Here is a 45,366-nt window from a genome sequence, read left to right on the forward strand (position 1 = left end):
GGCGAGCGTGATGCTGGCGGCTGTGGTTTCCTCCACCATCGAGGCGTTCTGCTGGGTCACCTGGTCGAGCTGGCCCATTGCCGAATTGACCTCCGACAGGTTCGTCGCCTGTTCGCGCGCCGAGGCCGCCAGCGCTTCCATGCGCTGATTGATATCGGCAATGAAGCGGCCGATATCGCCAAGCGCTGCGCCGGTGTGGCTGACCAGTTCAACGCCGCTGGCGACGTTGGCGGATGCCCGCCCGATCAGGTCCTTGATCTCTTTGGCGGCTTGGGCCGAGCGTTGCGCAAGTTCGCGTACTTCCTGGGCGACAACGGCGAAACCTTTGCCGGCTTCGCCGGCGCGGGCGGCCTCCACACCGGCGTTGAGCGCCAGCAAATTGGTCTGGAAGGCAATCTGATCGATGACGCCGATGATGTTGTTGATCTGCTTGGAGGATTCCTGGATCTGATCCATGGCCTCGACCGTCTGGGCCACCACCTTGCCCGAAGCCATGGCGCTGCGGTTGGCGTCGTCGGCGACGCTGCGAGYCTCTTTGGCGATCTCGAAAGCTTCCGTGACCTTGGCGGTAACGGCGTTCAGCGCCGCGGCGGTCTGTTCGAGCGTCGCCGCCTGCCGTTCGGTGCGGCCGGAGAGTTCGTTTGAGCCGTTGCTGATTTCGCGAGTGCCTGAATTGATGATCGAAACGCTTTCGGAAACGGAAAGAAGCGTATCGCCGAGTTGCTTGACGGAGGCGTTGAAATCATGCCTCAGCGGCTCGAATTCCGGCGCGAACGCATCCGCCAGCTTGAAGGCGAGATCGCCCTGGGCGAGCCGCTTCAGGCCGGCGGCAAGGCCTGAGGTGGCGACCGTCAGCCGTTCCGCCGCGCTCAGCTCCGCCTGCTCCTGGTCCGCCAGCCGGTTTGCTTCCGCCAGGCGACGGTTCTCCTCGGCCTCGCTTTCGAGTTGTCCGCGGGCGATGGCATTCTGACGGAAGACTTCCACCGAACCGGCCATCAGGCCGATTTCGTCGCGACGCCCCGCATAGGGGATCACCTTATCCGTCTCACCGGCTGCGAGTTCCTGCATGGATTGGGTGATGCGCTGGATCGGGCGCGACACATGCCGGGCGATGGCGATGAGAATGCCGAGGCCAACGATCGCGGCAATGGCCCCCAATGCCAGTTCGATTTCGATCTTCGATTCCAGCGCGCTGCCGGCGGCAGCGACGCTCTCGGTTGCTATTTTGTCGACGATCGTATTGACGGCGGCAATGCCGGTAAGGATCGCCTGCTGCGAGCGCGCCAGCTTCTCGGCCGTCGGGACTTCGTCCGCCTGCTGCAGCCCGAGACTGATCCTGACGTCCTTTTCCCAGGCATCATGGGCCTGGCGGAGCGACCGGACGCCCTCGGTCAGTGAACCGGCGAGATCGACGCTGCCAAGCTTATCGAGCGACTGCACCAGCGCGCCGTTGCTCTCTTCGAACCCGGCCTTGATCTCGGCCGCCGGGACGAAGTTCGTCATCGACAGCACCCGGTCCACCACGGAAGTGGCTTCCTTGAACTGCTGTTCGATATGGGCCGAGGCTATCTTGGCGTTCACCGCCTCCTGCACCACCGCAGCGACCTGGGTCTGGCCGAGGATCGCCTGGTAGCCGATCAGGAATGCGCTGCCGAAGCCGACGACGATCGTGACCACCATCGGAGCGAGAATCTGCATGCGTATGGAGAGTTTCATTGCCTGCACCTCAGTTCGGCAGCGTCGGCAGGGGGATGTCTTGCTTTTCGGCTGTCAGAGTTCCCAAGAACGCGATCAGATCTTTGTTCTCCTGGTCCGTCAGCAGGAAGGGAGACATCGCCCGATCAAGGGACGGACGGCTGACGCCGCCGCTTTCATAATGGACGATCACCTCGTCCATGCTCTTCAGGCTGCCGTCATGCATATAGGGGCCACGGTAGAGCGTGTTGCGCAGGCCGGGCGTCTTGAAGGCATATTTGTTGTCAGGGCTGCTCGCATCGATCTTGTAGCGGCCGATATCGTCGCTCGGCAAGCCGATGTCATGGAACTTGTTGTCGGTGAAGTTCCAGCCTGTGTGGCAGGAGGAACAGCCGGCGGCGCCGGTGAACAGCTCGAAGCCCCGTTTGGCGCTGTCGGAGACCGCCTTCTCGTCGCCGTCCACCCAGCGGTCGAAGGGCGACCAGTTGGAAACCACTGTCCGCTCATAGGTGGCGATCGCCGTCAGCATCGTCTCCTTGGTGACGCCCTTGTCAGGGAATACCTCGTCGAACCACTTCTTGTAATCAGGTATGCCCTGCATTTCGGTCACGGCGGTGTCGAGCTTGCCGTTCATTTCTGCGGCAGCCGTAATCGGACCTGCCGCTTGCTCCTCCAGGTTCGGCGCGCGGCCATCCCAGAAGAAGGGCGAGACCCAGGCAACATTCAGGACCGTCGGCGCCTGGCGCGCGAGCGCGGTATTGGCCGCGCCGATCGGCGTCGTCACCGGTGTCTCGAAGCCGAAGGAAGGGTTATGACAGCTGGCGCAGGTCATGTTCTTGTTGCCGGAAAGCCGCGGGTCGAAGAACAGCATCTTGCCGAGCGTCGCCAGTTGAGGGGAGTAGGCCGTCACGCCCTCGAAAGGGACTGTCAGCGGCCGCTTATACGCGGAAAGATCGGCGGCCGCGCCAGGCTGGACGACGGCCAATGCGAGTAAGGAGGCTGCAATCAGGAAACGCATCGTTCTAGCAAGTCCGAACTTGGTTCTGGATTATGCTAAAATTAGCGTCATTACGTTAAATCTATGTAAAGCAATCAATACCTGAGTTACACACGAAAGTTTGGGGCCAACGTGACGCTCGCGGATATTGATCGCCCCGAAAGACAATATCATGCTCCAACTATTGCCCTTCAGAATGACGACCACGGTTCCGGCCTTGCTTGGCGCACTCAGGAACGAGCCGAGCAAATGTCGAGATATGAGGCTTTGAGGAGATCGACCAGCTGGAGCCAGCGAAACGATCTATGCAAACTGGAAAAGTTCTCCGCACCATCACGCGGCAAACTGCAAACGACTTCAAGGTAGCTTGTTTGAGCAAACCTCATCCCCGCTCTAGCTGACGGCGCTTCTCTTGCCGAGGAGGGCTGCGCGGATCTGTTCGCTTTTGCTCAACGAGGGAGGAGGAACCGGTGGTGTCGGCTCTGGCGCGTCTGTCTTACCGGTGGTCTGCTTGACGCTCAGGAAGCGTTTTTGCGCGACCATCCGGTCTTCGGACGACAGTGGTTCGACGGGTTCGCCGTCAAGGCCGTGGCGCATGGAATCGGGCTGGGCGCTGGCAAAATAGTAGCGCCGGCAGTGGACATAGGCAGCGGTCGCCCGCCGCAGCGTCGTGACGCCGGCATCGGGCTTCAGGAGCGGTCGGAGTTCATTGAAAAGGCCGACGGCAAAAGGGAGGACCGGATCTCCCGCCTTGGCCGGAAGGACGCCGACTGGCCGGATCAGCAACGTGCTGATCGCGTTTGCCTTCTCCACGTCGAGCTCGGTTGCCGCAATCGGTCCGCGGCTGATCTTCCAGGGCTTGTCCATGCGTCCTCCATGTAACGTCCATAGCGACCGACTGTGATAGTATCTTGACGGACAGGGTGAGCAACGGAAGTCGCACATCGTCGGTTCCACTGCAAGCCTGCGAACGCAGCGCGGGAGCCCTGTGGCGAAATGCCGTTTCCCAGAGCTAATGGAGCCTGGTGTCGTCGGCTGCCATTTGCATCTAATCGTTTTTATCGAGAAATATGCATTGRCCTGCCACATCGATTACACTTCATATCCGCGCCCAAGATGGAGTGACCGACCGGGGGAGGATATATGCGGGTTTTCTCGAGCATTGACGAGCTGCGCCATACGCTCGATGCGCTGAGGCGGCAGGGTCGGACCGTCGGCCTCGTCCCGACGATGGGCTATCTCCACGCCGGTCATATGGAGCTCGTCTCGCGCGCTCGCGCCGAAAACGACATCGTCGTCGTCTCGATTTTCGTCAATCCGCTGCAGTTCGGCCCGGCGGAAGACCTCAGCAAATATCCGCGCGATCTGGAGCGCGATGCCACCATGCTGAGGCAAGCCGGCGTCAATTTCCTCTTTTCGCCCGGCGTTGAGGATATGTATCCTCGCCCGATGCTTGCTGTCGTCGACGTTCCCGATCTCGGCCGCGAACTCGAAGGGGCGGTCCGGCCCGGACATTTTGCCGGCGTCGCCACTGTCGTCTGCAAGCTTTTCAACATCGTCCAGCCGCAGACCGCCTATTTCGGAGAAAAGGATTACCAACAGGTCGTCATCATCAAGCGCATGGTGGACGATCTGGCCGTGCCGGTGCGCGTGATATCCGTGCCGACGGTCAGGGATAGCGACGGCCTCGCATTGTCGTCGCGCAACGTCTATCTCAGCGAGGCGGAGCGGCGTGCCGCGGTGATTGTCCCCCAGACGCTTGACGAGGCGGAGCGCCTGGTCGCCGGCGGCCTTGCCGATCCGGCGGAACTCGAGGCAAAGCTCACGGCATTTCTTAGTCGCGAACCTCTGGCAAAGCCCGAGGTCGTCGCCGTCAGGGATGCCTCAACGCTGCAGCCGGTCACGTCGATCGCAGAGCCTGTCGTCGTGGCGCTTTTCGTTCGGGTCGGCTCGACACGGCTTCTCGACAACAGGGTTGTTGTCGACAACCGAGTTGCCGGGGGCAACCGGGTTATCGGCGGGCGGGGCTTGCCGGGAAAGGGAGTGACCAGATGAGCGCGGCCGGAATTCAGAAGCGCCTGACACCAGCGCGCATTTCAGCCATGAAGGGCGGCAAGCCGATCGTCTGCCTGACCGCCTATACGACGCCCATGGCGCGGCTGCTTGACGAACATTGCGACCTCTTGCTGGTCGGGGATTCGCTCGGCATGGTGCTCTATGGCATGGAGTCCACCATCGGCGTCACGCTCGACATGATGATCGCCCACGGCAAGGCGGTGATGCGCGGCGTCGACAAGGCCTGCGTCGTTGTCGACATGCCGTTCGGCACCTACCAGGAATCGAAGGAGATCGCCTTCCGCAACGCTGTCCGCATCCTGCAGGAAACCGGCTGCGATGCCATCAAGCTCGAGGGCGGCGAGGAGATGGCCGAGACCATCGCCTTTCTGACCAAGCGCGGGGTCCCGGTCATGGGGCATATCGGTCTGATGCCGCAGCAGGTCCAAACCGCTGGCGGCTATCGTTCGGTCGGTCATTCCGAACACGAGACGTCGAAGATCCGGCGCGACGCTCATGCCATCGGCGGCTCTGGCGCCTTTGCCGTCGTCATCGAGGGCACGGTGGAGCCGCTCGCCCGCGAGGTGACCGGCGCCATGCACATCCCGACCATCGGTATCGGCGCCTCCTCCGCCTGCGACGGTCAGGTTCTGGTCTCCGACGACATTCTGGGGCTCTTCAACGATTTCATCCCGCGTTTCGTCAAGCGCTACGACGAACTCGGCAAGAGGATTTCGGCCGCCGCCGCCGCTTATGCCGGCGAGGTCCGGTCGCGACAGTTTCCGGCAGCGGAGCACACCTTCAAACGGCGGTCCTGAGACGAGGCGATACCAGGTCCATCACCGCGCGACATACTGTTCGCGCATGCTGTCGGCTGATCGGCGAACCGCCTCTGAAACCTGCACGAGCTGTTTGGCCATGGGCGTCGAATGGCGCCAAATCATTCCGATCGTTCGCGACGGCTGCGGAGACTGGAAGCGCGAAATCGAAACATGCGCCGAGCGCGTTTCGAGAGGAACAGCCATCTCCGGAATCAGGGTGATGCCAATACCGGCGCTGACCATCTGAACCAGAGTGGATAAAGAGCTGCCTTCCATGACTTCCCGGGGGCGGGCCGGCCCTATCTTGCAGAACGACAAGGCCTGATCGCGAAAGCAATGGCCTTCCTCAAGCAGCAGCAACCGCATTTCGCGCAGCGCCTCGCGTTCGGGCACCGGCTTGCCCTCGTCTTCGGGCCGCCGGACCAGCACGAACTCTTCCTTGAAGAGCTCGTGCTCGGTCAGGGAGGGTTCGGACACGGGCAAAGCAACGATTGCAGTGTCCAGCTGGCCTTGCGCCAACTCCTGAACCAGCTTCGACGTCTGCGTCTCACGCACCTCGATCTGGATACCGGCAAAGCTCCTGTTCAGATCGTTGATGATCGCTGGCAACAGATAGGGTGCAATCGTTGGGATGATGCCGATGCGCAGCCGCGTCAGGAAGGGATCGCGCGAGGTCCGCGCCAGCTCCGCCAACTCATCCACGCCACGCAGTATATCGCGGATCCTGAGAGCCACGGTCTGACCGAAGGCGGTCAGCTTCAYCTCACGCGCATTACGCTCGAAAAGCTCACCGCCCAACTCTTGCTCAAGTTCTTTGATTTGCATTGACAATGCCGGCTGGGAGATCGCACAGGCGTCGGCAGCGCGTCGGAAGCGGCCATCTCTGGCCAGGGCTTCAAAATAACGTAGCTGTTTCAGGGTAAGGTTCTTCATAACCTCAGCTTATCGCAACGATCAGTAAATCCAACTTAAAATTATGACGCGCTTCCGATATGAAGACTGCCACAAGGGGAGAGTGGGGCGTAAGCTCGGCTCATCTTTTTTACGCGCAGACAGATCAAGCAACGAAGGAGACGATCATGGACAATCCCACTGACAGCGCAGGCAAATGTCCTGTTGCCCACGGCAATACGCCTCGCAGCCGATCGAATCGCGACTGGTGGCCGGACCAGCTGAATGTGCAGATTCTTCACCACAATTCCGGCCGCGCCGACCCGCTCGGGCAAGCCTTCGACTATGCCGAGGAGTTCAAAAAGCTCGATCTCGACGGCCTGAAGAAGGATCTTCACGCGCTGATGACGGATTCACAGGATTGGTGGCCGGCCGATTTCGGTCATTACGGCGGCCTGTTCATCCGCATGGCCTGGCACAGCGCCGGCACCTACCGCATCACCGACGGTCGCGGCGGCGCCGGCCAGGGCCAGCAGCGTTTCGCGCCGCTCAACAGCTGGCCTGACAATGCCAACCTCGACAAGGCCCGCCGCCTGCTCTGGCCGATCAAGCAGAAATACGGCAACCGCATCTCCTGGGCTGACCTTCTGATCCTCACCGGCAACGTCGCGCTCGAATCCATGGGCTTCAAGACCTTTGGTTTCGCCGGCGGCCGCGCCGACGTCTGGGAGCCTGAGGAACTGTTCTGGGGCCCTGAGGGAACCTGGCTGGGCGATGAGCGCTACAGCGGCGAACGCGAGCTGGCAGAGCCGCTCGGCGCCGTGCAGATGGGCCTCATCTATGTCAACCCCGAAGGCCCGAACGGCAATTCCGATCCGCTGGCTTCCGCCCGCGACATCCGCGAAACCTTCGCTCGCATGGCGATGAACGACGAAGAGACCGTGGCGCTGATCGCCGGCGGCCACACCTTCGGCAAGACGCATGGCGCCGGCGACCCGTCCCTGATCGGCGCCGAGCCGGAAGGCGGCGCAATCGAGGACCAGGGTCTCGGCTGGAAGAGCTCGTTCGGCACCGGCGTCGGCAAGGATGCCATCACCGCCGGCCTCGAAGTCACCTGGTCGCAGACACCGACCAAGTGGAGCAACTACTTCTTCGAAAACCTCTTCGCCTTCGAATGGGAACTGACGACGAGCCCGGCCGGCGCGAAGCAGTGGCAGGCCAAAAATGCCGAAGCCTCCATTCCGGATGCCTACGACGCCTCGAAGAGGCACCTGCCGACCATGCTGACGAGCGATCTCGCGCTGCGTTTCGATCCGACCTACGAGAAGATCTCGCGCCACTTCCTCGAAAATCCCGGCGAGTTCGCCGACGCTTTCGCCCGCGCCTGGTTCAAGCTGACCCACCGCGACATGGGACCGAAGGTGCGCTATCTCGGCCCGGAAGTTCCGGCCGAAGACCTGATCTGGCAGGATGTGATCCCGGCCGTCGACCATCCGCTCGTCGACGACAAGGACATTGCCGAACTGAAGGAAAAGGTTCTCGCCACCGGCCTTACCGTGCAGGAACTGGTCTCGACCGCCTGGGCGTCGGCCTCGACCTTCCGCGGCTCCGACAAGCGCGGCGGCGCCAATGGCGCGCGCGTCCGTCTTGCCCCGCAGAAGGACTGGGACGCCAATCAGCCCGCCCAGCTCGCCAAGGTGCTCGGCGTTCTCGAAGGCATCCAGAAGGACTTCAACGCCGCCCAGACCGGGGCCAAGAAGATCTCGCTGGCCGACCTGATCGTTCTCGCCGGTGCTGCCGGTGTCGAGAAGGCGGCAGCGGCCGGCGGCAACGCCGTCAGCGTGCCCTTCACGCCGGGCCGCATGGATGCTTCCGAAGCCCAGACCGACGCGCATTCCTTCGCAGCGCTCGAGCCGCGTATCGACGGCTTCCGCAATTACGTGAACGGCAAGCGCCATCAGTTCATGAAGCCGGAAGAAGCGCTCGTCGACCGCGCCCAGTTGCTGACGCTGACCGGACCTGAAATGACCGCCCTCGTCGGCGGCCTGCGCGTGCTGAAGGCCGGCGCCCCCGAGCACGGCGTCTTCACCTCGCGTCCCGAGACGCTGACGAACGACTTCTTCGTCAACCTGCTCGACATGGGCACGCAGTGGGTTCCTGTCGCCGGCAAGGAAGGCGTCTATGAAGGCCGCGACCGCAAGACCGGCGCTGCCAAGTGGACCGGCACCCGCGTTGACCTGATCTTCGGCTCGCACTCGCAGCTTCGCGCCTTCGCCGAAGTCTACGGCCAGGCCGACGCCAAGGGGAAGTTCGTCAAGGACTTCGTCGCCGCCTGGAACAAGGTCATGAACGCCGACCGCTTCGACCTCGTCTGATCGGCAGCATTTTACCCGGGCGCAGTTTCGGCTGCGCCCGGGCATTTTTTCATCGGAGGCGGGATCTATCGCCCGACCGTCCAGTCCTCGACAAGCAGACCATCGACGCGGCGGAATACCCCGACATTGTTGGTGACGAGAACCAGATCCCGGGTCCTCGCCTGAGCGGCGATCAGAACATCATAGGGGCCGATCGGCGTTCCCTTTGCCGCCAATGCGGCACGGATCTCCCCAGCGGCCAACGCATCCTCCTGCTCGAAGCCGACGACTGAGAAATCCGCCACGAACAGGCGCAGGGTTTCGAGATTGTAGGAAGTTTTCGTGCTTTTATAGGCGCCATGATAGAGCTCGTGCATCACCGCGGTCGACAGCCCGATCGATCTCTCGTCGCTGTCGATCACGCGCTTCAGCAGTATTTCGGATTTTCTGCCGATCAGGGCGATTAGCGCATTGGTGTCGATAAGATGTGTGATCACTTGAACAGGTCCTGAAGATCAGGCCTGTCCTGCCCCTCCGGCTGCTCCCGCCCTTCCGCCATGAAATCGTCGCTGAGGCCGCGCTCCAAGGCGCTATGCAACGATGCCCACCGCATGCCGCGATCGGCCCGTGGCCGAAGGATCACAGCATCGCCCTCCCGCGTCACCTCCACCTGGTCGACGTCGAAGCGGAATTCCTTCGGCAGCCGGACGGCTTGCGAATTGCCGGATTGAAAGACACGCGCTTATTGCGGCATAGGGACTCCTCCGCAGTTTGTATATATGCCGTTGTATACACGCGACTGGCGGGAGTGATGCAAGAAGCCGTCTCTGCGCCTTCGAACGGATTTAGATTTTAGGCCGAACAGGCCTAAAATCATCCTGTTCTAGCGAGGCAGAATGCCGAAAGGCGAAAGTGACAGCAGATCGGGATCAGTCGTCGCCGTTACTGTCGCTACCTGGGCATGGCTTATGCTGTAGCCGTAGGTGAGGACGCGGTCACCGTCGATCATGAAGAATTGCGCCTGATCCAGGCCGGGTCGCAGGTTACCCGTCACGGTGACACTCTCGTACATTCTTGCCAGGTGCAATGGCTCTTCCGGAACGACACGAACCAGTTGGTTGGGTGGAGGAGACGGCATGTGACTGCAGGCTCCGGCCCAAGGCACGAGCATGAATTCGTAGACAAGATCGCCGTCCTGGTCGATCGGCAGAACGAAGCCCGTCAATTCGATCGGATGTTCCTCGCCATGCCAGGCGAGTGTTTCGCCCTGTGGGCCGCTCACCGCCTTGCCCGACAGCGGCACTGTCGCTTTGGGCTGATCGGCCGGCCGTAAAGCGCTCCAGAAGATAGGCTGTGCGGCAGCGAAGGCGTTAGAAATTGGCCATGCCGAACCAACTGCCAGCGCCGCGAACGTCAGGAGGAAAGGTTTGTCTTTCATCATTGCATCTCCACCGGGCCGGCCGCTTTGACCACCTTGCCGCTGCCGTGAGGATGCTACTCTCGATCCGGTTCGGCCGTCAAAGCTTCCGGCGCGCTCGGCAGAGGCCCGAGCATGACGAAAGAGACGTTGGCGTGCTTCGTCAGCAGTCAGGAGACCCCGCGCGGGGTGAACACGGAGTCTCCCTGACGGACCAACAGAACGATGAAGCCTTACTTCTCCGGCATCATCGAAGAGTGGTGCGAGGTGATCAGCCAATTCCCGTCCTTGAACTCATAGGTATAGGTGTAGCGGGCCGGAACCTTCGAGCCGTCCTTCAGGCTGAAGGTGTAAGTGCCGACGTCGACGGCCCAGTTACATCCGATCTGGATGTCGCGGCTGTCGATGTGGCCTTTGGGCTCGTTCGCCAGGAAATGCTCGAAATAGTCGATCCGCTCCGTCTGCGTCAGACGAGGTTTGTCCGACAAGGTCGCGAGAAGCACGGAGTCCTCACTGTAGTTCTTGGCGACCTCCTGGGGGCTCAGCGTCGCGAGCGAGGTATTCCAGCGGTCGAAGAGCTTGGCGATTTCCGGCTCGCTTGTCGGCGCACAGGTTGCGATTTCGGTAGCCGCCGCGGCCGACTGGACCTGTACGAAACCGAGAACGAGGGCGGCAGCAATGATGGTACGCATTTTGACTTTCCTATGTGGCGGTTCCGGCGGACATCGCATCGGTCAACCGCATGACCAGCAATTTAAGTATCCTGTGCTGCCGCCTCATCTGCCGGGTGGCTTCGATCCGATCTGCCGAACGGCATAGATGACATTCCCGCCGGAATGACTATCGTGCCGGCGTCATTCATCTTCGGAGCAGTCCTGTTCGGCATGGAGCACGATACAAGTCAAACGCACTCGCCAAACGTTGCAGAACTGCGGGCTCTTTACCGGGCCGCGGAAGCGCGGGCGGCTCGTCTGCGTTTCATCATCGAAGTGCAGAACCTGCTCGATGCCGCGGCATTCGAAACGGCTGCCCTGGATGCTCTGTCCCGGCTTGCAGACTTCGCGGGAGCATCGCTTGCCAGGCTCGTTTTTCCGTCGTTCCAGGGAAAAGTACCCGTGCAGCTGTCGGTGGGTAAGTCAACGAGCCCGGAAAGCGATAACATCTTATTTGCCTCGCAAGCCGGTTCCGATCTCTGCCTGACGATCATCGGATCGTCAAAAGCGCGCGCCATCGATGCCGACGACCGGCAGACATTGGAGGTGGTGGCGGGGCAGCTCGCCGACGCCTACAATCTTAACCGGCAGGCGGCGGAAAATCAGGCGCTTCTCGGCGATCTCCAGCGGCAGCGCAGTGAGCTCGCGGCCCTTGTCGCGCAGCTGATCCAGTCGCAGGAGCAGGAGCGGCAGCGGGTGGCGCTCGATCTTCACGACGGCTCGGCGCAATTTGTAGCAGGCCTAAGCTATCGGCTGCAGGACCTTGCGGCCCGCATCGGCGACGCGCACGCCCTGAAACCCGAAATCGACCAGCTCGCCGCGCTCGCGCGCCATTCCGTTGCCGATCTCAGGGCGGCCATCGCCGATCTTCGCCCGCCCGAGCTCGATGATCTCGGCGTCGCCGCGGCCCTGCGTACGCGTCTCGATGCGATCGATGATCTCGAGGTGATCGCCGATCTCGATGCCGCCGCCGATCGCTGGCCGGCATCGACGGGAATCATCTTCTATCGTGTCGCGCAGGAAGCGATCACCAATGTCATCAAGCACGCCGAGGCGAGCCGCCTGGTCGTCCGTCTCTTCGAGGATGGCGCGGGCGAAGCGCATCTCGAAGTGATCGATGATGGCAAAGGCATCAGCGAGCTGCGCCATCCCCAGATGCGGGGCGGGCGCCTAGGCATTGTCGGCATGCGTGAACGGCTGGCGCTGCTCGGCGGCCGGATCGAGATCAGCGTCGGGTCTTCGGGGGGCACACATGTGCGCGCCACCGCTCCGATTTCGCAGGAGACGACATCAGAATGACGGCATCGATCCTTGTCGCCGACGATCATGACATCGCCCGTGCAGGCCTTATCGCCATGATCGGCGGTGAAGACGATTTTCATGTCGCCTGGGACGTGCGCGACGGCGTGGAAGCGGTGGAGGCCTGTACGCTGCACAAACCGGATCTCGCTCTCCTCGACATCCGCATGCCTCGCCTRGACGGCCTCGCCGCGACGAGGGAGATCCGGCGCGTGTCGCCGGGAACACGCGTCATGATCATCACGATGCATGACAGCCTCGACTACCTGGAAGCGGCGATCGAGGCCGGCGCTACGGGCTACCTGCTCAAGGACGCCAGCCGGGAAGACATTCTCCGCACGATCCGGCGGGTCCTTCAGGGTGATGCCTTCTTCGACGGTCCGCTCGTCGCAAAACTATTGCGCCGCGCCRCCACCAAGCCGCAGACCAACAGCAGCGCTTTGGAGACCCTGACTATCCGGGAGCGCGAAGTCCTGTCGAAGGTGGCCGAGGGCCTGACCAACAAGGAGATCGCCAGGGCCCTGAAGATCTCGCCCGGTACCGTGAAGATCCACGTTGAGCGCATCATCGGCAAACTGGGCGCCGGAGACCGGACGCAGGCCGCGGTCATGGCCGTCCGCGGCGGGCTCGTCGAAGCATCGAAAGAGCAGCAACCATGACCGCGACAATGACCCCGACGGGGCGCCTGACGGCGTGGCGCTTTGCCGACCTTCCCCTTCGCGCGAAGGGTATCGTCATCATCACGGTGCCGCTGGCGCTGCTGCTTGCAGCCCTCGCCTCGGTCTTCGTGGCCGACCGGCAGAGCCGGATTGCCGAGGATCAGGTGCGGGTCACGCTCGAGATCCAGTCGGGCATTCAGGAGATCCATGCCTCGATCGCTGAAGCGGCGACCGCGATGCGGGGTTATCTGTTGACCGGCAGAACCGATTTTCTTGATCCCTTCAACCGGGCTGAGGAAAGACTGCCCGTCGTGCTCGACGAAGTCGGTCGCCGGTTGCGGGATGAAGAGCAAAAGAACCGTCTCGAACGCATCCGCACCCTCGTCGTCGCGAAGGTCGATCGTCTCCAACTCCTGAAACAGGCCGACATCCTGCGCGCCGGCGGACGCGAAGACCTTGCGGCCAAACTCATCGATGGCAAGCAGGTACTCGACGTGCTGAGACAGGAAATCGACGCGATGAGCCGGCGGGAGGCGGATCTGCTTCACGCGAGGACCGAGGCCGCGGACCGGGTTCGCACTCTGTCCCGAAGCCTGATGATCGCTGCCGGTTTCCTTGGTTTTGCCGGAGCGCTCGTCGCCGTTTTCCTGTTTTCGGCAAGCATCGTCCGTCGGGTGCATGCCCTGAAAGCCCAAGCGCATCGACTGTCGCGGGGCGATGTCGTCAGGGTAGCGGATCCCTTCCGTGATGAACTCGGCAGTCTCGAACAGGCGCTCGAAGATGCAAGCGTGCTTTTGAAAAAGCGCGAGGCTGATCTGACGGAAAGCGAGGAGCGCTTCCGGCTATTGGTCGAGGGCGTCAGCGACTACGGTATTTTCGGGCTCGATACCACAGGGCTGGTTGTGAGCTGGAATGCCGGCGCGGAGCGGATCAGTGGCTATGCGGCCGAAGAGATCATCGGCCAGCATTTTTCCCGTTTCTATCCCGCCGAAACCAGGGAGGCGTTGCCGGCAGAAGAGCTTTCCAGGGCGGCCCGCGACGGACGGGCCGAGGCGGAAGGCTGGCGCATCCGCAAGGACGGCTCTCGGTTCTGGTCTCACGTCGTTGTGACTGCCCTGCATGATGAGGCGGGCCGCCTGCGCGGTTTTTCCAAAATCACGCGAGATATTACCGAGCGCAAGCAAATCGAAGAGGCCCTGCTTGCCGCCCGCGAGGATGCGGTTCGCGCGAGCAACGCCAAGAGCGAATTCCTGTCACGGATGAGCCACGAGCTACGCACGCCGTTGAATTCCGTCCTCGGCTTCGCACAGCTTCTGGAAATGGATGTCACCGATGCGGATTCCAGGGATAGCGTCGCCCAAATTCTAAGGGCCGGCAGACATCTGCTCAGCCTGATCGACGAGGTTCTCGACATGGCGAGGATCGAGGCCGGGCGCATGGATCTTGCCATCGAACCGCAACGCGTCGCCGATGTGATCGATGAAGCGGTGTCGCTTGCGAGGCCGCTCTGCGGCAAGCAGCAGATCCGCATAGAGGTTGTCGAGCCCGAGCGAGATCTGGCGGTCCTGGCTGACCGGCGGCGTCTCCTCCAGGTGTTCCTGAACCTTCTCTCCAATGCGGTGAAATACAATCGTCAACAGGGAAGCGTGACCGTGAGCCACCGCGAGATGGGCGGCGACACTATTCGGATCGAGGTCAGCGATACCGGTCCCGGCATCCCGGCGGAACGCGTTTCCCGGCTCTTCACCCCATTCGATCGGCTGGGAGCAGAACGTATCGGTCAAGAAGGGACCGGTCTCGGGCTTGCGCTGTCGCGTCATCTGATCGACGCCATGGGCGGCGCGCTCGGCTTCAGTAATCGTCCGGAAGGTGGCGCCACCTTCCACGTCGATTTGCCGCGCCCGCCCGTGGCGACGCAGGGAACCCGAAGACGAGGCCTCTCCGTCGAAAGTCCGCCATAGAAGACGTCGCCTATGATTTGATCGCGCGCTGATATCCTCCAACGCCTTTGACGAAACGTTTGGCCCATGACAGACCCCACCGACATCGTGCGACGATCGACGATCCTGATCGTCGACGACGAGCCCGCAAATGTTTCCCTGTTGGAACGCATTCTCAAACGCGAAGGCTTCAACGAACTCATCAGCACCACCGAGCCACGCGAGGCGTTGCGGCTCTTTCGCGAACATCCGGTGGATCTCGTTCTTCTCGACCTGATGATGCCCGATCTTGATGGCTTCGCTTTGCTGGAGACCTTCGCAAGGCTCATTCCTGAAAACAGCTATCTGCCGATCCTGGTTTTGACCGCCGATGCAACATTGCCGACGCGCCGACGGGCGCTTTCTCTTGGCGCGAAAGATTTTCTGACGAAACCGTTCGATGCGATCGAGGCCATCCTGCGCATCTTCAACCTTCTCGAAACCCGTATCCTGACCCTGGAGCTTGCCAAACACGGGCTGGCAACGCCGAAATCGGAGCGTCCCCGGATTGATTGACGGGATCGGTTGATGGCACCAGCCATCTTGGCGTATGGGCGTTAGGCCATCGGCAAATGTTGACCGAGCAGTGCGGCGGAAATCGCCAGCAACGAGAGAGACGGCTGAACCAGGCGCGCTGTGTCGATAATGGGGCCAGCGAGGCAGCCGGCCCCATCCAGCTCAGAACATGGTGTTCTTGTTTGCCGCCTCTTTCGGAACGGCCTGGATCACGTCCCAGTGTTCGACGATCTTGCCGTCCTTGACGCGGAAAATATCGACGATCGCCTGGCCGAGATCGCCTGCGCCGTTCGTCGCGTGTACATGCAGCCAGACCAGATCGCCATCGGCGGCGCTGCGGACGATCTCAGCCTTCGATTGGGCATTGTCCTTGAAGAAGCCGGCGAAGAAGGAAATCAAAGGCTTCTTCCCATCGGGAACTTGAGGATTGTGCTGCCGGTAGTCGTCGGCGACGACCGAGGCAGCCGCGATATCGTGCTTGTTGAAGAACCGGTCGTAGAACTCGACAACCAGCTTCCGGTTGGCTTCTTCGATCTTCAAATCCCGCGTGGCCGATTCAGCAAAAGCGCCGGCCGGCGCGGCGATGCCCGCCAAAATGACGAGTGCGAAAAGCGATTTCCCGAATGTCATGCATTAAGCTCCTTGGTATGGATCGGCGAGCTAGTCTAGAATACAGACTATGACGCTTGGTCTATGAAACCGCTGCATCTCAGGCAAGAAGGCAGTTTCTGGTGCCAAGGTCAGCCGGCGATGACCGAGAATTGCAGGAGAAAGCCGTGTCAGAGACGCATGACCCAAGACAACAGCCCGGCGCTGGATGCCCGATCAGAGGCGTGCTCGATCGCATCGGTGATCAATGGAGCCTGTTGACACTCGATGCGCTGGAAAACGAGAAAAAGCGCTTCAACGAACTGCTGCGTGAAATCGGAGACATCTCGAAGCAGATGCTGTCCAAGACGCTGAAGCATCTGGAGCAGGACGGCTTCGTGCGGCGCACCGTCTATCCGCAGGTTCCGCCTCGCGTGGAATATGAACTGACGGAGCTGGGGCGATCCTTCCTCATCCCCATGAAAGCCTTGGTCGGATGGGCCGAGCAGAACCATGCGGCAATCAGCATCGCTCGGCTACGGCACGAAAACGCCTAGCGGCGAAGCCCTGTCAGGCCAAGAGCACCTTGCCGCCCGTTCGGAAGGGAAGCGCGGACTGCAGGGCTTGCCTGACATTTTCCAAAGGAAACACCTCGCGCACCTCGGTCGCGATGACCTTCGAAACGATCTGCGCCGCAACCTCGGAATAGGCCTGTTGGACATCGCCCATGGCTTGCGAATGAACCCATTCCCGAAGGTGAAAATAGGAAAAGGAAATATCGGGATGGGACGCCCAGAATGAATTCGGGATGCTCTGCCCCGAGAGCAGACCGTAATGCACGAAACGTCCGCCCGGCCGCAGCGCACCGGCGAGGACTGCGGCGCGCGCTCCTCCGACGCAGTCGAGCACTGCGTCGAGCCCATGCCGGCCGGCGAGCCCGGCAACCAGATCGCTTTCGCTTTCTTCCCTATCGATGATGACAGCCTCGACCCGGCCGCGCAGGCGCTCAAGTGATCCTTCGCTGCGCACGATGGCGACCGGCTCCACCCCTGCGGCGTTGGCGAGATCGATCAATATCGCTCCGATCGAAGAGGCGGCGGCATTGACGGCGATGCGCATGCCCGGCCTCAGCCCGATCTTGGCATGCAGCATCAACCAGGCCGTCATCGGATTGACGTAGCTCGTCGCAGCCTCGAAGTCGGTGAGCTCGTCCGGAACACGCAGGCACCAGCCGGGATCGGTATCCTTGAATTCCTGCCAGCCGCCGGCGCTGCGCACCGGCAGCACGCGTGTTCCGGGGGAAAGCCCATGAACCTCTTCACCGCACTGTTCAATCACGCCGAACGCTTCGAAGCCCGGAATGAAGGGCAATGTGGTGCGTCCGCTATAGGCTCCTGATATGGTGATGATATCGGACGGATTGATCGCCCGCGCCAGCAGGCGCACCCTCACCTCATCGCGCCGCAGCGGCGGCAGCGCAGCCTGCTCGAGTTCGACGACATCCTGAGCCGGGCCGAATTTTCGCACGACCGCCTGATATTGCATTGCATCCCCCACACACTGCGGTTAGATCACCCCGTCGAATTTTCGGTGATCGAATGAGCGTTGACGACRGGCCTTTAGCATCGTTCCGGGTCTCGATGCGAGACATCGACATCTATGGTCATGTCCACAATTCCCGTTATCTCGACTATTGCGAGGATGCAGTCGTCGAGTTCCTGCGGCAACGGCAAATTCTCAGCCATTTCCGCCACACTTCCTCCGGCGTCGCCTATCACGTGAAGAAGGCGGAGATCACCTTTCACAGCCCCATCGACCTTGACGATGTTGTCGAGGCAAAGGTGGACGTGGAGAAAATCGGGCGCACGAGCCTGTCCTTTGCGATCGAACTCTTTCGCCAGCGCGATGGCGCCCATTGCGCATCGGCGCATTTCGTCTGGGTCTGCGTCGGCCTCTCCGACAGCCGCCCGACGCCGATTCCCGAAACGACCAGAGCCGCTCTGTCTCCGGGCTGACGGCCGATCATTCAAACCCGCGGGTGTCCATGCCGATCCATGTGCAGCTTCTTCGACATGCAACGGAGACACCGGACAAGCCGGCGCTGGTGATCGACGGGCGTTCGCTCAGCTATGGCGAGCTCTATGTCCGCGCCAAGGCAATTTATCGCTTTCTCCAAGATCTCCCTCGCTCGAACCGCCGCACGCTCGATCTGCCCGGTGTGGAGAAGCTTGCCGCTCTCAGCCTTGGCAACCATATCGCCTTTGCCGAGTATTTTGCGGCGGCCACCGCCTACCCAAATGCCTGCGCGGTCGTCGACCCGATGATGCCGGCGGAAAGAATCGAACGCATAATCGAGCGGCTGGTGCCTGACGTTTTGATTGTCGACGACGATGCTGGACCAAGCGCCGAAATTGCCCGAAGACTTGGCATTCCCGTCATCGCTGCCGGAGCGGAGGCTTTCGACCTCGCCTCGACGCAAGGTGCAGCCGAGCTGCCGGTCGATGCCGATAAGATCTTTCTGATCGGCTTCACGTCGGGGACCACTGCCGAGCCGAAAGCCTATTGTCGCTCGCGCGAGCAATGGCGCCGGAGCCTCGATCGCGGACGCGTCGTTTTCGAGCTCGAAGACGCCCCCTCGACAATGTGCCCGGGAGCCTTGGCTCATGGCCTGGCGCTTTATGCGCTGGTCGAAGCTCTTGATGCCGGGGCAACCTTCCATTCAGTCCGGAAATGGGAGCCTAGTGCGGTCGCACGCGCCCTCTTCTCGGAAGGGATCGAACGGCTGGTCGCCGTTCCCACCCATATAGCCGGGATTGCCAGGGCCTGGACGGGTGAACCGGCCCTGGCCTCCCTGCGTGATGTCCTCACTGCCGGCGCAAAGCTCGATGTCAACGGTGTGGAATCCATGCGCCGCCTGTTTCCGAAGGCGCGCATCCGGGAATATTACGGCGCATCCGAGATTGGTTTCATGACCGTCTCGACCCTCGCGGGCGGCGAGATCGATTTTCCGATCGACCGGGTCGGACGAGCCTATCCCGGCGTGGAAATCTCCATTCGCGACCCCGATGAAAAGGATGTCGGGATCGATGTGGCGGGAACCATATTCGTCAGAAGCGACCTGATCGCGGATGGATATCTCTGGGGCGATGACGGTCAGGCCTTCCGGGTCACAGAAGCCGGAGCGACGGTTGGAGATCTCGGCGAACTCGATGCCAATGGCATGCTGCGGGTGATCGGCAGGGCGGGCGGCATGATGATATCAGGCGGCAACAACGTTTATCCCGCCGAAGTCGAGAGTGCGCTCAAGGCCTGCCCCGGTGTAGAGGATGCCGTTGTCTTCGGGCTGCCGGACGCCTATTTCGGCCAACGGATCGTCGCCGTTGTCTCGGGAGAGACGATGGACCCGAAAATCCTGGCCGATCATTGCGCGCAGATGCTCGGGAAGTACAAGATCCCCAAGCAATTCTATCATATAAGGTCCTGGCCGATGACGAGCAGCGGGAAAATCTCGAGGGGGCAAGTGGAGCGGGCCGTGGTTTCTGGAGACGATCTTGTCCTACGCCTTTCAGCCTGACGAGGATTGGCAGCCAGTCGTGGTTGCCGCCTACCGGTCGCCGATCGGCCGGGCTTTCGGATCGCTTGCGACTGTCGCGGCGGAAGACCTGCTTGCGCCGATCATTCATCGGATCCTTTCCGAAACGGGAATTGCCCCCGACACCATAGACGACGTTCTGGTGGGCAACGCCGCAGGTGGCGGTGGAAACATCGCGCGGCTGGCAGCCCTCACCGCAGGTCTGCCCATGGCGGTTCCGGGCGTGACTATCGATCGGCAATGCGGCTCGGGTCTGGAAGCGATCATCACCGCAGCCCGTCTGATCCAGGCGAAAGGCGGGTCGTGCTTTCTGGCCGGCGGCGTGGAGAGTGTCAGCACCGCGCCATGGCGCGTCGAAAGACCAAAGGCGAATGGGATGCCGCCGCGATTTTACGGGCGCGCCCGGTTTTCGCCTGAAACGATCGGCGATCCGGAAATGGGAATTGCCGCCGAAAACGTCGCGCGGCAGTTCGGCATAACGCGCCAGAGACAGGATGAATTCGCCCTGCGCAGCCACCGGCTCGCCGTGCAGGCGGCCGAGGCGGGCATCTTTCGGCCCGAGATCGTTGAAATTCCCACCAGCCATGGTCAGATCGAACGGGACGAATGCCCACGTGCCTCCACATCCCTCCCGGCGCTCGCAAACCTCCGGCCGGTCTTCCTGGCCGATGGTTCGGTGACAGCAGGCAATGCCTGCCCGCTGAACGACGGCGCCTGCCTGGTACTTGTCATGAGCCGCGCAATGGCGAGAAGCATGGGCATCGAAAAGGGCCTTGCCTTCATCGATAGCGCCGCTGCCGGTGTGGATCCCAATCTGCTTGGTATCGGGCCGGTCGCCTCGACCAGGAAGCTGCTGCAGCGTCAGTCCGGGCTCTCGCTCTCCGACATCGATGCCATCGAATTCAACGAGGCCTTCGCGGCCCAGGTTCTGGCATCGCTGGATCAGCTCGATATTCCTGCCGATACGATCAACAGGAACGGCGGAGCGATTGCCTTGGGCCACCCGTTCGGGGCGTCCGGCGCAATCCTCGTTACCCGACTATACAGCCAGCTGATCCGCGACCTCAGCGGATGGGCGCCGGGCGCGACCGGCCTGGCCATGATCGGTATCGGCGGAGGCATTGGGCTGACCGCCATGTTCGAGGCTACCCAGCTTTCCTGACCAAAATAGGGTAACGGCATCCGGCGCGCGACCATACGACGGTATTGCTTTCCCTCACCCTTGAACCAATCGACTACAACCCCGCTCGCGTCATAGCCTCCATTTGCTCGGGAACGACATGTCTGTTGCTGGAGCGGATGAGGAGCAAAGCATGTCGCAGTCAGATACCAACATCCTCGCTGATGAAGCTTACTTTTCCCACACTCGACCGGATGCGATTGCCTTCGATGCAAATTCTGCCGACGGCATATTTGGCGTCGTCCACGATCTGGGCAATCTGATCCAGGTCGCCACCTCCGCGCTGAACATGATTTCACGCAGTCCCGACATCGAGATGGCCCCTACCCTCCTGCCGATCTTCGCCAGTGCCAGGATTTCGCTTCAGCGTGCAGGAACGCTCGTTCAGCAGACGATGCGCCTTGCGAGCGACGGCAATGCCGCCGCCGAGCCGGTCGACATCAGGGCTTGCCTGATGGAGATCGAAGCCCTGGCCAAAGCGACCTGGGATCGCAATATCGCGTTCGAGATATATGCCAGCGAGACGCTTCCGATCTTCCGATGCAGCCGCGTAGGGCTGCAAAGCGCCATTATGAACCTGCTGCTCAACGCGCGCGACGCCATGCCGGATGGCGGCGTGATTTCAATCATAGCCACCTCCATCGACGACGAACGCGCCGCAGCCGGGATCGAATTGCGGATTTCGGACAATGGTCTCGGGATGACAGAAGATGTGCTACGCAGGGCGAGCGATCCGTTCTTCACGACGAAAGCATCGGGGCTTGGCGGCCTCGGATTGCCGATGGTGAATCGATTCGTTCGGGAAGCACGGGGCCATCTCCGTCTGGAAAGCGAGCTCGGCCGAGGCACGGTGGTGACACTGCGATTGCCCGTCGAAGGCTGAGGCCCAGCAATCCCGGGCCAAATTCAGTGCATAGCCGGGCGAAGCTTTTCGCCAGGCTCATTCCTAACGCAGCTGTCAGGCGGCGGCGCGTTTGTGATCTGCCGGATGCTGAAGCCGAAAGCCGATCGCCAGCCTGTTCCAGGCGTTGATCATCGCAACACCGATCGAAAGGGCCACGAGCTCGTCATCCGCGAAGTTGGCGTGTGCCTCTTCATAAACATCATCCGGCGCATGGCTTTTCGCGATCTGAGTGAGAGCCTCGGCCCAGGCGAGTGCGGCCCGCTCCCGAGTGGTGAAAAGCTGCGACTCCCGCCACGCGTTCAAAAGCAGCAGCCGGTCATCCGTTTCGCCGAGCTTCAGCGCGTCCTGGCGGTGCATGTGCAGGCAGTGAGCGCATCCGTTCATCTGGGAAACGCGCACCTTGACGAGTTCGAGCAACTTCGGATCGAAGCTTTTGGCAATCCAGCCTTCAACGGCCACGAGGCCGTCGATGCCGCTGTTCTTATGGGCCATGAAGTTCAGACGCTTGATCATTCTTATCTCCATCGTGAGAGCATTGATGACGCAAGCCTCGGCTTGCAGGCCAGTGAATACGCCTTGCCTTCCGGGTCGACCATCTGCCCCAACGGTTTATCAAGCCGATGCCTGTTGACGTGATGTTCCGCCATTTCGGCCAGCTGGCCTACTGCGTTGGCATAGGGTGAGAGCGACCGAGGAAGAATAGTTTGGGACCGCGATCCGGCGCATCCTCCTGCCCATCGGTTACCGGCCGCACCGGCGACGGTCCCGATGAAGTCGCTTCGCTCATTGGGGACGCGGTGGGCATGCCGAGCAGTTGCCTGCTCACCTTCAGGTCACCAGAGGACATCCTCGTAAAGGACAAGGAGACTAAACATGAAAATCGTCGTTATCGGCGGCACTGGCCTCATCGGCTCCAAGACCGTGGAAAGATTGCGTAACAAGGGGCACGAGGTGTTGGCGGCTTCGCCGAACTCGGGTGTGGACACGATTACCGGCAAAGGCCTGGCGGAAGCGCTCGCTGGAGCACAGGTGGTGCTCGATCTCGCAAACTCACCCTCGTTCGAGGACAAGGCCGTCCTGGAATTCTTCCAGACGTCGGGCCGCAATCTGCTCAAGGCAGGGGCTGCCGCCGGCGTCAAGCATCACATCGCGCTGTCGATTGTCGGCATGGAGCGGCTGCAGGGCAGTGGCTACATGCGCGCCAAGATGGCCCAGGAAGAGCTGATCAAGACTTCCGGCATACCCTACACCATCGTGCACTCCACCCAGTTCCATGAATTCATGGCTGGCATCGCCCAGTCGGGCACCGTCGGCCAGAGCGTGCATCTGTCGCCGGCCTATGTGCAGCCGATCGCCTCGGACGACGTCGCCGACGTCATGGCCGAGGTGGCGCTCGGCACGCCTCTGAACGGCACGATCGAGATCGGCGGGCCCGAGAAAGTCCGCCTCACCGAAATCGTGACGCGTCTCTTCAAGGCGACGAATGATCCGCGGCAAGTGGTGGCGGATCCGCATGCCCGCTACTTCGGCGTGGAGCTCGAGGATAATTCGCTCGTGACCGGCGCCAAGGCGCGGCTTGGCCAGATCCGCTTTGACGATTGGCTGAGCCGGCAGCCGCCCCAGAAGAAGAGCGCCTGACACCGGGCGCCAAGCGACCCATTCCCATCAACTGAGGAGACCAGACATGCTCAAAAAAATGATCTCGGCAGCAGCGCTTGCGATTGTCCTTGCCGCCGGCACTCAGGCTTATGCCGCAGGCGGCGACGCGAAGGTTCGCGTCGTTTTCGACCAGAAGCTTCCCAATGTTCCCGGCAAGAGCATGCGGGCGGTGCTCGTCGAATATGCACCGGGCGGCTCGTCGCCCGGTCATACGCACCCGGCCTCGGCCTTCATCTACGCCACCGTTCTCGAAGGGGCGATCACCAGCAAGGTGAATGACGGGCCGGAGAAGGTCTATAAAGCAGGCGAAAGCTTTCCCGAATTTCCGGGCGATCATCACGCCGTCAGCAAGAACGCCAGCAAGACAAAGCCGGCGCGCCTGCTTGCGGTCTTCGTGCTGAATACCGACGAGACGGAACTGACGACCGACGACAAGTGACGTGACCCACGATGCCCGGCGCCGCCGGGCATCGATTTCTCCCGCCCATCAGGCGCCCTGCAGCGCCAGTTCCAGATCCGCCACCAGATCATCCGGATGTTCGATGCCGATCGACAGCCGGATCGTCGATTCCAGAACGCCGATCCGCTGGCGGATATCGGCGGGCACGCCGGAATGCGTCATCGTTGCCGGGTGGCTTGCGAGCGATTCCGTGCCGCCGAGGCTGACCGCGAGCTTGAAGATCTGCAGCGCGTTCAGGAATTTGAACGAGGCTGGCTGACCGCCGCGAATGTCGAAAGAGAAGGTGGAGCCGGCGCCGCTGCATTGCGCGATGAAGGTCCGGCCGGCCGGCGATTCCGGATCGTGGTAGGGCAGGTAGTGAACCTTCTCGACCTTTGGGTGATCACGCAGAAAGTCGGCAACGGCCCGGGCATTGCTGTTGGCCCGTTCCATACGAAGCTGCAGCGTTTCCAGCGACCGGCCGAGCATCCAGCAGGAATGCGGATCGAGCTGGGTGCCGATCGCGCCGCGCAGGGCCTTGATCTGCTTGATCACCGCCTTGCGACCAAGAACGGCGCCGGCGATCAGGTCCGAATGACCACCGACATATTTGGTCAGCGAATAGAGCGAGATATCGGCGCCGTGCTCGATCGGCCGCTGGAAGACCGGTCCGAGTAGGGTGTTGTCGCAGACAATGATCGGCATATGGCCCTGTCTTGCACCAATCATGTCGGCCACGCGTCGGATCATCGCGACATCGACCAGACTGTTGGTCGGATTGGCAGGCGTCTCGATCAGGATGACGGAGACGCGGCCCTTGGCCATCGCCTCTTCCGCCGCCTTTTGCACCGATCCTTCGCTGACGCCGTCGRCAAATCCAATGGCGGCGACGCTGAAGTTCAGAAAGGTCTTTGCCAGCAATGTTTCGGTTCCCCCGTAGAGCGGCTGCGAATGCAGGATCGCATCCCCCGGCCGGACGAAGGCGAGCAGAGTCGTGGCGATCGCCGCCATGCCGGATGAAAACAGCACGCCGCTTTCCGTCCGTTCGTAGACGGCGAGCCTGTCTTCGACGATCTCGCTGTTTGGATGGTTGAAGCGCGAGTAGACGAGGCCGGCCCCCTTCCCCTCGGGCGGCTCGCGGCGGCCCGACACGTAATCGAAGAAGTCGCGGCCATCCTCGGCTGTATTGAAAACGAAGGTGGAGGTGAGAAACACCGGTGGCTTGACCGCCCCTTCCGAGAGTTCGGGATCGTAGCCGTAGTTCAGCATCTGCGTCTCGGGATGCAGTGCATGATTGCCGATATGGGTTTTGGAAGGATGCGGGGCGGTCATCAACGTCTCCTGTGTCGGGACTGCAGAAATGGCAGAATACATCAAAACCATATGAGAGGAGCAATCATCGCGGTCAGCTTATGGTCTTGCCCAGAGTGTCGGCGACATAGGCCCCGCGCGATCCCATCGGCAGCGGCGCTCCCGTCGTCGTGTCCTTCGCGGTCTGATGCTCCAGTTCGGCGTTCAGCTCGCCTCCGATGATGAGAATGACGACCGAAAGCCAGATCCAGATGAGGAAGCCGATCAGTGCGCCGAGTGTGCCGTATGTCGCGTTGTAATTGGCGAAATGATCCAGATAGTAGGAGAAGCCGAGAGACATGGCGGTCCAGGCGACCGTGGTCAGAGCCGCGCCCCACGTCATCCACCGGAGTTTGGCAGGCTCCCGGCTGGGGCCGAAGCGATAGACTGATGTAACGGCCACAGCGACGACCAGCAGAAGCAGCGGCCATCGCATGAGAAGGGCCATGTGCTCCTTGAATTGATCGAGCCAGAGATAGGAGAGGACAACAGGCATGACCCCGACGAGCGCCACCATGACAATTGTCAAAAGCATTGCGCACAAGGTGAAGCAAAGGCCGATCAGGTTCAACCGGACAAGCCCCCGCTTCTCCTCTTCCTCATAGGCGACGTTCATAGCGTCGAAGATCGCCAGCGTGCCGCTATGCGTGCTCCAGAGGGCGATGCCGAGACCGACAAAAAAGGTGATGCCGAGCGTAGCGTCGCGACGATCGACGAGTTCCTTGATCTGGTCGGCAAGAAGATCGAACGCGCCTGATGGCAGAAGGCCAGCCAATTCGCGAAGATGTTCGGATATGGTGGTCGGATCTGCAACCAGCCCGTAGAGTGATACCAAAGCCGCCATGGCTGGGAACAGCGCCAGCAGCAGATAGAAGGTCACGCCCGCGGCAATCAGCGTGACCCGGTCGGCGAGGACCTCGTGGAAGACGCGCCAGAACACGTCGCGAAGGCCGCTGAAGGGAATAGCCTCGGGCGTGCTAGCGCTGCGGCCATGATCGTCACTCGAGCGACCGACATCCGCAGATGGGGCAGCCGACCTGCGCTCCGTCGCCTGCATCAAGACAAATGCGCCGATCGCTGCGGCCATGATTGTCGCCGCAATGGGGAATTTCTTGAGGTGAAGCACATCTGGCATGAGGATGTTCTCCGATCTGGTGCGGAGATAACGCGGGGTTCCGCTAAAGGATGCAAGCCGTTGCTTTCCTGCGGACATTTAAGCAGGGGCGAGGTCAGCAGGTTCCCGCGGTCCGGGTCAGGCGGCAGGGATTGGAGGTGATTGAGGGGACGTCAAGTCGCGCAGCCACTGCGCTCGGTACCGCCTAAGCAACGGATCTTAAGTCGTTTTAGAAATTATAACGCATTGATATTACTGCAATCACCTCCGGCTGCGGAAGTGAAATCGGCCTTTAGTTCCTTTGCTGCGTTGTGCTGATTCTTTTCGCAAGTCTACCGATGGGGCGGCTTGAGGGCCACGAGACCGGTAGATCGGGGCGCAGCTCCGATCGAGAGCGCGACTTGGACTGAATCCCACTGCCGTCCGATGCCGGCGACCGCGACGCGCTGTGCAGCAAGCCCGACAAAACAATAGCGCCGGTGACAATGGCCTGCAATAGCCGTCTGCGTTATCAACGGCCAAATGCAAGACGGACCCCTGCGAGCTGATTGCTTTCGCTCGGCGCGCCGCATGGCAAAGCGTCGTCGCGACCTAGATGGTGACCTGCCCGCGGACGCGATCTCGATGGCGACGGCGGTTGCTTGATAGCGTGTCGGCAATCGGCAGAACGCGCATCGACCAAGTCGCCACGCGAAAGGAACTGCRTGGCAATGTGGCGGAGACTTAGTGCGCGCGTTGCTCGGGACGTCGGCCAGCTCACAGCCTGGCGCTATGTGCCATCGACGGCCCCTCCCCGACCGCGACTGGAGGCGCTGCTCGGGCAGTTCATTGCTGGGTATCTCGCGCATCCCTTTTGGAGGCAGGAGATCATCCACCGGCATATCGGCCGGGATTAACGCAGGTCTTCCATATTGCCAGAGAGCGAGGATCCACACGTCATCAAATAACGTGCATCGAAGGCGGGCGCCGCCCTATCTGATATGGCGGCGCGCCATGGCGTGACGGCCGGCTATCCCAGGTAAGGCGAACTCGATGCTGCCTGCCCCACATGCGCTCAGCTCGCCACCGAAAGCAGATCGGCGATAGTTGTCGCTGGGGCATGTGCGCTGACGGACGGTCGGCCGATATCGGTGACCGCCCGTTTGAACAACGGGCTAATACGTCGGAAAGCCTCGGCATTGAGCTCCCGATTCCGTCGGGTCGAAAGGCATCCCCTCCCCTGTCGCGTGATCCTTCCGCTCGATCTCGTGAAAAGTCGGATGCGACGACGTTCGGTCGGTCGGCCATCACATGGAAGGCGCGGCTTTRATGACGGCAGGACAGTCGTTCCTCCAGTCTTCCCTCAGGGGAATCCAGGAACCTCCGCAGGCCASCTATCGCCCGATCGTGCCGTTGTCCGCGGACAACCGGTTGATCAGCCCGGCAGCTGTCAGGTCGTTTGCACATGAACTGGTACCCGCGGCAATTGGTTTGCGCGGCCGGGAAAATATCCCTGATATCGCGCTACTGATGGATGCTGTGACCTTGCGGCACTGTAGCCGCCTCGATGGCTCTGCCTGGTGTCGTAGAGCAGCGGCCTCCTGCGCCTCGCCGAGCAGGCGTGGAGGTATTCGGCTCCAGCGCTTCCGAAGAGCCCTGTCGGGTCTGCCGACAGGATCGCGTTCCCCAGAGCCTGCCACCGGTTTGATGGAGAGCAGAATTGCACCCATTCAAGGAGAATGCGCGCTGCGGCTTCACTCTCCGAATGGGATCCGCGACCAGGATGGCAGCGCCGCCGCGGTGCTATTGTCGCCGCTTTTGCGTCTCGTTGACGAGGCGGCAATCGAGGCCCGTCACACGGCGTTAGGCTGTTTGGCTGATAGCAATGCTTCGGTCCGAGCAGATCGGTGGGCGGCGGCTCCGTCATTCGAGCCCCTGCGGCGCGTCTTAGGAGAAGCTGGAGAGGGGCAGCACGTGAGGGCTGCCAATCTGGCGTCCTATGAGCCCGAGCTGCATCGATCGGCTCGTCCGTCCAAGCTATATCGGTTGGTCCTCTTTCCTGGGGTTTTGTGGTCGGGGGCCGAAGCTTCGAATGATGCAGCGGATGGCTGAGAGCCGGCGTCGGGATCCGCATGTGCCAGGGCGGATAGTTGAATGTCGTCGCCGTTGTTGGTCGTCGGTGCGGATCGGCGAGCTTGGCGATCGCCATGTTCGATATCTCGGCCAATTCGGCCGTCGGTCAGGTGGAGACATGCGAGGCCGCGCCCTTGAGCGAACGAAAGGCTAGGCGAGGCAGCTCCATTGCGCATTGTCGTCGACCATTGCGAACCTCTGTTCTCACGTCTGGATGCTGGCCCACCAGCAGCGCGATGCCCGATGCTCTCATCTAGCAATTCGGGGTGGCGCAGGTCAGCCGGCTGAAGGCCGGAGACCCGCGTCCGCCCGGGTCGGTGCTCGCCAAGTTGTCCGCGGACAACGCCACGCCTGGCGCTGACCGCGTGAAAGCAAGCCGTACCCGCCTGGCACCTCCTCTGCGAAATCCGCTCAGCCGTCAGGCTTGAATTTGCCGCATTGCGACATTACCTCGTGACGGACCGAAGCGCTTTCCCCTCCTAGCCGCTTCGGTCCGACGGACAGCACTTCTCCTCCCAGGCTGTCGGTCACTATCGAAGCCCGGCGCATCTCTCCCGCGCCGGGCTTTTGCCATTCTGGCAACCCGTCGTCGGACAGGCAACGCATCCCCGCCTTCCATTCGTGTCGATCCGACCTCTCGAGATTTGTCGAGGTCGAGGAGGCTTGGGCCGGCGATGGGATGTCTGCGTCGCCGGTTTATGTCGCGACCGCCGCATCGACTCCAGCAGAAGAGCCGCGTGGTTGTCTCGTGAGACCGCTTGTGAACAAGCCGCGCGCCAAGAGCGCCACGATCGACGATGGCGCGGTCGCCACCGCTTACTGGCATCTGCCTCCGGTCTGCGCGGCGCCTTCCAGGAGGAAGCGCCGAATGCCTTGGTCATGTCGTTCCAGTCTATTAGAGCGGATCAAGTCAAATGTTGGTGCACCATATCTGACGCACGCCGGCCGCTGCCCTTCATTACGCCGTCGGCACCCAATCCGGTCTCGATCTCAGTCGGTATGCGGTGGCTCGGATCCTTGCCGCGCGCTTGCTGAATTCGAGAGAGGATGGATGGTGATTTCCGCAGCCGGCCCTCCAGCACCGGGCAGGGAAGGGTGCCGGTGGTGGGTCTGGACTAACCCTCGAGATCGCGAGATCCGAGGCCGGCGCTCCGAGCGTGTTGCCGCCTGTGCCTTACGCCGGGTGCTTGAGAGTTGCGCCGTCATCGTGGTCAGAAGTGCGGCTAGCTGATCGCGCCGGTCGAAAGAAGAATGGTGTCGAGGACGTCAAGCTCTTCGATGCCGCCGCGCGCCGCATTGCTTTCGTTCCCTATAGAGATGGGCCTCTCAGTCTTGCGGAACCGGCGCGGATTCCTCAGACGTCGTCATAGCAGAGCGCCCATTGGTCGCCGATATGCCAGCAGCGCCCTATCCGCGGGTCCGTCTTCCAGAGCAGGCTCTTGACGAATTCGATGCCGCCGCGTCTGAAGGCGGCGGTCAGCGCCTCGATCTCGTTATCGTCGATTGACAATCCACCGTTGGCGCAGACGAAATAGGCTACGCCGATCCAACGCGCCGCAAATCCACCCTCGCCGCGCACGATACGAAGTGCAGCGCCATGGGACGCGTGACGGCCGCCTTTCGACGGTCGGTCCTGGCGCGGCACGCCGAGCGGCAGCACCAGACGCCCTCCAGGCCGCAGTCTTTCGATCCAGGGTTCAGCAGGCCGCGCGACGGCGAAATTCACATAGATCGCATTCACCTCTTGCTGCGGCCATTGACTGCCGTCGGCGTTGATGACGCTGACATTGGCACGATCCGCAAGCGCTGCTTGAGCGTGGGCGGCCAGATCCGGATCCATCTCGACGGCATAGACATGACCAGAAGCGCCGACCAACTCTGCGAGAATGGCGCTATAGTAGCCGGTGCCTGCACCGATATGGGCGATACGGTCGCCGATTTGTACGTCCAGCTCTGCCAGGAGCCGGGCATGCAGTGAGGGGCTACCGTTGTTGACACCCTTGTCGGACTGCAGGGCGAAGAGCACGTCCTGATAGGCCAGAACCACGTCGGAGGAGGGGAGGGGGCGATATCCGCCGCCTAGATTGGCGATCTGCCATGGCGGCGGACCGAGAAATTTTTCGCGCGGGACGGTGGCAAAGGCAGCTTCGATCCGCGGGTTCGTCGTGGCGGCGGTTGCCACCACCTGATGGGCGTAAGCGCGGCGGACTACCGCCAATTCGTCGGCCGTGAACATCGCAGTCGGCATGAGGAAACTCCGGGCATGGCTTTGACCTGTTCCCTTTTTACGTCTTTGCGGCTCCAAATCCATCTCTATCCCGGTTCCTGATCCTTATGGATGGTGGATAGTCTTACTTGACAAGGAAGCCTATGACGGAAGGTAAGTGTTATTTAGCTTCCATGTAGGAAAAGTACGGTGTCACTTCATGGGGTTAATGTTCCGCAGGCTGCAGAATTTAGCTTCTTCGCCGCACATCAAAGTGTGGCCTGCAAAGAGGCGGCATCGGCCCTTGGATGCCAAGCACTCCCCAGCGCCATCGACACGTTTCAGGCGTCGGGTATCGCGCGGTGCCTAGTGTCTACTCTGAAACGCTTCTTGATCCTGTCGACGGGTGTACCGTCCTGAAGCGGAACCTGGACCAGTCGATCATAGGTCTCGAAGCCCATCTTTGCGTAATAGCCAAGGCCGCTGACGTTGTCGGCGCGAATGGTGGCATTGATGAATTCGAGCCCGAGCTCTTCCGCTGCCGCTCGGGTTGCAGGAAAAAGTGCGCTGCCGACGCCTGCGGTCCTTGGGTTCATGCGGGCAAAGGTCGCAATGTCGGCGAACCCTTTTGGCGGATCGCCGTATAAGCTCAGCGACTGAAAACCGACGAGTGACTGATCGTGCTCTGCAACATGGCAGGTAAGAGGAAACTCGCCATCGATGAACCAGTCCGCGAACTCGGCAGCCGAAAGCGGTGTCTCGAGTGCGGTTGTTCCGCCGGCCCGGATGATCTCGTTCAGGAGACTGCTCAGCTCCTCCGCGTCAGCAGAAACGGCCCTTCGAATGTGCATGTCCTGGCTACCTCGTCTCCGACCAACAGCCTATTGGCAAGAGTAGAGAGTACAAGTCACCATGTCGTCTGCAAGGGCAAATTCCGTTCAGCGTTCAACGAACCTGCTTTACGCGCGTGGTGTTCAGGCACTCAAATGCTTTTGCGTCTTTCGGTCGAAGAAATGAACCTTGGCGGTTTCGAAAGAAGACTTCGCCCGTTGTTCTGGTGCCGAGCGAGGCCCATTGCAGATAGGAACTGGCGCGATGAGCTACGGCGTGGACTCATTACCGCGTAGCCAAATTCGGATTGATGCGAGTTTGACGAACGCCAGATAGTTGGCCGCGAGTTTGGCGTATCTGGTCGCGACACCCCTACATTGCTTAATTTTGTTGAAGAACCGTTCGATCCGTTGCGTGCGCGATAGAGATAGGGGCTGAAGCAGATCGGGTCTTTGCGATTTCGTTTCGGCGGAATGTTCGCCCATGCTCTTTGCTGGCGAGCCAGCTCTCTAATCCAAACGGCGTCACCACGTGTGACACGTCAGCTTAGATGCGTCGCGTGAAGGCGCCGTCAACCACCAGATTGGCGCCGGTGACGTAGCTCGCCGCTGGGCTCGCCGTGAATGCGACGACGTTGGCGATCTCCTCGGGCCTCGCCATGCGGCCCATCGGGATCATGGCAACCGCATTACGAAAATCTTCGGGTTGCTCGCTCTTGATCCGATCCCAGGCACCACCGTCAAAGAACGTCGAACCGGGGCTGACGACATTGGCTCGGATACCCTTGGGCGCGACGGTCCGGGCGAGCGACTTGATGTAAAAGTGCAGCGCAGCCTTTATGGCGCCATAGGACACCTCTGTGTAAGCATTGAGTTCTGAATCCTCGACTCCCCCAATCGAGCCAATGGCGACGATGCTCCCCGCTCGGGATCGCTCAAGGTGCGGCATAACCGCCTCAACTGCCGTCACAGTGTGGATCAGATCGACGTCGAAGGCTGACTGGAACGCCTCGATACTAAGCCCGAAAGATAGGGCGCTGGCATTTGCCACCAAAATGTCGACACCGCCAAGCGCCGCCGCAGCGCTTTCAACCCAGCTCCGAAGTGCCGCTGGGTCTTTGACGTCAACCGACCGGCCCCAGGCCTTGCCTCCCTTGGATTCTAGGGCCTTGACCGCGTCCTCAACGGCGTCGCCGCTGCGGGCACAAATCGCGACGTCGGCTCCCTCCAACGCAAGACGCTCAGCGATGGCAAGCCCAATCCCCCGAGTCGAGCCGGTTACCAGTGCCTTTTTGCCAGTGAGCTGCAGATCCATTTCATGGGCTCCTCTAGTCCGACATCCGTTGGAAATACCGCTTTGTGAGGTTAGGTATGTTCCCTGCAGGCAAACGCGGCAAGACCGGATCGGCATAATGGTCATATCAACGTCAGGATACCATGATCGGTGATGCCTTCAGTTTTGGTGATCTCGGCTGGTAAGCCGGCAGCCGCAAGCCTGCTTGATCGGCAATTCCGCTTTTGGCACATAGCATCGTCTCGCTGCTACGCAGCAACGCGTCGGCCATTGGGGCATAGCGGACTCTGTCAGGCTATCAGTCCAGCAGATTTATGAGTTCACGGCCCAACCATCGTGATGCTGAGCAAATTTGGCCATGGCGGAGATGATGATGACGGCGGACGCGGCGCCAGGATCGATGTGCCCGATCACACGATCCCCCAATCGCGAAGCCCGTCCCTTGGTCGCCGTCATGTTGCTGGTCGCTTCGCAGCCTGTCCGCGCTGCCCGCTCCGCTGCCTCGAAGCATTGGGGGAGGGGCTTTCCCGACCGCCGGGCATCGAGTGCTGCGTCGGCTGCGGGCTTCCAGGCGTCAACCATCGTCTTTTCTCCGGGTTCGGCCTTTCCGCGTTCCTGGATTCCTTGGGCCATTGCCGCAAAGACGCTGAGGAAGTCATCATCGCTCAATGTCTGCTTGCCTTTGGCGGCTGCTCCGGCGCGCATGAAGGCCGTGGCATATAGCGGCCCGGACGAAGCGCCGACCGCATTCAGGAATGCCTTTGCCGCGACGTTGAATGCGGTTGTCGGGGCAATCCCGGCGTCAAGTTCGCCGACCGCTTTCGCCGCGGCCTGGCAGCCCGCATCCATGGCAAGGCCGTGATCCCCATCGCCGATGGCGCCGTCCAGTTCGCAAAGATGATCCCGTTCCGCCGCAATATCCTCGGCAATCCCGGCAAACAAGCGCTGCAGGTCTTCGGTCGTAAACGTCATTGATCACCTCGCAAACATCGCGCAATCACAGGGGTGGTCGATCAATCGCTGAAGCTCGTCGTCAAGATGCATGACCGTGATCGACGCGCCGGCCATTTCGAGCGAGGTGCAGTAATTCCCGACGAGCGACGTATGGAGGATGAGCCCGGCATCGTCGAGCCGGGACTTCACGCGCCGCATCATGATGTAGAGTTCCATCATCGGGGTCGAACCCAGCGAGTTGACGAGCACGGCGACACGATCGCCCCGGTCTGCGTTCATTTCGCGAAGAATGCTGTCCATGAGTTCGTCCGTCACCGCGTCGGCCGGCCTCAGCGGCTCGCGCGCCACGCCAGGCTCCCCGTGGATGCCCATTCCGATCTCCATTTCCCCTTCGCCGATCAGAAAGTTCGGCCGGAGGGTCTGGGGCAGCGAACATGGGGAAAGCGCGACACCCATCGTATAGGTTCGCGCATTGGCATGGCGGGCGGCGCGCTCGACATCGTCAAACGAGTAGAGAAGATCGCAGGCGGCGCCGGCGGCCTTGAAGATGAAGACGTTGCCCGCCACGCCCCGTCGTCTGTCCCTTTGATCGGGAGGAGCAGACGCCACGTCATCCGTGGTCAGGACGGTGCGTACCTCGATCTCGTCAAGTGCCAGCATCTCGGCTGCCATGTCGAAGTTCATCACGTCGCCGGCATAATTGCCATACATGAACAGCACACCGGCGCCGCCGTCGACCGCCATGGCGCAGGCGATAATCGGATCGGGCGGCGGCGACGCGAAGACGTTGCCGATTGCGGCCGCGTCTGCAAGCCCCTTGCCGACGAACCCCAGAAATGTCGGTTCGTGCCCGGAGCCACCACCGATGACCAATCCGACCTTGCCCTTGCGCGGCCCGTTTCTGGCGACGATCGCGCGGGGCATGTCCTCTACCGCGTAGAGATGGCGCGGATGGGCCGCCAGGACCCCCTGCAGCATCTCATCGACGGCATCGGCGCCGGAATTGATAAGCTTCTTCGTCTTCACATCGATCCTCCCGAGAGCGAGTTCCCGATCGCATAGATGCAGCAGCACCGCTGGAGGTCAATCCGCCAGCACGTCGCGCTGCAGCGGCAAGACGGCGACAGCCAATGGGGCAAGCAGCAGATCCCCGCTTGAGTCCTTGCCGGTCGGCCCGCATGCGCTGCAATCGACCTTTCTCTCTTTGCTCGTCAGATTGACGACGTACAGCCTGGCGCCTGTAGTATCCCTTGCAACGAAAGACAGGACCTCAGAGGGTGAGGAGGAGACGCATTCCTGCCAGGATGCACCAGTCAAAGCGGAGAGTGTCCGCATGGTGTTGAACAGCGAGCGCCGGCCGCCTTGTTCGGTCGGTTCCGCCGGACCGGCGATCAAACCGAACGGACCGGTCAGGGCCGATAGCGTCAGGCATTCCAGATCGGCATCCAGCACCCGTATCGCGTAACCGAATGCAAAAGCCTCCGCGAAGCGTCCATTGTGGCGTGGGTCGCGGTTGGCCATGGGTATGCGAGAGCCGGACGGATTGTCCATCGTGCGGCTGCCATAGGGGTTTTGCCGCATCGGGATCGTCGACRGGCCGATGCGGTAGGGCTTGTCGCCGTAGATCGCACGCACAGACCGGGTGACGAAGGGCAGGGCTTCCAATGTCTGCATGACGCTGAGATCGTCGGCCGCATGCACGATCGGATTGGTGCAGTGGCTGACGAAGTCGAGCTGTCCATCCGGGACACGCTTCCGGTTGAGCTCGGTGAAATAGCTCAGCATGCCGCCGCCAATGCGAATGCCGGGAAAGGCAGCGCGAGCGGCGGTATAGACTTCATCCAAAGGCGGGCAATCCGGCCAGGTGCTGCCGGGCGGCGTCGACTGCCGGTCGACCGAAGGCGAGATCATGATCGCATCCGGCTTGAATTCCGCCAGCTGCAACTGGCGGGCGATCTCGGCGGTCTCGCTCGCCGGGACTGATTTGCAGGGAAGGGCGATCTCCAACGTCGAGCAGCCGCGATGGGCCGTCGCGATTGCTGCGAACCGCCTGAGCGCGTCGACGCCGTGCCCGGCACTCGGGTCGAAATGGAAGAGGAGTTCCTGAGGAGCGATCTCCGTCAGGACGGACTTTGCCGATAGGGTCGCATCGGCCTCTTCGGGTGTAATGATCACGCCGATATTCGGCATGGTGCCGGTGCGCGCACCGAGCTCGAGTTTTATGGCGCTGACTGACACCCCAGCCGGAGGATGCCGTGGGGCACCGCTGATATCCCTGATAACAAGCGACGTCTTTTGCCGGACAGGCTGATTGGCGGCAATCTGGTAGGGCCAGGGCAGGGCGAGCGGCCTGACATATGTCTTATAGGATGCGTCCGACCAGTTCCTTTGATCTTCCATTTCAAAGGTGTCGCCCTCCATCCGGCATTCCGCCTGAACGTCAGGCATGACCAGGTGGGTGATGGCGCGCATGTCCTTGAACGGCTGCCAGGGCTCAATGAGATCGGGAAACCGTGTTGCTACGACCTCCCCGTCGACATGCTCGACCGTCGCCGGTGAACCTGCCAAACCGACGATCGGGTGCAGAATGCAGAAGCCGCAGCGGTTGGTCTCGAAGCCGGTCGAGGCGATGGCCTCAGCCTCGAAGTCGAGCCGGTCCGCAGTTGCGCTGATGCGAACGTCAATGACAAGCCTGGTATCGTCGGGTCCCTCGCAGCGGGCGAGATAGGCGACCTCGAAGCGATCGTCACTCTGCTCGATGCGGAGATCGGTGATTTCAGGGCTGTAGGTGCCCCAGTCCCGGTCGCGAACGAGATAGGAAATCGCTCGCAGCACCTCGGTCCCGTCGTAGCGGATGGTGCGGAGGTTGCCGTTGGCGAGATCGGCTTCCAGTTTTCCCGCTCTCAGCCGAATCGGCGGCGTTTCGACGAGGCGAGTGCCGTAGAGCTGGAACGCATCGACCGTCATCGCAGCATCGCTCCGACATCGATCGTCTGTCCCCTGGCCGCACTGTCATAGGCGGCCTCGACGAGCGCAAAAGTTTTCAGATTGTCAGCCCCTGACGTCGAGTGTTCCGCGCCGCGTTCCAACTGATCGACCCAATGCTGCTGGATCGTATAGACGCTCTCCTGGATGTTGTGCCAGGGCCGCGAGGCCCATGACAACAGCTTCGGAGACACGTCCGTGGTCGTGGTGCCCTTGGCGTTGGTGACTTCGAGGCCGTAACCCTGGGTCAGGCGGATCGTGCCTTCCGAACCGTCGAGCTCGATCAAGGTCTCGGGGAATGGCTCCCTGGAAAGCTTGGTGGCGTAGCTGACGTCGACGACCGACGTGGCGCCGTTTTCGTGATCGAGCAGAATGGTCGCGACATCCTCGCCCTTGATGATGGGATTGACCCGCTTGGTGCGGGCCGTGAGCGATCGAACGTCGCCAAGGATATAGCGCGCGATATCGAGCGTATGGATGCCAAGGTCTTCAATGATGAACCGTTCGCCCTCGGCGAGATAGGGCTGACCGGAAAAGACGTCGTAGGCCGAACGGAAGGAGAAACGGCCCCAGAAGGGCGTGCCGATGGCATCGGCCTCCAGCGTCTTCCGCACCGCCTGGATCGGCGTCTGCCAGCGAAAGTTCTCGTGCACCATTAGCGGTATGCCGGCATTGCGGCACGCCTCGACCATCGCCTTCGCATCCGACAAGGTCTTGGCGAACGGCTTCTGGCAGATGGCCGGCACCTTGTTCGCGGCCGCCATTTCGACGAGGGTACGGTGACTTTGGACGGTCGTGGCAATGTCGACGAAATCAAAACCGCCATCGGCGAACAACGCCTCGGCATCGCCGTAGCGGCGATTGATGCCGAACTGATCGCCGACGAGCTTCAGCCGCTCTGGGTCGCGATCGCAGATCGCGACAATGCCGGCACCTCGAACGTCATTCCAGGCATGCATCTGGTTTATCGCAAAGAAGCCGCAACCGATCAAAGCTCCTTTTAATTCCGTCATCTCAACCTGCCTTTGCCATCTGCATGAGGGTAACGCGCTGCTGCAGGCGGCGTTGCGCCTGGTCGACGACGACGGCAATGATGATGACGAGGCCCTTGATGACCATCTGCCAGAAGGAGGAAACGCCCATCATCACCAATCCGTCGGAGAGGATGCCGATGACGAAGGCTCCAATGATCGTGCCGCCGATCGTGCCGCGGCCGCCCGACATCGAGGTGCCGCCGAGCACGGCGGCGGCGATCGCATTGAGTTCGAAGCTTTCGCCGGTTGCCGGATGGGCTGCCATCAGTTCGGAGGAGATGACGACGCCGACGATGGCCGCGCAAAGTCCGGAGAACATGTAGACGAAGATCTTGACGACATCGACCCGGATACCCGACATGCGCGCAGCCCGCTCATTGCCGCCGACGGCGAAGATATGACGGCCGATCGGTGTCGAGCGGGCGACATAGGCGGCCAGCAGCGCAAGCACGATCAGAATCCAGATCGACACCGGCAGGCCGAGAATGCGCCCCGCGCCGAAGAAATCAAAGCCGGTCGTTGCATATTCAGGCCGGCCGACAAGGTTGGGAAAGGTCTGGCCGTCCGACGACAGCAGGGCGAGACCGCGGGCGATATAGAGCGTACCAAGCGTGGCGATGAAGGGCGCGACGTTGAGCTTGGTGATCAGCAGACCGTTGATCAGACCGATGAGCAGGCCGATCGACAGGGTGATCAGCACGATCTCGAAAAGGTTGAAAAAGATGGTGTAGCCAATCGGCAATTCGATGCCGTAAAGGATCAGACCGCCCGCGACCATGCCGCAAAGACCGACGATCGATCCGACTGAGAGATCGATGCCGCCGGTGATGATGACGAAGGTCATGCCCATCGCCAGGAACGCGTTCAGCGCCACATGCTTCGACATCAGGATCATGTTCGCCGTCGAGGTGAAGTTCGGTGCGAAGATCGCAAAGAAGATGATGACGGCAAATAGCGCGATGAAGGTCCTGAGCTTCATCAGCGTCAGAAGCATGGAGCCGTTGGCGCCTTTCGGCGCGAGAATAGTTGATGTAGCCGCCATCATGACGCGAGTTTCCCTTGATGTCCGTGTCCCTTGGCAGAAGCCGCAATGATGGCTTCTTCGGTGGCCTCGTTCCGGTCGAAGACGGCGACCAGCTGGCCGTTGCTCAAAACCGCGATGCGATCGGAAAGCGCCATGACCTCTTCGAGGTCGGAAGTCGAAAACAGAATGGCAAGCCCGTTTGCCGCCAGCCGCCGCATGGTACGGAAGACATCGGCCTTGGCGCCGACATCGATGCCGCGGCTCGGTTCATCCATCAGAAGCACCTTCGGATTGGTCATCAACGCCTTACCGATGACGACCTTCTGCTGATTACCCCCTGACATCGAGGTCACCTCGAAATCCGGGTTCGGTGCCTTGATCGAGAGATCGCGGATCGTATCGCGAATGGCATTCTTCTCCGCACGCCTGTCGATATGGAAGAGCCGGGTGAAGCGGCCAAGGCTCGCCAGCGTCAGGTTGGAGGCAATCGAGAGCACCTGGACCAGACCTTCCCGCTGCCGGTCTTCCGGAATGAGCGCAAGGCCGCGGCGGATACGTCGCGTGGTGTCGCGGGCGCGAACCTGCTTGCCGTCGATGAAGATCTTGCCGGTCGAGTGTGTGTGACGGCCGATCACGCATTCGAAGAATTCGCTGCGCCCGGCACCCATCAGGCCATAGATGCCGAGGATTTCGCCTGCCTTGACCGACAGGGAGACATCGTTGACCGAGAGCCCGCCCGTCGGCCGCGGCAGGCTGATGTTTTCGGCGCGAAAGACCTCAGCTCCGATGGCGTGGTTCACGGATTTTGCAAAATCCTTGGCATCCGAGCCGATCATCGAACGCACGATCCAGCGTGTGTCGATGTCGCGGACCATCGCCTCACCGGTGATCTGGCCGTCACGCAGCACCGTGATGTAGTCGCCGATCCGCATCAGCTCTTCGAGCCGGTGCGAGATATAGACGATCGCCACGCCCTGGGCCTTCAGTTCCGCGATCACCTTGAACAGGATCTCAACCTCGGCCGCCGAAAGAGCCGAGGTCGGCTCGTCCATGATCAGGATTCGGGCATTCAACGACATCGCCTTGGCGATCTCGACGAGCTGCTGCTGGCCGATCGGCAAATCCTCGACCATCGTATCGGCCTCTATCCCGGCATCCAGACGCTTCAAAAACGCATTGGCCTTTTGCACCTGCGCCTTGTGATCGATGCCAAGAATGCCGCGGGTGATTTCGCGCCTGGCGAAGATGTTCTCGGCAACCGACATGTTTGCGAAGAGATTGAGCTCCTGAAAGATCATCCCGATGCCGTGCGCTTGCGCATCGGCAGGGCTATCGAAGGATACGGGCACGCCATCCAAGATGATGCGGCCGAGCGTCGGACGCTCGACACCGGCGATGATCTTCATCAGCGTCGATTTGCCTGCGCCGTTTTCGCCGACAAGCACGTTCACTGCGCCGCGACGCAGCTCAAGATTGGCGCGCTTGACGGCGACGATACCCGAATAGACCTTCGACACGTCGTCGAGGCGCAGGATGACATCGTCCTTTTGTGTCTCTCCTGTGGTCATGAGCCCACCTTCAGTTCCGAAGGTGTGACGAGCGGAAGCTCGCCGCTTTTCGGCAGCGGAAAGGCGCCGATCGCGGTCACCGTCTTGCCGACCAGGCCATCGCGCGGGACGGCAGACAGAAAGGCGGTATTGGCCTTTTCGTTGAAGGCCTTGCCGAACTGCGCCCACTCGATCTGGTTCTTGAATTCGTTGAAATTGACGAAGTCCAGCGTATCGCGCAGCGCCGTGCCGCGGAGCGCCGGCCCGATCTGGATCTTGGCATCGGCCTTGCCGTCGCCATCGGCGTCGACATCGAGCGTTGCCGCGCGCGAAGCCGTATCGGCTGCAATCACCTTGCCGGTGATCTTCACCGCATAGGTCCATGGCGAGCTGCTCTGCTTGCGGGGATTGCCGTATTTCTCGCCCGCGGCATCGGGGCTGGAGGCGGAAAGCTGCATTACGTCTTTCAGGTCGCCGGCGCGCTTTTCGAAATAGGGGACTGCCTCGGACTGCCAGATCGCCTCGACCTTTGCATTCGGGTCGAAGGCGGTCTTGGCCGCTGCCGCCGCCTTTTCCTCCGCGGTCGGGGTCTTGATGATCTTGCAACCGGGCAAGGCTGCCGCCACGACGGCAGCGAGCAGGGCGCCCTTCATTCTCAACATGCTATGAACCTCGACGTCTTGCGAAAAGCATTGCAGAGGGCGCAGCGCTGCGCCCTCTGCAATTCGCGGCTGATCAGTTCGTCAGGGCGAAGGTTTCGAGCTTGCCGGAGTTGTCGGCGTTGATGAGAACGCAATCCATCAACTGCTTCTCTTCCTTTGGCGTCGTCTTGTTCTTGATGTAGGCGTCGGCCTGTTCTACCGCGAGCTGAGCCTGCGCATAGGCCGGCTGCAGCACTGTCGCCTTGATGCCGCCCGACTTGATGGAGTCGCGCACGTCGTTGGAGCCATCGAAGCCGACGACGATCACGTCCTTGCGGCCGGCCGCCTGCAGCGCTGCGATTGCGCCCATTGCCATGGTGTCGTTCCCTGAAATGACGCCCTTGATGTCGGGATTTGCCTGGAGGATGGTTTCCATCTTCGAATAGGCTTCCGTCTGGCTCCAGTTGGCCGACTGCTTGGCGACGGACTTCAGGTCCGGGTAGTCGTCGATGACGTCGTGATAGCCTTGCGAGCGGATGCCGGCATTGGTGTCGGACTCCTTGCCCACCAGCTCGACGTAATTGCCCTTCTCGCCCATCAGCTTGACGAATTCCTGCGCCCCGAGCTGGGCGCCCTGGTAGTTGTTCGAGACGATCTGGGCAACGGCAACGCCGGTCGCGTTGATTTCGCGGTCGATCAGGAAGGAGGGGATGCCCGCATCCTTTGCCTTCTTGACGGCCGCGACGGAGGCGTCGGCTCCGGCATTATCGAGAATGATCGCCTTGGCGCCGCGCCCGATCGCCGTGTCGATCATTTCGGATTGCTTGTTGGCGTCGTCGTCATGCGTCATGAGCAGCGTCTCGTAGCCGAGCTCCTTGGCCTTGGCTTCAGCGCCGACGGCTTCGGCCTTGAAGAAGGGATTGTCATGCGCCGGCGTGATGATGGCGATGAGATCGGCCGAAAAGGCCGGAAGAGCCGTACCAAGCGCGAGGGCGCCGGCAAAAGCTGCAAGTGTCAGTCTGCGCGTCAGTTTCATATTTTCCTCCCTGTTGTGAATGAAGCCCCGACTCCCCGGAGCGGCTAACCCCGTCTCCTCGGGGCAGTTGAAGGGGGAGGGCTCGCCTCCCCATGCCGGTTCAGGTGATGCGCCGGATGCTTTCGGCGATCTCCTGCGGTTCGAATACCTTTTTCCAGTCGTCGCGCATCAGCGCCGGGATGCCGAACTCGATCGCCTTGTTGCAGGCATCCGAGAACACGCCGTCGACTTCCTTGAAGATGACCGCGCCGAGCACGTTCATATGGCCGAGCAGGAAGTCGCGGGCAGCCTGTTCAGGCACGCCGCGTGCCACGCATTCGTCCATGGCCTGCCGCATGACGACGAGCAGCGATGCGCAGACGGTTTCCGACAAACCCGGTTCGAGCATGGCAAGCTGGTCGACCGTGACCCGGTGCGAGCGCATGACCGGAGCCCAGATGAGTTTGGCGATTTCCTCGCCAAGCGCATAGGCGCTTTCGGGACCCTGCATGAGCGCCGAGACGATGTGCTGCTTGGCGAACAGGCCGCCGAAATGGTCCTTCTTGGCCTGCATCTCCGTCTCGTCGTTGAAGATCGGCGGATGGCAGGGATGGGTGACGAAGTAGGTAAGATCGTCGCGCTTCGGCAGGTGGCCGGCAAAGGGAGCCGCAGCGTCCAACGCGATCACCATCGTGCCTGATGTGAGCTTATCGACGATGCCTGCCGCCACTTTGCCGATCGCCGTATCCGGCACGGCAAGGATCACCACATCGGCGCCATCGAGTGCGGCATCGACGGGTAAGCAATCAAGACCGAGATCATTCTTCAAACGGGCCTTGCCTGCGTCGCTCACCTCGACATGGCGCACCTCGAAACGCGAGCCTTTGAGGTTTTTGGCAAGCCGGTATCCCATTTTTCCGCCTGCGCCGAAGAGGGCAATCTTAGTCATGTTTTCCTCACCTGTTCCGTTTTTGATAGGATCATATACTGGTATGATGAGTCAATCACCATATCACTACTTAATTGTTGGAATCACTTTTTCCGCGATCGCACATTTCTGCCGATGCCGGAGGAAACCATCAGTGCTTCCTCCCCTCACGGATCTGGACGAAATAGTCGTCCGTCCCGACCTGGCCGCCTTTGAGCGCAATCTGCAGGCCGTTGGTCGGCTGATAGTCGCCATGCGCGAGGCAAAGCGGAGAACCCGGCGTCTGGGGAAGCGGAAGAAGCGTCGTCAGCGCGTCGATCTTCAACTGCCTGAGTGCGTGACTGGACGTGTCGCCGCCGGCGACGACCGCACGCGAAAGCCTCTCGTTCTCGATCAGGCGACGCAAGATCGTGCCGAGCGCGCTCCCGAGCCGGTGACGCGCACCCGGAAGCTTGTCGATGTCGGTGCCGCGGTCTGCGGATGGTCCAAGCGCCGTGTAAAGAATGACGCTCTTGCCTTGCCTGAGCTTCGCGGTTCCCGCCTCTACCGCAGCACTCACCGCGCCCTCGCCTTGCTCCGAGACTAGTGCAAGCGGATCGAGCGCGATACTCTCGAAGCCATTCTCGACAGCCGTCCGGATCTGGCGCTCGGTCGTCGGCGATACGCTGCCCGACACGACGGCGAGGCGGTCGGCCGGGCCGATATCGGGAAACTCGGCTTTGCTTTCGCCGATGAAGCCGCTCCGCCGCCATGCGCTGAGCAGGGCATATTCGACCCCCGAGGAGCCGGCGACGAAGCTCCCCGAGCGGCTGGCGACACGAAGCAACTGCCGACCCGCGGCCTCCTGCGTCGCCTCGGAATCGACATCGATGAGCAGAATCCCCTCGGAACCCGACGCCAGGCCGTCGATACGCGCATCGGCGTCAGCCGCGGTGATCGCGATAAGATCGGCGACCAGGACGGGAAGCAGGGTTTGCTTCGACAAGTGAACGGCAAGGTCCGCCTCGTCCATCGGCGTCACCGGATGACGGCTCATGACAGGATGGCGATCGATGCGAAAGACTCGGCCCTGGTAAGCGGCAAAGAGGTTGCCGAATGCCGTGTAGCGCTTCAGTTGCGGCGCGCCGACGATGACCGGTACGACGGATTGCCTGAAGACCGTACGGCCTATTTCGATCGCCTTGCCGATATTGCCGATCTCGGGGCTGGAATCGAAGGTCGAGCAGACCTTGTAGTGGCAGATGGCGGCGCCAAGCGAATTCAGCCATGCGAAAGCGCGCGTAAGGTGCTCTCCCATCCATGCGGGCGTCTCGCTGCGGCTTGTCCCGGCAATGCCGATTGCCCGGCAATCGCTAAAGCGTGCAAGCAGTTCCGGCGTCGGAACGTCGAGGAAGAGCACGGTCGACACACCGTTCGAGGCCAGGGCCTCCATGACATCGGTGGAGCCAGTAAAGTCATCGCCGTAATAGCTGACGAGAAGTCCATCCATCGCGGTCACGCACCCTTGCCGTCGCTAAATTTTGCAATCGAGGCGGCGAGTTCCGGGTGCTCCCTGGCGTAGATCTCTAGCGGGATGTCTGCGACTGCGGCCTGCCAGGCCTGCTGCACCGCGCGAACGCCGGCCGCCGGGCCACCGGGGTGGCTGACGATGCCGCCGCCGCAGAGATAGAGAAGATCGACGGTCCGGCCGGTTCGCTGATAGGTCTCCGGCGCCTGCCCTCCCCACTGGCCCGACCCGGCAACCGGAAGCGGGCAATCGGAGGCATTAAACAGCGGCGTACTGACGGCCTTGAAGGATGAGACGAAGCTGTCGTCCGGCTCCCAATATTTGACCCTGATGCCGTTGATCTGGAATTGGTCGACGCCCAGCAGCCGCCAGAACTGCTGGTAGACCTTGAAATCCATGCCGGCGCCGGGGTCGCGTGTCAGCACGTCCCAACCGTTTCGATGCGCGTGCAGCACCAGATTCGAGCGCTTGCGCAGAAAGCTCATGCCGCCGAAGCCGATCGAGTTGATGTTGACGACGGCGCAGTTGCCGCCGGCCTTGGCGACGATATCGTGGTTGCGCATCATCTCGTCGGGGTCGGCATGCGAGATGCCGAAGGCATACATGACCTTCTTGCCGGTCTTCTGCTCGTGATCGAGAATGCGCGGCATGATCGCCGCAACGCGGTCCCTGAGCGGCGAATAGGCCGGGCTCATCAGTTTTTCGTCATCCTTGATGAAGTCCACGCCGGATGAGATCAACTCGCCGACGAGTTCCGCCGTCTCGTGTGGCCTGAGGCCAAGCGCCGGCTTGACGATCGTTCCGATGATGGGGCGACCTTCGACGCCGGTGAGGCGGCGGCTTCCAGGAATGCCGAACTGCGGTCCGGGATGCGCGCTTTTGAAGGCGTCGGGCAGCGTCATGTCGACGATGCGGATGCCGGTCATGCCCTTGATGGAATAAACGCCGCCGATCGCAATGGTCATCAGTGCCGAAAGATCGGTCCCGATCGCCTCCAACGGAAAGGCAATGTCGACATCGGCCCGATTGAGCAGCGTGCCGGGGGCGACCTCGGGCCAGGTCGGATG

The 45,366-nt window shown here is 61.4% G+C and carries 40 protein-coding genes and 2 pseudogenes; 14 read left to right on the top strand and 28 right to left on the bottom strand.

Features of this window, described 5'->3' with window-relative positions; translation table 11 throughout:
* From AC1D1Z_RS16235 to AC1D1Z_RS16245, 3 genes are all read right to left on the bottom strand, one after another.
* Positions 1-1,716: methyl-accepting chemotaxis protein (locus tag AC1D1Z_RS16235; RefSeq protein ID WP_477851200.1), on the bottom strand; the 1,716-nt coding region annotated here is incomplete at its 3' end.
* A gap of 10 nt (positions 1,717-1,726) precedes the next feature.
* The gene (locus AC1D1Z_RS16240) at positions 1,727-2,713 is read right to left on the bottom strand and encodes a cytochrome-c peroxidase (RefSeq protein ID WP_018245491.1); all 987 of its coding nucleotides are present in this window, start codon (positions 2,711-2,713) and stop codon (positions 1,727-1,729) included.
* Between the two features lie 372 nt (positions 2,714-3,085).
* Positions 3,086-3,559: a ProQ/FINO family protein gene (locus AC1D1Z_RS16245; protein ID WP_018245490.1), complete on the bottom strand. Its 474-nt coding sequence runs from the start codon at positions 3,557-3,559 to the stop codon at positions 3,086-3,088.
* Between the two features lie 276 nt (positions 3,560-3,835).
* On the opposite strand from AC1D1Z_RS16245, the gene panC reads away from it, so the two are divergent.
* Both panC and panB read left to right on the top strand, forming a co-directional pair.
* Complete coding sequence (gene panC, locus AC1D1Z_RS16250; RefSeq protein ID WP_018245489.1) at positions 3,836-4,747, top strand: pantoate--beta-alanine ligase; 912 nt, start codon at positions 3,836-3,838, stop codon at positions 4,745-4,747.
* Complete coding sequence (gene panB / locus AC1D1Z_RS16255) at positions 4,744-5,565, top strand: 3-methyl-2-oxobutanoate hydroxymethyltransferase (protein WP_018245488.1); 822 nt, start codon at positions 4,744-4,746, stop codon at positions 5,563-5,565. Before panC ends, panB begins: the two co-directional genes overlap by 4 nt.
* 21 nt (positions 5,566-5,586) lie before the next feature.
* Here panB and AC1D1Z_RS16260 read toward each other — a convergent pair whose 3' ends face one another.
* Complete coding sequence (locus AC1D1Z_RS16260) at positions 5,587-6,501, bottom strand: hydrogen peroxide-inducible genes activator (RefSeq protein WP_477851204.1); 915 nt, start codon at positions 6,499-6,501, stop codon at positions 5,587-5,589.
* A gap of 146 nt (positions 6,502-6,647) precedes the next feature.
* On the opposite strand from AC1D1Z_RS16260, the gene katG reads away from it, so the two are divergent.
* Positions 6,648-8,834: a catalase/peroxidase HPI gene (gene katG / locus AC1D1Z_RS16265; protein ID WP_018245486.1), complete on the top strand. Its 2,187-nt coding sequence runs from the start codon at positions 6,648-6,650 to the stop codon at positions 8,832-8,834.
* 65 nt (positions 8,835-8,899) lie between these two features.
* Here the strand turns inward: katG and AC1D1Z_RS16270 are convergent, their stop codons facing one another.
* The 4 genes and pseudogenes from AC1D1Z_RS16270 to AC1D1Z_RS16285 all read right to left on the bottom strand — a co-directional run bounded on the left by AC1D1Z_RS16270 (position 8,900) and on the right by AC1D1Z_RS16285 (position 10,922).
* Positions 8,900-9,310, bottom strand: a complete 411-nt coding sequence (locus AC1D1Z_RS16270; RefSeq protein ID WP_018245485.1) for a type II toxin-antitoxin system VapC family toxin — start codon at positions 9,308-9,310, stop codon at positions 8,900-8,902.
* Positions 9,307-9,555, bottom strand: a pseudogene (locus AC1D1Z_RS16275) (antitoxin); the annotation flags it as partial. The pseudogene AC1D1Z_RS16275 and the gene AC1D1Z_RS16270, both read right to left, overlap by 4 nt.
* Before the next feature lie 141 nt (positions 9,556-9,696).
* Positions 9,697-10,254 (bottom strand): DUF3299 domain-containing protein, encoded by a 558-nt coding sequence (locus tag AC1D1Z_RS16280; protein ID WP_018245484.1) that lies wholly within the window; start codon positions 10,252-10,254, stop codon positions 9,697-9,699.
* 209 nt (positions 10,255-10,463) lie between these two features.
* On the bottom strand, positions 10,464-10,922 hold the full coding sequence (locus tag AC1D1Z_RS16285) for an SgcJ/EcaC family oxidoreductase (protein WP_018245483.1): 459 nt from the start codon (positions 10,920-10,922) through the stop codon (positions 10,464-10,466).
* Between the two features lie 144 nt (positions 10,923-11,066).
* On the opposite strand from AC1D1Z_RS16285, the gene AC1D1Z_RS16290 reads away from it, so the two are divergent.
* The 4 genes from AC1D1Z_RS16290 to AC1D1Z_RS16305 all read left to right on the top strand — a co-directional run bounded on the left by AC1D1Z_RS16290 (position 11,067) and on the right by AC1D1Z_RS16305 (position 15,396).
* Entirely contained in the window at positions 11,067-12,242 is a 1,176-nt protein-coding gene (locus tag AC1D1Z_RS16290) for a sensor histidine kinase (protein WP_245268272.1), read from the top strand.
* A complete protein-coding gene (locus AC1D1Z_RS16295) occupies positions 12,239-12,901 on the top strand; it encodes a response regulator (protein ID WP_477851208.1) in 663 nt (220 codons plus the stop codon). The genes AC1D1Z_RS16290 and AC1D1Z_RS16295 overlap by 4 nt, the downstream gene beginning before the upstream one ends.
* A complete protein-coding gene (locus AC1D1Z_RS16300) occupies positions 12,898-14,862 on the top strand; it encodes a sensor histidine kinase (protein ID WP_018245480.1) in 1,965 nt (654 codons plus the stop codon). The genes AC1D1Z_RS16295 and AC1D1Z_RS16300 overlap by 4 nt, the downstream gene beginning before the upstream one ends.
* 66 nt (positions 14,863-14,928) lie before the next feature.
* Positions 14,929-15,396: a response regulator gene (locus AC1D1Z_RS16305; protein ID WP_018245479.1), complete on the top strand. Its 468-nt coding sequence runs from the start codon at positions 14,929-14,931 to the stop codon at positions 15,394-15,396.
* Positions 15,397-15,558: 162 nt separating this feature from the next.
* Here AC1D1Z_RS16305 and AC1D1Z_RS16310 read toward each other — a convergent pair whose 3' ends face one another.
* Entirely contained in the window at positions 15,559-16,026 is a 468-nt protein-coding gene (locus AC1D1Z_RS16310; protein ID WP_018245478.1) for a nuclear transport factor 2 family protein, read from the bottom strand.
* A 146-nt stretch (positions 16,027-16,172) separates the two neighbouring features.
* On the opposite strand from AC1D1Z_RS16310, the gene AC1D1Z_RS16315 reads away from it, so the two are divergent.
* The gene (locus AC1D1Z_RS16315) at positions 16,173-16,541 is read left to right on the top strand and encodes a winged helix-turn-helix transcriptional regulator (protein WP_018245477.1); all 369 of its coding nucleotides are present in this window, start codon (positions 16,173-16,175) and stop codon (positions 16,539-16,541) included.
* A 13-nt stretch (positions 16,542-16,554) separates the two neighbouring features.
* Here AC1D1Z_RS16315 and AC1D1Z_RS16320 read toward each other — a convergent pair whose 3' ends face one another.
* Positions 16,555-17,529, bottom strand: coding sequence for a zinc-dependent alcohol dehydrogenase family protein (locus tag AC1D1Z_RS16320; protein WP_026188674.1), 975 nt, complete (start codon positions 17,527-17,529; stop codon positions 16,555-16,557).
* A 53-nt stretch (positions 17,530-17,582) separates the two neighbouring features.
* On the opposite strand from AC1D1Z_RS16320, the gene AC1D1Z_RS16325 reads away from it, so the two are divergent.
* From AC1D1Z_RS16325 to AC1D1Z_RS16340, 4 genes are all read left to right on the top strand, one after another.
* Positions 17,583-17,999, top strand: a complete 417-nt coding sequence (locus AC1D1Z_RS16325) for an acyl-CoA thioesterase (RefSeq protein WP_477851213.1) — start codon at positions 17,583-17,585, stop codon at positions 17,997-17,999.
* Positions 18,000-18,028: 29 nt separating this feature from the next.
* Entirely contained in the window at positions 18,029-19,558 is a 1,530-nt protein-coding gene (locus tag AC1D1Z_RS16330) for a class I adenylate-forming enzyme family protein (RefSeq protein WP_026188673.1), read from the top strand.
* Positions 19,536-20,738 carry a thiolase family protein gene (locus AC1D1Z_RS16335; protein WP_018245473.1) on the top strand — a complete coding sequence of 401 codons (1,203 nt, stop codon included), beginning with the start codon at positions 19,536-19,538 and terminating at the stop codon, positions 20,736-20,738. Before AC1D1Z_RS16330 ends, AC1D1Z_RS16335 begins: the two co-directional genes overlap by 23 nt.
* A gap of 151 nt (positions 20,739-20,889) precedes the next feature.
* Complete coding sequence (locus AC1D1Z_RS16340; RefSeq protein WP_018245472.1) at positions 20,890-21,639, top strand: sensor histidine kinase; 750 nt, start codon at positions 20,890-20,892, stop codon at positions 21,637-21,639.
* Positions 21,640-21,714: 75 nt separating this feature from the next.
* Here the strand turns inward: AC1D1Z_RS16340 and AC1D1Z_RS16345 are convergent, their stop codons facing one another.
* On the bottom strand, positions 21,715-22,173 hold the full coding sequence (locus tag AC1D1Z_RS16345; RefSeq protein ID WP_018245471.1) for a carboxymuconolactone decarboxylase family protein: 459 nt from the start codon (positions 22,171-22,173) through the stop codon (positions 21,715-21,717).
* Positions 22,174-22,533: 360 nt separating this feature from the next.
* Here AC1D1Z_RS16345 and AC1D1Z_RS16350 point away from each other — a divergent pair, with 360 nt between their 5' ends.
* Together AC1D1Z_RS16350 and AC1D1Z_RS16355 are read left to right on the top strand one after the other, a co-directional pair.
* Complete coding sequence (locus tag AC1D1Z_RS16350; RefSeq protein WP_018245470.1) at positions 22,534-23,298, top strand: SDR family oxidoreductase; 765 nt, start codon at positions 22,534-22,536, stop codon at positions 23,296-23,298.
* Positions 23,299-23,344: 46 nt separating this feature from the next.
* Positions 23,345-23,758, top strand: a complete 414-nt coding sequence (locus AC1D1Z_RS16355) for a cupin domain-containing protein (RefSeq protein ID WP_018245469.1) — start codon at positions 23,345-23,347, stop codon at positions 23,756-23,758.
* A 48-nt stretch (positions 23,759-23,806) separates the two neighbouring features.
* Here AC1D1Z_RS16355 and AC1D1Z_RS16360 read toward each other — a convergent pair whose 3' ends face one another.
* The 17 genes and pseudogenes from AC1D1Z_RS16360 to AC1D1Z_RS16440 all read right to left on the bottom strand — a co-directional run.
* Entirely contained in the window at positions 23,807-25,090 is a 1,284-nt protein-coding gene (locus AC1D1Z_RS16360) for a cystathionine gamma-synthase family protein (RefSeq protein ID WP_477851218.1), read from the bottom strand.
* A 73-nt stretch (positions 25,091-25,163) separates the two neighbouring features.
* Complete coding sequence (locus AC1D1Z_RS16365; RefSeq protein WP_018245467.1) at positions 25,164-26,243, bottom strand: YihY/virulence factor BrkB family protein; 1,080 nt, start codon at positions 26,241-26,243, stop codon at positions 25,164-25,166.
* A 3,445-nt stretch (positions 26,244-29,688) separates the two neighbouring features.
* A complete protein-coding gene (locus AC1D1Z_RS16370) occupies positions 29,689-30,582 on the bottom strand; it encodes a protein-L-isoaspartate O-methyltransferase family protein (protein ID WP_131704394.1) in 894 nt (297 codons plus the stop codon).
* A 299-nt stretch (positions 30,583-30,881) separates the two neighbouring features.
* Positions 30,882-31,391 carry a GNAT family N-acetyltransferase gene (locus tag AC1D1Z_RS16375; RefSeq protein ID WP_018245462.1) on the bottom strand — a complete coding sequence of 170 codons (510 nt, stop codon included), beginning with the start codon at positions 31,389-31,391 and terminating at the stop codon, positions 30,882-30,884.
* A 249-nt stretch (positions 31,392-31,640) separates the two neighbouring features.
* Positions 31,641-31,864 (bottom strand): annotated as a pseudogene (locus AC1D1Z_RS16380) (IS5/IS1182 family transposase); the annotation flags it as partial.
* A 53-nt stretch (positions 31,865-31,917) separates the two neighbouring features.
* Positions 31,918-32,685: an SDR family NAD(P)-dependent oxidoreductase gene (locus tag AC1D1Z_RS16385; protein WP_018245461.1), complete on the bottom strand. Its 768-nt coding sequence runs from the start codon at positions 32,683-32,685 to the stop codon at positions 31,918-31,920.
* Between the two features lie 291 nt (positions 32,686-32,976).
* Positions 32,977-33,636 (bottom strand): dihydroxyacetone kinase subunit DhaL, encoded by a 660-nt coding sequence (dhaL, locus tag AC1D1Z_RS16390; protein WP_018245460.1) that lies wholly within the window; start codon positions 33,634-33,636, stop codon positions 32,977-32,979.
* Positions 33,637-33,639: 3 nt separating this feature from the next.
* The gene (locus AC1D1Z_RS16395; RefSeq protein ID WP_018245459.1) at positions 33,640-34,644 is read right to left on the bottom strand and encodes a dihydroxyacetone kinase subunit DhaK; all 1,005 of its coding nucleotides are present in this window, start codon (positions 34,642-34,644) and stop codon (positions 33,640-33,642) included.
* 57 nt (positions 34,645-34,701) lie between these two features.
* On the bottom strand, positions 34,702-36,585 hold the full coding sequence (gene apnL, locus AC1D1Z_RS16400) for a D-apionate lactonase (RefSeq protein ID WP_477851223.1): 1,884 nt from the start codon (positions 36,583-36,585) through the stop codon (positions 34,702-34,704).
* On the bottom strand, positions 36,582-37,616 hold the full coding sequence (locus AC1D1Z_RS16405; RefSeq protein ID WP_018245457.1) for a Gfo/Idh/MocA family protein: 1,035 nt from the start codon (positions 37,614-37,616) through the stop codon (positions 36,582-36,584). Before AC1D1Z_RS16405 ends, apnL begins: the two co-directional genes overlap by 4 nt.
* A gap of 1 nt (position 37,617) precedes the next feature.
* Positions 37,618-38,682 carry an ABC transporter permease gene (locus tag AC1D1Z_RS16410; RefSeq protein WP_018245456.1) on the bottom strand — a complete coding sequence of 355 codons (1,065 nt, stop codon included), beginning with the start codon at positions 38,680-38,682 and terminating at the stop codon, positions 37,618-37,620.
* The gene (locus AC1D1Z_RS16415) at positions 38,679-40,229 is read right to left on the bottom strand and encodes a sugar ABC transporter ATP-binding protein (RefSeq protein WP_018245455.1); all 1,551 of its coding nucleotides are present in this window, start codon (positions 40,227-40,229) and stop codon (positions 38,679-38,681) included. Before AC1D1Z_RS16415 ends, AC1D1Z_RS16410 begins: the two co-directional genes overlap by 4 nt.
* The gene (locus tag AC1D1Z_RS16420) at positions 40,226-40,870 is read right to left on the bottom strand and encodes a DUF2291 family protein (protein ID WP_018245454.1); all 645 of its coding nucleotides are present in this window, start codon (positions 40,868-40,870) and stop codon (positions 40,226-40,228) included. The genes AC1D1Z_RS16415 and AC1D1Z_RS16420 overlap by 4 nt, the downstream gene beginning before the upstream one ends.
* A gap of 73 nt (positions 40,871-40,943) precedes the next feature.
* Positions 40,944-41,885: a D-ribose ABC transporter substrate-binding protein gene (locus AC1D1Z_RS16425; RefSeq protein WP_018245453.1), complete on the bottom strand. Its 942-nt coding sequence runs from the start codon at positions 41,883-41,885 to the stop codon at positions 40,944-40,946.
* A 100-nt stretch (positions 41,886-41,985) separates the two neighbouring features.
* Positions 41,986-42,813 (bottom strand): phosphogluconate dehydrogenase C-terminal domain-containing protein, encoded by an 828-nt coding sequence (locus AC1D1Z_RS16430; protein WP_018245452.1) that lies wholly within the window; start codon positions 42,811-42,813, stop codon positions 41,986-41,988.
* A gap of 130 nt (positions 42,814-42,943) precedes the next feature.
* Positions 42,944-44,281, bottom strand: a complete 1,338-nt coding sequence (locus AC1D1Z_RS16435; RefSeq protein ID WP_032981334.1) for a four-carbon acid sugar kinase family protein — start codon at positions 44,279-44,281, stop codon at positions 42,944-42,946.
* A 5-nt stretch (positions 44,282-44,286) separates the two neighbouring features.
* Positions 44,287-45,366: RuBisCO large subunit C-terminal-like domain-containing protein (locus AC1D1Z_RS16440; RefSeq protein ID WP_477851228.1), on the bottom strand; the 1,080-nt coding region annotated here is incomplete at its 5' end.

Source organism: Rhizobium sp. P1_E1, from assembly GCF_056406015.1.

Coding starts and splice junctions, on each gene's coding strand:
- AC1D1Z_RS16240 (WP_018245491.1), bottom strand. CDS start 2,713: ATGCGTTTCCTGATTGCAGCCTCCTTACTCGCATTGGCCGTCGTCCAG.
- AC1D1Z_RS16245 (WP_018245490.1), bottom strand. CDS start 3,559: ATGGACAAGCCCTGGAAGATCAGCCGCGGACCGATTGCGGCAACCGAG.
- panC (WP_018245489.1), top strand. CDS start 3,836: ATGCGGGTTTTCTCGAGCATTGACGAGCTGCGCCATACGCTCGATGCG.
- panB (WP_018245488.1), top strand. CDS start 4,744: ATGAGCGCGGCCGGAATTCAGAAGCGCCTGACACCAGCGCGCATTTCA.
- katG (WP_018245486.1), top strand. CDS start 6,648: ATGGACAATCCCACTGACAGCGCAGGCAAATGTCCTGTTGCCCACGGC.
- AC1D1Z_RS16280 (WP_018245484.1), bottom strand. CDS start 10,254: ATGATGAAAGACAAACCTTTCCTCCTGACGTTCGCGGCGCTGGCAGTT.
- AC1D1Z_RS16285 (WP_018245483.1), bottom strand. CDS start 10,922: ATGCGTACCATCATTGCTGCCGCCCTCGTTCTCGGTTTCGTACAGGTC.
- AC1D1Z_RS16290 (WP_245268272.1), top strand. CDS start 11,067: ATGACTATCGTGCCGGCGTCATTCATCTTCGGAGCAGTCCTGTTCGGC.
- AC1D1Z_RS16300 (WP_018245480.1), top strand. CDS start 12,898: ATGACCGCGACAATGACCCCGACGGGGCGCCTGACGGCGTGGCGCTTT.
- AC1D1Z_RS16305 (WP_018245479.1), top strand. CDS start 14,929: ATGACAGACCCCACCGACATCGTGCGACGATCGACGATCCTGATCGTC.
- AC1D1Z_RS16310 (WP_018245478.1), bottom strand. CDS start 16,026: ATGACATTCGGGAAATCGCTTTTCGCACTCGTCATTTTGGCGGGCATC.
- AC1D1Z_RS16320 (WP_026188674.1), bottom strand. CDS start 17,529: ATGCAATATCAGGCGGTCGTGCGAAAATTCGGCCCGGCTCAGGATGTC.
- AC1D1Z_RS16330 (WP_026188673.1), top strand. CDS start 18,029: ATGCCGATCCATGTGCAGCTTCTTCGACATGCAACGGAGACACCGGAC.
- AC1D1Z_RS16340 (WP_018245472.1), top strand. CDS start 20,890: ATGTCGCAGTCAGATACCAACATCCTCGCTGATGAAGCTTACTTTTCC.
- AC1D1Z_RS16345 (WP_018245471.1), bottom strand. CDS start 22,173: ATGATCAAGCGTCTGAACTTCATGGCCCATAAGAACAGCGGCATCGAC.
- AC1D1Z_RS16350 (WP_018245470.1), top strand. CDS start 22,534: ATGAAAATCGTCGTTATCGGCGGCACTGGCCTCATCGGCTCCAAGACC.
- AC1D1Z_RS16355 (WP_018245469.1), top strand. CDS start 23,345: ATGCTCAAAAAAATGATCTCGGCAGCAGCGCTTGCGATTGTCCTTGCC.
- AC1D1Z_RS16365 (WP_018245467.1), bottom strand. CDS start 26,243: ATGCCAGATGTGCTTCACCTCAAGAAATTCCCCATTGCGGCGACAATC.
- AC1D1Z_RS16370 (WP_131704394.1), bottom strand. CDS start 30,582: ATGCCGACTGCGATGTTCACGGCCGACGAATTGGCGGTAGTCCGCCGC.
- AC1D1Z_RS16375 (WP_018245462.1), bottom strand. CDS start 31,391: ATGCACATTCGAAGGGCCGTTTCTGCTGACGCGGAGGAGCTGAGCAGT.
- AC1D1Z_RS16385 (WP_018245461.1), bottom strand. CDS start 32,685: ATGGATCTGCAGCTCACTGGCAAAAAGGCACTGGTAACCGGCTCGACT.
- dhaL (WP_018245460.1), bottom strand. CDS start 33,636: ATGACGTTTACGACCGAAGACCTGCAGCGCTTGTTTGCCGGGATTGCC.
- AC1D1Z_RS16405 (WP_018245457.1), bottom strand. CDS start 37,616: ATGACGGAATTAAAAGGAGCTTTGATCGGTTGCGGCTTCTTTGCGATA.
- AC1D1Z_RS16410 (WP_018245456.1), bottom strand. CDS start 38,682: ATGATGGCGGCTACATCAACTATTCTCGCGCCGAAAGGCGCCAACGGC.
- AC1D1Z_RS16415 (WP_018245455.1), bottom strand. CDS start 40,229: ATGACCACAGGAGAGACACAAAAGGACGATGTCATCCTGCGCCTCGAC.
- AC1D1Z_RS16420 (WP_018245454.1), bottom strand. CDS start 40,870: ATGTTGAGAATGAAGGGCGCCCTGCTCGCTGCCGTCGTGGCGGCAGCC.
- AC1D1Z_RS16425 (WP_018245453.1), bottom strand. CDS start 41,885: ATGAAACTGACGCGCAGACTGACACTTGCAGCTTTTGCCGGCGCCCTC.
- AC1D1Z_RS16430 (WP_018245452.1), bottom strand. CDS start 42,813: ATGACTAAGATTGCCCTCTTCGGCGCAGGCGGAAAAATGGGATACCGG.
- AC1D1Z_RS16435 (WP_032981334.1), bottom strand. CDS start 44,281: ATGGATGGACTTCTCGTCAGCTATTACGGCGATGACTTTACTGGCTCC.